This window comes from Alkaliphilus hydrothermalis, assembly GCF_016908555.1.
GTDB lineage: Bacteria > Bacillota > Clostridia > Peptostreptococcales > Natronincolaceae > Alkaliphilus > Alkaliphilus hydrothermalis.
In genome coordinates this window covers 1-57,671 of sequence record NZ_JAFBEE010000012.1, presented here as the reverse complement: position 1 = coordinate 57,671, position 57,671 = coordinate 1, and the positions used below count along the sequence as shown (strand labels likewise).

Sequence of the window (57,671 nt, the reverse complement as noted above, 5' to 3'; positions counted from 1 at the left end):
TCCAAAGAATCCTCCCATATTAACAATGGATGTTGAAATCCCTGCTATAGCAGGATGGTTAACTTCCTTACCGCATGCCCAACCAAGTACGAAGGCAGGACAGGTAAACCCAAGGATAAAGAATAAAGGATATAATATTTCAACTGGAGGCTTTCCGTCTCCTACGAATACGATGATTGCCCAACAAGCAACGTAGATTGTACCGAATGCGATCATTGGTATCTTTCTACTTTTAACTGCGTCAGAAATTTTTCCAATTACTAGTCCCCCTAGGGCTAGACCCAACACTGCCACCATTAAGTAGTTTGGTGCTTTTTCTGGGGCTAATCCATATACATCTACTAAGTAGCTATTTCCCCAGGTTCCTGTTAGGGAGACAAAAGCCCCAAAGAATCCTGTAAAGATGACGAATCCTGGCCATGTGTAGGGATTTGTCAAGGCTTGACCTAAGCTCTTTAGTAGAGGTGGTCTTTCTACCGCTTGGGCCTCCTTTTTCTTTCCTTCTATTTCTTCTATAGTTGGTAATCCCATATCCTGAGGGGTATTACGAACCACCACATAACAAAGGATTGCTAAAAGTATACTGATTGCTCCAATTCCTGCAAAGGTACTTCTCCACGTAAAATATCCTACTAATATTGCCAAAGGTGTTTGGGCAAATATCCCCCCCATGTTTCCAACGAAGGAGGTAATCCCAGACATTGTACCAAATTCACTTTCCTTAAACCATTGGGATTGTACTTTTAAAATTGCAATAAATACTACCGAAACACCTATACCTACTAATAATCTTCCAGCAAACAGCATAAATAGGTTTGGCGCTAATCCGAACATAACTGAACCGATCCCTGCTAATAATGTTCCTAAGGTAACTGTTTTTCTTGCCCCCAATGAATCAGCTAGGATTCCTGATGGAATCTGCATGAACATATAGGCGTAAAAATATGTGGAACCAATATTGGCAAAGGTTGTCCCTGTAATTCCAAAGGTATTAACCAAATCTTCCCTTACCACACCAATTGCTAGTCGGTGAAAGAAAACAATAATATAGGCTAATGCCAGCACTCCCCATACAATCCAACGATAAGATAGCATCTTTTTGACTTTATTTTCTTCCATGTTTTCACTTCCCTTCATTAGTCTCATACTATTCCATTCTACTTTGTGGAGACTAATATTGCAAGTGAATTTAAAATCCTTCACCTAATACCTCATGGACAAAGCCAACAGTTATAAACATTTTGGGATCAATTTCTTGTGCATAGCTCTTAATTTTTATATACTGTCTTTATTGATAAGACTAAATCTTTTCAGATCTAACTTCATACTCACTCCTCCATAAATTATTTTCCTTCAACACCTTCACTAAGGTCTCCCCCATAGTTGTTGGTTCATCAACGATGGAGATCCCACAGCTTTCCATTACCCTTATCTTTTCATCTGCTGTTCCTTTACCTCCTGCGATGATGGCTCCTGCATGACCCATCCGCTTTCCTGCCGGTGCAGTTTTTCCACTGATAAATCCAACTACTGGCTTTTTCATATTTTCCTTAACCCAATGGGCAGCCTTTTCTTCTTCGTTTCCACCGATTTCCCCAATCATAATCACAGCGTCGGTATTTTCATCCTCATTAAAGGCCTTCAAGACGTCAATGAAATTAGTTCCATTGACTGGATCTCCTCCGATACCTACTGCACTTGATTGCCCTACTCCCCTTTGAGTTAATTGATGCACCGCTTCGTAGGTTAATGTACCTGAACGGGATACAACTCCAATCCTACCTTTTTTATGTATATAACCTGGCATGATGCCGATTTTACATTCATCAGGTGTAATAATTCCAGGGCAATTAGGTCCGATTAGTCTGGTTTTTTTGCCCTCCATATATCTTTTTACAATAACCATATCTTTAATTGGAATATGCTCTGTAATGCAAATCACCAGCTCTAATTCAGCATCTACAGCCTCTAATATTGCATCGGCTGCAAATTTTGCTGGAACATAAATCACCGAAACATTTGCACCAGTTTCTTCTTTAGCTTTATCTACTGTGTTAAATACAGGAACTCCCTCTGCAAATGTTCCTTCTTTCCCTGGTGTTACACCGGCTACAATTTTAGTCCCATATTCCAACATTTGCTTAGTATGATAGAGGGCCGTCTTACCTGTAATTCCTTGTACCATTACTTTCGTTTCTTGATTAACCCATATACTCATTTCAAATCCCTACCTTTCTACTTGATTAGCTCCACTATTTTTTTAGCACCCTCACCCATATCTCCTGCTGTTACGATGTTTAGATTAGAATTTTCTAGAATCTTTCTTCCCATTTCTACATTTGTTCCCTCAAACCTTACCACAACAGGTACATTTAAGTTGGTTTTAATTGCTGCATTGACAATACCCCTAGCAATCACATCGCACTTCATGATTCCTCCAAATATATTTACAAAAATTCCTTTTACTCGACTGTCGGATAGTATGATTTGGAAGGCATTAGTTACCTTTTCTTCCGATGCTCCACCCCCAACATCTAAAAAGTTAGCAGGATCCCCACCATAGGATTTAATAATATCCATTGTAGCCATTGCTAGCCCAGCGCCATTTACCATGCAACCTATACTACCATCTAAAGAGATGTAGGCCAACCCATGCTTTGAAGCTTCTATCTCCTTCTCATCCTCTTCATTTAAATCTCTATACTTAAGTATATGTTGATTTCTATATAACCCATTATCATCGAAGTTTAGCTTTGCATCTAACGCCATTACCCTTCCATCCTCCGTCACCACTAACGGATTGATTTCTGCCAATGCGCAATCATTTTCCATAAAGCATTGATAAAAATTAATCATCAGTTTTACTGTATCATTTATCAAATCTGTAGGGATGTTGATGCTAAAGCAGATTCTTCTGGCTTGGAATTCCGATAATCCAATTAATGGATCAATTGCCTCTTTAAAAATCTTCTCAGGCTGTGATTCAGCTACCTCTTCAATATCCATACCGCCTTCTTCCGAGGCAACTAGTGTTACTCTTGATGTCTCACGATCCAATGTCAAAGCTAGATAATATTCTTTGTGAATCCTACAACCTTCTTCTATTAAGAGGGTCTTAACCTCCTTACCTTCCGGTCCCGTTTGATGGGTCACTAGGGTTTTACCTAGCAATTCTTTTGCATAACCACTGACTTCATCAATACTTTTAGCTATTTTAACGCCTCCTGCTTTACCCCTACCACCGGCATGGATTTGAGCCTTCACAACTGCCACTTCGGTTTCAATGCTCCAGGCAGCGCTTGTGGCTTCCTCTGCATTGACAATTACTTTCCCCTTTGGTACTGCTACACCATACTTACTTAATAACTCTTTTGCTTGATATTCATGTATATTCATCTTAATCCCTCCATTTATAAATTAGACAAAATATTTGTAAACAATATCATAAAAAATAATGCAAAGGGATAGGTGGCCCCATATCCAGCTGTTACCTCATCACTATCCAATGCTTCGATAGAAGCGGCTAATCCTGGCGTACTTGTCATTCCCCCACATATACCTCCTAATAGATATACAGTTGATAATTTTAATACTTTCTTACCGACTATATACCCTACCAAAATACTAAAACTTGCAGTGACAATACCGATCAAGAGTAATTGTCCTCCTGTTGTTCTAATAAGATTCAATGCATTATAACCGTAATTTAGACCTACAATAGAAAGAAACATATTCAAGGATATATCCCTAACAACAAATAGTTGCTGCTTCAGCATATTAAAGTTCAAAAATCCTATTTTCTTTATATTCCCTAATAATAGTGCGCTGATCAGCACTCCGCCTGTAGACCCCAAAGAGAAAAATCCTAAATAGCTGCCTAAATAAACGTTGATTTTTCCAATAAGTAATCCCAATATACACACTAGTGAAAAAGAAATTATGCAAAAGTTGGATTCCTTTTCAATAACAGCATTGGAATATTCTACTTTTGTTGTTGCGTTTTGTTTAACCTCATTGTTTTTATAGTTTTTGCCTAAGAGCTGTGCAAAGATAATTACCAATACAACACCTGGTATATAAGATATAGAGTATCCTAACCCTACCATTGCCTCCGCATTTCCTCCCATTTCTTTTGCTGCCTCCAATGCAGTGGCTAAACCAGGGGAACTTGTTAAGGCCCCAACATAGGTCCCAATAACTGATGCCTTCATATCAGATACCAATCTAACAAATCCCCATGTCGTTAATGCTCCAGTAGCAGTGATGACAAAGGCTAAAATCATAAAGCTATATCCGTTATTCTTAATGATTGTTTTAATATTTTTAGCTGCAAGTAGCCCTACTGCAGCTATAAAACCAATTAAACTTATGTTAAAGAGCTGTGAAGAAATAAATGCCCCCTGCAACAACGTGGAATCAGGAACCTCCTTCTGAAGATATACAGTTATACAATAGCTTATAAAGATACCGACAAATAAGCCTCCAGAGCTTCCTAGTTTAATGTTTTTGAAATTAATTTTACCGATTAATTGCCCTAAGAATATGCTTAAAAACATAAGCAAAAGGGGGTTTGAAATAAATTTTATTAGGTCCATTTTTAGCACTCCTCTTCTTCTCAAAAAAATAAACTCAGCATTTGCTGAGTTATTAAACATCATTGGCACAATAAAAAAACCTTTCTAGCGTTAGAAAGGACATTATTAACAGAAGTAGTATCAAACCCCTACTCTCCAATAACACCTCCTCATCCTCGTGAGTAATAAACAGCGTTTTTACTATTGGCAGGTCTCCTGACTCTGGACTACGTAATCCCACACCTTCCCATACTTAAGTACAGTGGTAATCGTAAGATCCTATCCATTACAGTGGCGGGACCGTGTCGGATTTACACCGATCTTCCCTTTTAAACAATCTTTTACTAAAGATAGTACCAATAATAATATTTATTAAGTTTTTAAATACCTCTATAATGATTATATCTATTAACCACAATAAGTCAAGTGTAATTTTATGACTATTCATTTTCCATTCGAATATTTTATGTTATTCTTAAATATCCATATAATTAGTTACTAGTATAAGAAGGTGATTAATTGAAAAGGAATAGCTTTATTTATGGTTCTATTATCCTCGCTTTTTCCAGCCTTATTATAAGGTTGATCAGTTTTAGTTATGATGTATTTTTATCTAGAGTTATTGGCGGAGAAGGTATTGGAATTTTTCATATGATTATGCCTATCTTTATGATTGCACTAACGTTAACAACTTCTGGTATTCCGACTGCTATCTCTAAGATTACTTCAAGAGAGCAATCAATGGGCAACCATTATATGATCATTAAAAATTTGAAGCTATCAATTTTACTCATCTTGGGGCTTTGTGGGATGACCAGTATCATCCTTATTTCTCAAGCCAAAAGAATTAATTATTTCATATTTCAAGATAAGGATGTTGTAACTTCCTTTTTTTTATTAGTTCCTGCTATTTTCTTGATTTCTATTACTTCTGCAATCCGAGGGTTTTTATATGGACTGAACAAAATGGCCCAAGCAGGTATGTCGGAGGTTGTTGAACATATCACCAGATTTATAGGGGTTATGCTTATTTTATCCTTTTTTCCTCCTAGTGACCCTTGGACGGCAGCCAACATTGCAATCATTGGTATTAGTATAGGGGAGTTTTTTGATCTAATTTACTTAATTTATTTGTATAAGAAGCAATTCAGAAATACAGCCTTCTTCTTAAAGAAGGTCTCCACCAGATCTATGATCCACCAAATCTTTTCAACTGCTTCTCCTTTAACGATACTAGGAATAATTAATCTAACCTCCCAATTTTTAATTTCTATTATATTACCAAAATCATTGATGGTATCAGGTATGTCCCTTCTTGAATCCACAGAGGCATATGGGAGAATTATGGGGATGACTATGCCTCTGATCTATCTTCCATATATTTTTACATCATCTTTGGTAATTAATATTATCCCCAGTATCACTTCACAGCTACAAAAAAACAGCTTGAGGAGGATCAAAAAGGACATACATTTAGCATTGTCAATCACGCTATTGATAGCCCTTCCCTTGTCTATTGTGTATGTTGCTTTTGGAAACCCTTTGGGGACATTATTGTATGAAGATTCCTATGTGGGGACGTATATTAGAATCATGGGAATCGCAACTGTTTTCATCTCATTACATCATATGCTATCAGGCGTACTGTATGGTTTAGGTAAGGAAAAGTACGTTGCCATCAATCATTTAATCGGTATGAACGTTCAACTTCTATCCATCCTTTACGTTAGAGATCCTCATTATGGGCTTAATGCTTATTTTATTGGGTTTATATTGTCTTCTATTGTGACTTGTTTGTTGGATTGGAGGCTTTTGCTTAGGACGATAGATATTCATCTAGCTACTTAAAAAAGCTTCGTAAAGGATATCCTTACCAACAATCTGATGTCCTCCCTAATCATTTGCTTTGATTAGTCTATGGGTTACTTGGACTTATTTATTACTTTCAATCTTTTCATCTAACAAATCAATCCATTTTGGGTCATGAAAGTTAGAGCACATGCCATAGTTTTGAAGTTTATTAATATAATTTTTAAGCCTGATATAATTTATTTTAATTTCTTTATCCTCCATGGTATTCATTATATCCATGGCCTTTTCCATATCATTGGAATTGACATATGCATAAAGGCCTTCCAACAACAAACAGTCATGGGTCTTTGATGCCTCTTCTAAATACTCAGCCCATTCATACCATTCAGATTTGGATAAATCCGTTGGATTTTCAATGGGAGGATATGAGGAGAAAGAATCGTAATCATTGCTATATGTAAATCCTAACTTATCTGCCATTGAAGTAGAGCCTTTATTGGAGTCTACACAAAGCCATTCAACATTTTCGTATCCCTTTTCAAAGCTATCTTTAATGGTTGCTGCTGCAACTTTTTTGGCAAAACCTTTATTTCTAAATCGATCATCTGTGTGTACTCCAATTGCAGTGCTCTTACTAAAACTACAATCACTTAAGGACCAGCTGACAATTACCTCGTTGTTATGTATGTAATATCCCGTTCCATATTTCTTGAATTCTTCATCGTTATTCCAATTTTCTGCCCAACCTAGTACTTTACCGGAGTTTTCAAGGTTTTTCTCTCTTAATAGGGACAAATCTACTTTTTCCATTACAAACCCTTCAGGTAAATTCATGTCTGGCCCTACAAAATCATTCATAGATATGATATAACGTCTTCTTTTATATTTTCTAATAAAAGAATTTTCATGGATCTTCGGTATTATATCAATCCATTCACTGGAATCTGGGGTTAACTGATCCCAGAAATCTAATTCAGAAGATACTTGAGCATTAAAAGCTTCATCCTCTGTACTACCGGCAATCAAATTACACTCACTTGTCTGAATCAATGCGGATGTAGGATTTTCAATGTTGTTGACATAAATTTCTCCCGACATAACGCCATTGATAACTGAAAATACAGATAATTCGTTTTGTGATTTTACTAAATGTGCTACTTTCCTATAGTCTTCATTCCTTAATTTAATCATTCAATTCCTCCTATTGATTTCGTTATCGCTAACTTATATGACTTCCATATTAATTATACTACATATTGGTAATATTTTGTATGTACTTTCCACTATTAAATTTAAAAATATTGCATAATGTAAATAACCTAAAATTTAAGATTAAACAAATGAAAGGAACTAGTAATAGTACCCTTCATTTGTTTAAATATTTTACTTTAAAAAGACACGCTTTTAAACCTGCTTCATACTCAAAGAAACCTTACCCCGTTCAATGTCTAATCCAATAATCTTAACCTGCACCTCATCCCCAACAGATACCACATCCATTGGATTTTTCACGAATTTATCTGCTAACTCAGAGATATGCACAAGTCCGTCCTGCTTTACTCCGATATCAACAAAGGCTCCGAAGTCCACAACATTTCTAACAGTCCCAGTCATAATCATATCTAATTGCAAGTCCTCCATCTTTAGAACATCACTTCTAAAGATTGGCTTTGGCATTTCCTCCCTTGGGTCTCTACCAGGCTTTTTAAGCTCTTGAATAATATCCTTTAGGGTTGGTAGTCCGATTTCCAATTCCTCAGAAAGAATTTTTAACTTCTTTTCTAAGTTATTTGCTTCCCCTTGCTCTCCATATTGAAGTATTCTTTCTTCAATATTTCTCAACTCACCCTTTTTAATATCCGCTTTACTGTAGCCTAGTTTTTCTATCAACTTCATTGTAGGCTTATAGGATTCTGGATGGACAGAGGTATTATCTAAGGGATTATCGCCGCCGGAGATTCGTAGGAACCCAGCACATTGTTCAAATACCTTTGGTCCAAGTCTTTTTACCTTTTTAATCTGTTGGCGACTGGAGAACTTACCATTTTCCTCCCTAAATTCAACTATATTTTTAGCCACTGTAGAAGAAATCCCCGCTACGTATTGCAATAAAGAAGGAGTTGCAGTATTGAGGTCTACCCCAACGGTATTAACACAATCCTCTACAACATTCTTTAGGGTTTCTCCAAGTTTGCCTTGGTTTAGGTCATGCTGATATTGACCTACCCCAATACTCTTTGGATCTATTTTAACTAGCTCTGCCAATGGGTCCTGTAATCTACGACCAATGGAGATGGCGCCCCTAATAGATACGTCAATATTGGGATACTCTTCTGTGGCAAGTTTTGAAGCCGAATAAACAGAAGCCCCTGCTTCACTGACGATGGTATAATATACAGTTTTATCTATTTCCTTTAGCATCTCTGCCACTAGGAACTCAGTTTCCCTTGAAGCCGTTCCATTTCCGATTGGTATAATGTCTATATCATATTTATTAATCAATTCCTTCATTACCTTCTTTGCTTCCTCAACTTTGTTTTGAGGGGCATTTGGGTAAATGGTGGTATAGTCTAGTAATTTTCCTGTCTCGTCCAATACCGCCAGCTTACAGCCAGTTCTAAAACTAGGATCTATGGCTAACACCCTCATGTCTTTTACTGGTGGAATCAACAATAGAGGCTTTGTATTTTTACCAAATACCTTGATGGCTTCTTCCTCTGCCCTTTCTGTCAGGATATTTCTAATTTCCCTTTCAATCGATGGGGAGATTAGACGCTTATAGGCATCCTCTATCGCCTCCTGTAGGGTAGCTGTTGTGATGGCCTTTTGATTTGTGATGACTTTCTTCGTTAAATATTCAAGAACTTCCTCATCAGGGCTTACTACCTTCACCTTAAGTTTCTTTTCCTTTTCTCCTCTATTCACTGCCAAAATTCTATGGTTGGCAATTCGATTAACCCCTTCATTAAAGTCATAATACATTTCATATACTGTCTTTTCTTCAGGGTCTACAGCAACACTATTAATTACCCCTTTTTGAAGATTTAATTCTCTTATTTTTTCCCTGTACTCTGCATCATCAGAAACAAATTCTGCTATGATATCCTTTGCTCCATTGATGGCATCCTCCACTGTCATGACTTCCAATTCTTCATTAATAAAAGGGGTCGCCATTTCTTCTATAGTACCCTGTAGAGCTTCTTGTTTTAATATCAATTCAGCCAAAGGTTCCAAACCCTTTTCCTTTGCAACGGTAGCCCTCGTTCTTCTTTTTTGCTTATAGGGTCTATAGAGATCTTCAATCTTTTGAAGTACTGTGGCTCCTAGGATTTCCTTCTTTAACTCTTCCGTTAATTTCCCCTGCTCGTCAATTAATCGAATTACTTCTTCTTTTCTTGATTCTAAATTTCTTAAGTATGTAAGTCTCTCATGTAGGTCCCTCAGTATCTCGTCACTAAGACCGCCAGTTACTTCTTTCCTATATCGCGCTATGAAGGGGATGGTATTACCTTCATCTATTAGGTTAATGGTATTTTCAATCTGACTGGATTTAATACTAAATTCTTGAGCTAATTGGTTAATAAGCTTCATAGCCTTCTCTCCTAACTAATTAATATTTACTAAATTTACCGTTTTATCTATTATATCATAGTGTCCAATAAATAAAAAAATGTAAGGGTATTTTATCTACCCTTACATATTCTATCCCTTTTTCCACTTATCCTCATCATGATTTATAAAATCATTCAATTGATTTTTTCCGTAGGTTAATCCCGTTACCCTTCCACTGCATTTTTGTAGGGAGGATTCCACCTGTTCTTCCCCCAGTTGCCTCCAACCTTCATACAGAGGAGTTAACACTTTGATCGCCTCCTGTAGCTTTTGGCCACTTTTATAATTGTCTGCTTCGGTCATTAATCGATTTACATATAGGTATAGGCTTCTAAGGTTTTTAGCAATCTCTGAGTCCCCCTCTAAAGTCGATAATAACTCAGCCAGAATATCTCTTCCCCTTGCAAGAGCTTCTTGGATGCCCTCATTTTTTCCTTCCTCCATTGCCCCAGTAGCTTCCATTAAGGAATTAATTAACTCTTCATAAAGCAAAGCTACCAGCTGCGGACCATTTGCTGTCGTAATCCGATTAAGTAGATAATTTTTATCCTTCATCTATTTCACCACCATTAGCTTAACAACTGTAGAATCGACTGAGGTCTTTGGTTTGCTTGAGCCAACATAGCTGTCCCTGCTTGGGTTAAGATATTTAGCTTTGTAAAGTTTGACATTTCCATTGCCATATCCACATCCTCAATACGAGACATGGCTGCAGTGATGTTTTCTGCTGTATTGTCTACATTGGCGATGGTGTGCTCGAGACGATTTTGGATGGCCCCTAGTTTTGCTCTTACTTCCGAAACTTTCTTGATGGCTGCATCAATTACCGTTATGCCTGTACCTGGATCATTAACTAAATCAACTGCATCGATAGCTAGACCAGTTGGCGTTGTGTCAAGTTTATCGATAGTAAATTCCATAATTTCACTGGCATTTGCTCCTATTTGTAGGATAATTTTTTCTTGGGGATCAGCTACGGGGGGGGTGGCATTATCAAAGCCATCTAAGGATCCATCCAACAGCTTTTTATCATTGAAGTTTGTTGTTTTAGCAATATTATCTATTTCTTTTACTAATTCATCTATTTCATTTTGGACTGTTTGTTTATCATCATCGTTATAGGTTCCATTGCTTGCTTGTACCGCCAATTCCCTCATTCTTTGTAGCATTGAGTGTATTTCTGTCATTGCTCCCTCTGCCGTCTGTACGAGAGAAACTCCGTCTAATGAGTTACGGGAAGCCACATGTAATCCCCTCGTTTGGGCCCTCATTTTCTCAGTAATAGCCATCCCCGCCGCATCATCAGCTGCTCGGTTGATTCTTTTACCAGATGACAATTTCTCCAATGCTCTACTGGTCATATCAGTATTTCGCGTTAATAATCTATGGGCATTTAATGCAGGTATATTATGATTAATTCTCATCTTTTTTCCCCCTTGAATCTATGCTTATATTATTTATATCGGCGTTTCTGTCAAAAACTTTACCTTACCTTTTTGGTATCTAATCCCTCAACAAAAATGAGGACTTGAGCTACAATTTCATATAGTTCCTGAGGAATTTCTGTCCCTACTTTGAATTGGATTAGCTCTTTAACTAACTTCTCATTGTGATGAATAGGCACTTCATTTTCCTCTGCCTTTTCTAATATCTTTTCTGCCACTACCCCATGTCCTGTAGCCATAATTTTGGGGGCATGATCCTCCTCAGGATCATATCTCAATGCAACAGCTTTTTTCACATGTTCCTCCATAGCTTCACCCCTAAATCATCATATCAATAAAATTGACACCTTTTTGCTTGTCCGCCACTTCCTCCACCATACTCATTAAATGTAGGTCTTCATCCACCCTAAAGGCAATGTCCTTTACCTCGTATCCTATCTTGGAAAGCATATCCTTCAAGGCTGGAATCTGGGGTTCTATCATTTCTTGATATTCCTTATATAGTACCCCCACCTTTAAAACTAATTGCCTATAGTTGACCCCTAAGTATATATTGATATTCCCCATATTATTGGTATCCATATTTAGAAGCACCGACATGTTTTTAGGGTCTATTTTCTTGCTGCCCTGCTTATCCTTCATGACATAAATCTGTAGATTCTTCATCTGATTATCCATCATAATCGGCATTTGTACAGTTGTATCCCTATGATTAAGCTGATTTTGGGTGTCTATTGCCTCAGACAGCTTTTCGATATTCTTATAGAGTTGTTCTTTGGATTTATCATCCAAAAGACTTCCCTTTTGGGCTATATTGTTTACTATTTCGTTGAGTTCTTTATTGAAACGACTTAGGTCCATTTTTCCATTCTTCAGGCTGTTGGTCAAATCCTTAGCCATCTCCTTCATTCCTTTAACCTCAAGTTTTAGGGCTTCATTCCCTTCTTTTTCTAAGAACTCCATCAATTCTTGTACTTGGTGGCCTACTTGCTGTTGATTTTTAAGGAAGTTTGAAATTTGCTTCATTTCTCCTAAATTATGGGGAAGGTTATTCTTCATGAGAAGAGCTAAAATATCCTCCCCTTGCTTTCGTATCTGGGGTAATACTTTGATTTGCTCCCAGTTACCCTCCTGTAGGTTGTGTTCATTAATATAATTTGAGATTCTAGGTAACTCCATTTTTTCCAAGGATAAACCCTTCTCTAATCCCTTCGTCACCATCGAAGAAGTAAGGTGTTGTCGAATAAAATTTAATTCCTTAAAAGCCTGTTGCGCTTCATTGCTAGCTTTAATAATTCCTAGCTTAGACGTCTCTGGGATATTATTAGCTAACCCCTCTATAGTCAAAGGATAGTTGTTTTTTATATGACCTGTAAGGTTATTGGGGGTTATTTTATTCAACTGAGAAAATAGTTTTACTACCTTTAAGGCGCTGTAATGGATCTCTTGCCCTCCTTGAAGTATCAGTTCTTGATCAAATCCCATCGGCGCTTTAACCCTATGGAGGTCCCCTAATTTAAAATCAGTCCCCTTCTTTAAAAGCATTAGTAAATCTTCTTCTTTCGCTTCCCCCAGCAGCTTAATTTTACCAAGCATTTCGCCTATTTTTTCTTCCTCCGACAGGGGCAAAGTCTCCATTTGAAGCATCTCTGCCTTTAGAGAATCTATATTTTTTACCAAATCCAATAGCTTAGATAGGTTTTCCGATTCAATATCGTACCCAGCCTTCATTAAAAGGGAAACATTATCTTGGTCTAGACTACTGTTTAGTTCTCCAATAAGGGCCTTTAGCTCCATCACTTTTGATAGATTCTCTTTATTTACCTCCATCCCTTGTCTAATGAGGGCTTTGGATAGACTAATATTTTCTTTATTTACCACCTGCCCATCGGCAGTAAGGAGTCTCTTAATATCTTCTTCTAAAAGCCTTAAATCCTTTTCCGTTGGTTGATTTTTATTTCCTAAAAAGCCTCCATATACTTTGGTGGCATATTGGCTAAGTTTCTCTTCTATGGCTATTGCACCTTTTTTGATGGAATTTTTTAATTTGTATAATTGATTGATGTTTCCCTCCACCTTATGCTTGATTGCCTCCACAAATCCTTCTTCGTCATAATTTTGGATACTATGGAGTTTCGTGAAAATAGCCTTTACCTTCTCTATGGATTCTTTAGTGACTTCCACCCCAGCCCTCTGGAGGGCTTTGATAATGTCCGTTACATCCTTTCCTTGTTTGCTACCATAAATCTTTTCAGCAATCTTCTCCGCATCCTCCGTGGAAAGCTTTTTAAATTTCTTGATAATTTTACTTAAGGATAGGGGCTGGTCCTCTTCTTCCGCCTTTACCTTCTCCAGCTTATCTACTACCTCCTGTAGGGAGTCCTTTTCCAAATCCACTTGTTCCTCCATAAGTTTTAGGGCTGTATCGTAGTTGAGCTCCTGAACTAAATCATTCAAATGATTCTTTGTGGAGATATATTGCACCAAATTTTCTTTACTTAAATGAATCCCGTGGAAATCCAATACCTTTAACCCCTGTATTAAATCCTCCTTTACAGGCATATTAAAGCTATTCAGTAGTTTCGTATATTTCTCTTCCTCACCTTGAGATATAGGAAGAACATTTACTTGTAGCTTGTTGGTCTGGAGGGTCTCCAGTGACTTGTTTACTTGATCCCTTTTCTTCAAGGGCATCATCCCGTTTCCATATACTTTGTTAAATAATAGATTCATTGGTTTTCCAATTCCATTATTCATCCTGTCACCACCTTTAGTTCTTCTACTTAATCTATCGACAATTTCTTTCCTTTACTTTACTGTAGAATAACTCCTCCCAGTCAACAACTAGGTCTAAAACTTTTATTATTTATGCCGATATAATATAATAGAGACAGAATTTTAAGGAGGGGATACTCCATGAAGCGAATAGATCAGTTAGGTTCCGTTGAGTTCCGTGAATTAGTCAATGCTCCAGCACGAAAAGCTGAAGTAAATAAAGAGAAGTTTATCACCAAATTTCAGGAAATAAAATCTGACCAAGTGAGAGAACACCTCCAAGGACTTTATGATAAAATCCTTACTCAGTCTGAACGAATAGGGGATAAGATGCATCTCAGTGAAGTCATTAAATATAAAAACCTAGTACGGGAATTTCTAGATGTGGCTGTTAAGAACTCCCATCAGTTTTCTAAACAAAATTTCTTAGATCGTCGTGGTCGTCATCGGGTCTACTCCATTGTTAAAAACGTTGACCGAGAACTAGAATCCTTGACCAAAGAATTCTTAAAAGAAGAGGTGGACCGCATTTCTATCATTAAGCGATTGGATGATATTCGGGGTATGCTCTTAGATGTAATGATGTAAAAAATATTTGACAATACCAAAAAATAGTGATATCCTAGTGTTGTAACATCGTTACAGAATATAATTTTTTGGAGGTTTTTTTAAATGAAAACAGGCGTAGTTAAATGGTTTAACAGTGAAAAAGGTTTTGGATTTATCTCAGTTGAAGGTGAAGATGATGTATTCGTACATTTCTCAGCTATCCAAGGAGACGGTTTCAAGTCATTAGACGAAGGACAACAAGTAGAATTCGAAGTTGTTCAAGGTGACAGAGGTCTTCAAGCTGCAAACGTAACAAAGTTATAGTAGTAAATTATAATAGAATATAAGTTATATTTTATATAGCAACTACTGAAAAGAACCCTGAAGCATCAGGGTTCTTTTCGTTTTATCATTTGCTTACATATTTTAACTTTAAAATAATGTTCCCCCAATTTTTTATCTATTGGGGGATTTTTTTAGGTATCTTCTTTAAAATTACTTTTTCTTTTTAAAAACGCTTTTTGAAAACTTCTTAAAAAATCCTCTCATATTAAATCCTTTACCCTTATTTATTTCGTTAAGGATATCCTGATCAGTTTTTTTCATTATTTCTTCATTTCTGATTCCATCAACCAAGGCATCTTTGGATTCATTAGTCATCTTGGATAACTTAAATCGTTGAGTAATAACCTTCAACTCATTAATCATGCTATTCAGAGTAACTGTCGAATCTGACATTTGTTGAATAGAAGCATCCTGTTCCTCCACGCTTGCCAATACCTGCTGAGCGGCGGCGGCAGTAGATTGAGAGACACTGGCCACCTCATTCATCACTTCTTCAGTGGTCATTACATCTTGTGCTAATTCCTCTATAATGCTTTCTAAGTTTTTCATAGAGCTGGACACACCATTGGCTTCATCCAGAATAGTTGTGAAGGAGTCTGCAGCACGATTGATTACCGTGTTTCCTGCTTCTACTCCCCTTATTCCTTCTTCCATTGAAACAACAGCTTTACTTGTTTCGTTATGGATTTTTTCGATTAACCCTATAATTTCCTTAGATGCTCCTCTAGATTGCTCTGCTAGCTTTCTAACCTCTTCCGCCACCACAGTAAATCCTCTACCATGCTCTCCTGCTCTTGCAGCCTCGATTGCAGCATTTAATGCCAATAGATTTGTTTGATCTGATATGGCTGTGATTAATTGACCTGCTCGATCTATTTCTCCAATTTGCTTGTTTAAATTTAATATTAAGTTAGATGTATTTTCTACTAATACTGTAACATTTTCCATAGTTGTTTTTATTTCTTGAATATTTCTTACTCCTCCAGCAGCTAGCTTTGAGGTGTTTTCTGCTGAAGAAACAGCTACGGTTGTACTGGATTGTACTTCCCTTACATTTCCCACCATTTTTATGATAATCTCAGAAGATTGGTCTACCCTACCCATCTGTTGAGATGTCCCTGCCGCCACACTCTCTATAGTCTTGGAAATTTCTACTGCAGCCATTGAAGTTATTTCAGCGTTACCCTTCAGTTCATCAATAAAATCCCCGACTTGGTCTGTTGCCCCTGTGATTTTGACCAGAATTTCAACTAATGAATCGGTCATTTCTTTGAATGCCCTTTGTAGCTCACCAATTTCATTCTCTGCCTTAATCTCTATATTCTGAGTTAGATCTCCTTCTTTAATCTTAATTGCATTGCCTACCAGCAATTGAATTGGTTTTGTGAAATATTGAGCAAATACAGTTGTCATAGCTAATGTCACCAGCATCATGATGAGAGCAATAATGATGTTTCTAACAAGGGATTCCCTTGTTAAGGCCAACACTTCACTTTTTTCTTGTTGAACAATGACTTTCCAAGGGTGATTTTTCAAAGATGCCGCGGATACCATCATTTCTTTACCATCATTATTGATTCCTTCTATTTTTTCAACATTCTCTAGAACTACCTTTTTAATCATTTCTGAATCCTGTTCTAAAACATTGTACCTTTTCATTACATATTCCGAAGCAATCCGATGACCGATAATATAACCATCTCCATCTACTACATAGGCATATCCTGTATTTCCTATAGCTACATCCTTTACAATTTGACTGATTTTATTAAATCCCACCACTACTGAAAGGACACCCACTCTTACATTATTTGCATCCGACACGACAACGTTAACCCTAAAGCCAACATCGATACCATCTTTTACAGATTGGGTTGTACTCAAGCCCTTTGTTAATGCCTCCTGAAACCACGCTTCCCCAGCTACTGACTCTATTTTGTTGCTTTGATTAGCCACCATTAAATCTCCAGATTTATCAAATAAATAAATTTCTTTTATTTCCCTATTCTGGCTCTTAACAGTGTGAAATAGTTCCTGTACATCGTACCGCTCCATAGATGTAAAGTCCCTTGAAGAAGCTAATAATCTAACAGTATTGAGCAGCGTCTCTACATAGACATCCAGCTGCATCGCAATTGAGTTGGCAATCGTCTTATTATTTTTCTCTGCGGTATCTTTAATATTGCTGGAATCGAAATAATAATTAACCGCAGATGTGATTACTACCATTACCAAAATCAGTGTACAGATAACACTCATCAACTGCCGCTTAATGCTCTTCTTGCTACTCTTATTACCCTGCGACTGTCCTTTAATTTTTGTCCTTTTTGCTATTTTTCCCATAAATCCTTTTTTCATAAATGTTCCTCCCTTAGTTCTGCAATTTCCTTTATCTTTAGTCAATATCCGAACACTTAAGTAAGTATGTAAAATTCCTCATGTATTCTAATTCGATAAAATAACCAAAAAACCTTTATCTTTAGAAAATTAAATACAATAAAAATTTTGCATAAATCCTCTTTTTTCAACGTTCCTCATAAAAAAAAGAACTTAGGACTACTGTCCTAAGTTCACTTTTAAAAATTCATTTATAAAAATATCGATGTCTCCATCCATTACTGCTTGTGTATTTCCTACCTCTGCGTTAGTTCTATGATCCTTTACTAGGTTGTAGGGATTGAATACATAGGATCGGATTTGACTTCCCCATGCGATTTGGCTATATTCCCCTTGAAGGTCTTCGATTTTTTCTTTGTTTTCTCTTTCCTTCAATTCCACCAGTTTGGATTTCAATAAACCCATCGCTGTTTCACGATTGCTATGTTGAGATCTCTCATTTTGGCACTGGACCACAATTCCCGTTGGTAAGTGGGTGATTCTCACTGCTGAGTCCGTCTTATTAACATGCTGCCCTCCAGCACCACTGGCTCTGAAGGTGTCAATCTTTAAATCAGAGGCCTTTATTTCTATATTTACATCATCATTAATTTCTGGCATAATATCCACCGAAGCAAAGGAGGTATGACGTTTTCCTGAGTTGTCAAAGGGAGATACCCTTACTAGGCGATGTACTCCTTTTTCTGACTTCAGAAATCCATAGACGTTCTCACCTTCAATCAACAGGGTAACGCTCTTAATTCCTGCCTCTGGATCCTGTATCAGGTCTATCGTTTTAATTCTATATCCCTTTGTTTCAGCCCAGCGGGTATACATCCGCAACAACATCTTAGCCCAATCCTGAGCATCCAAACCGCCTGTTCCAGCATGGATGGAAAGAATTGCGTTGTTCTTATCATACTCACCTTTTAACAAAGTAGATAATTTTAATTCCTCTAAGATGGCCTCTAGTTGGATGATTCCCGCTACTAGTTCATCTGCAAAAGTATTGTCCCCTTCTTCAATAAAGGCCACCATTGTTTCCAACTCTTCATGGGTGGCAATCAGGCCTTCATAAGCCTGTATGCGGTCTTTATAAGCTTTAGTCTGCTTTAGTACTTCTTGGGCCTCCTGTGGTTCATCCCAAAAGCCCTCCTCCGACATTTTAGCCTCATAGTCTGATACCAGTTGGCTAATTCCATCTATGTCAAAGTGAAGCCCTCATTTCCTTGATGTCCTCCAGCACCTTTACCAACTGCTGCTTATAAATATCTAAATTAATCATCTGTTCACCCCATTATTCTCCACAGCATTTTTTATATTTCTTTCCACTACCACAAGGGCAAGGTTCATTTCTACCCACTACATCTTCCTTGACTACAGTCTTGATTTTTTTCTGACTGCTTTCTCCATGAATTGCCTCCATAGGCTTAGCCACCTGTTTTCTCTCCACTACACTTTCCTTCTCTACATGGAACAGGTACCTAACAGTTTCTTCTTGGATACTCTTAATCATTTCCTGGAACATGTCAAAACCTTCTGTTTGATATGCCCTAACAGGATCCACCTGTCCAATAGCTCTTAAACCAATACCTTGACGCAACTGATCCATTGCATCAATATGATCCATCCATTTAGTGTCAATCACTTGGAGTAGGATTATTCTCTCGATTTCCCTCATTCGTTCTGCTTCAAAGTCATTTTCTTTAAGCTTATACTGGGCTTTAGCGGCATCTACTACCTTTTCCCGTAGGGAATCTATCGTCAAGTCTTGGATGTTTTCAAAATGTAAACTATCAGGCTGTAGGAAGATGGTGGTTAGATGTTCTTCAAATGCTTCTATATCCCACTCTTCTGGGTACTTATCCGCCTCAATATACAAGGCAATAGCATCATTGGTAATACTCTCAACCATATTAAATACTTGATCATACATATCTTGCCCATCTAATACTTTTCTACGCTCCCCGTAGATGACTTCCCTTTGCTTATTCATAACATCATCGTATTGGAGTACATGCTTACGAATACCAAAGTTACGACCCTCTACCTTCTTTTGTGCATTTTCAATGGTTCTAGTTAGCAGTCCATGCTCAATAGCCTCATCTTCGGCTAAGCCCATTTTCTCGACGATTCCCTGCATTCTATCTCCACCGAATAGACGCATTAGATCGTCCTGTAGGGAAATATAGAATCTACTGGACCCTGGGTCCCCTTGACGTCCTGCACGACCTCTTAGCTGGTTGTCTATACGTCTTGATTCATGTCTCTCTGTACCAATGATATGAAGTCCTCCGACCTGTACAACTTCTTCATGTTCTTTGTCGGTTTCCTTTTTAATTTCAGCGTATATTTCATGATATACTTTTTTAGCAGCGATTAACTCTTCATCAGCCGTCTCTGCATGGCTAGTTACCATAGCTAATATTTCATCACTATATCCTCTTTTCTTCATTTCCTTCATAGCTAAAAACTCAGGATTACCACCTAGGATAATGTCAGTACCACGGCCAGCCATGTTGGTAGCTATGGTTACTGCTCCTTTTCTACCAGCTTGGGCAACGATCTCTGCTTCCCTTTCATGATGCTTAGCATTTAGAACCTCGTGAGTAATTCCACGCTTCTTTAGTAGCGCGGAAATTTCCTCAGACTTTTCAATTGTAATCGTTCCTACTAGTACAGGTTGTTTTTTAGCGTACTTCTCTTCTATATCCCTTACCAAAGCTAAAAATTTTCCCTGCTCTGACTTATAGATACTATCCGCAAGATCTTGACGAATTACAGGCTTATTTGTTGGCATTTCAATTACATCCATACCATAAATGGAGATAAATTCATCTTCCTCTGTTTTCGCTGTACCTGTCATACCTGCAATTTTGTTGTACATTCTGAAATAATTTTGGAAGGTAATGGTTGCTAACGTCTTGGATTCTCTTTTAACCTCTAACCCTTCCTTAGCTTCAATTGCCTGATGTAGTCCTTCGCTATAGCGACGTCCAAACATTAAACGACCTGTAAATTCATCAACAATTACAATTTCTCCATCTTTAACTACATAATCTTTATCTAATTTCATTAGATTTCTAGCCTTTAATGCTTGATTAATATGATGAGAAGTCTCCATGTTTTCTATATCTGAAAGGTTATCTAATCCAAAAAACTTCTCTGCCTTTTCCACGCCTTCTTCAGTTAAGGAAATCGAGTTGGCCTTTTCATCAATGGTAAAATCAACTTCATTTTTTAAGGTTTTTATAAATTGATCTACTACGAAATACATTTTCGTTGATTTCTCTCCTTGACCAGAGATAATCAGTGGGGTTCTAGCCTCGTCTATTAAAATACTATCTACTTCATCCACAATGGCATAGTTCAATTCCCTTTGGGTCATATCATGCTTATGAATTACCATGTTGTCTCTTAGGTAGTCGAATCCAAACTCATTGTTTGTACCATAGGTGATGTCTGCTTGGTACGCTGCCTTTCTTGCTGTAGGAGTTATCCCATGAATTACAACCCCAGTCGTTAAACCAAGGAAGTTATATACTTTACTCATCCATTCGCAGTCACGGTGGGCTAAGTAGTCATTGACTGTAATAACATGAACCCCTTTGCCACTGAGGGCATTGAGATATACTGCAAGCGTAGCCGTTAAGGTTTTACCTTCACCAGTTCTCATCTCGGCAATACGGCCTTGATGTAGTACTATTCCCCCATACAGCTGTACAGGATAATGCTTCATCCCTAATATCCTCCAAGCTGCCTCCCTTACGGTTGCAAAGGCTTCTGGTAAAAGGTCATCCAGCGTCTCGTTATTTTTAAGTCTTTCTTTAAACTGTCTCGTCTTATCCTTTAATTCAGCATCCGTTAATTTTGAATATTGTGGTTCTAAAGCTAATACTTCCTCAACATTCTTCTTTAATCGTTTCAGTTCCCTCTCACTATAGGTACCAAAAACCTTTTCAAACACCCTTTTCATAGTACCACCTCGAATTTTAGTTTTATGTTTATCTTGTTATTCATGTATTATCTGATTAATTCTTAACCATCATTGTAACACAACCATCTAAAAAATCAATAAGCTGAGGATATCATCTCAGCTTATTTTTACATTTTTTATCAAAAATTATTAGTTTTGTGCCTATAAACCTAACCATTACCGCCTAACTCTACCATGGTGGTCAAAACTAATTACCCCAACAGCCTTGCGGTATAATTTTGATTGCATAACCGATTGAATGTAAAAAAGCAATCCTATGGAGATCAAGAAGTCTCCAACTGCCAAAACCTGTTTAAGCGGATAAAATGATGGCGTTATAAAACGCTTGCCCAAATACTCAGTTAAAGGAAAAGCTTCTTCCAATGGTATATAGTTGGGTAAAGCTCCCATGTTTATGGAAATCAGTAGATTCTTGAAGCCAGAATCTTCTAAAAGGGTTAGATCAATTGGCATACTTCCTTGATTAAGGACAATGGCAGCGAAATTACAGATAGCCCCTATTAAAATGAGCCATATGGCCTTTTTATGAAGATTTAAAAACAACGTAGTAAATAATAAACAATAAATAATGATGTAGAGAATCATTCGATGCTCTATAAAGGTTTCATTGCCCATTGCAATCATTATAGACGTCGTTAACATTAATATTAAGGACATGATCACCACAAAAGGAAATCTTAGTGATAGATACCCTAATCGCTTCAAATGTCCACCTCGAATCTTTCCTACTATTATTCCTAATACCAAAGCTTCAAAAATCATGGCAAATACACCCCTTTGTCCCCTTTATAATTACCTATTAAAGTTCATACATTAGGATTTCTCTATTACTTTGATTTTTCCTTCCTATTTTTTTCATTTTCAGAATGTTTTATTTTTTGCTTCATTTTATTTTAATATTCTACAAAAAAATAGCTAAGGTAGCCTAGAGACTACCTTAGTTTATAAAAAACATTATCTTAGATTTCTGGTTCTATCAACCCATAATTTCCATCTTTTCTTTTATACACTACATTTATTTCTTCAGTGTCAGAATTAGTGTATACAAAGAAATTATGACCAACTAACTCCATCTGCAATACAGCTTCTTCTGAACTCATGGGTTTCACACCAAATCTCTTTGTTTTAACAATTTTTGACTCGCTCATGGCTTCCTCTTCGTGGGGCACTGGGATATTTTCAAAGCGAATGGTTTCATATTTATTTCTATTTTCTAATTTGGTTTTATGCTTTCTAAGCTGTCTTGTTAGTTTATCCACTACTTTATCAATAGCAGCATACATGTCCTCCATAGCTTCTTCAGCCCTTAAAATTGATCCATTAATCGGAATGGTTACTTCAATAATTTGCCTAGCTTTTTCTACTGATAGGGTAGCTTTAGCCTCTAATTCTTCATTAAAAAATTTATCTAGCTTTGTTAGCTTTGATTCAACGGAACTTCGTAAAGCATCTGTAACCTCAACGTTTTTGCCACTTACTATTACTTTCATATGTTCAGCTCCCTTCACTTCTATAGATTTAAACCAACAGCTACGTTAGTTTAAAAGTGATTACTTATTAAAATTAAATAAATCTTTTGATTATTTATCCAATATTTACCCACCGCTTGGACTCCTAAACAAAAAGTTTGTACACTTTTTATAATTCGCTTTCTGAGGGTGAACTATGTACGCCTAATATTGTATATCAAGCCACTTTTGAACTGTCATTCTTAAGCATACTTTATTTAAATGTGGATTATTATTATATTCATAAAAAAATAATAATATTACGATTTAGCCCTAAATTCCTATAGACAGTTTCCTTCAAAGCTGTTGACTTTTCAGTTTTATTCGACATTTTTCTTGTGGATAATTTGTTTTTTGATTGTGTATATGTTTATAGATAACCTGTGGATAATGTGTATAGTTTTGTTGATAACTTATTTTCCAATGGGACAAGGGTGTTAGTCGGTGTGCATAAAACTTGGAAAACTTCCACAACCCTATTATTATACCCATTATGTAAAGTACTTATTCATAATATTGAAATTTAAACGATTGCAATTTATTGATAATATTTTCTCAAAAATTATTTGTTGTAATATGGAAAATAAATTTTTTTTGTAGTTAATCTTGTATGATTATTCATAATGGCTTTTAGTTATTCTTATAGTATTCATTTAATGTAGAACTTTCATATTCCTTAGAACAAAGTCTTCCTTCGGAAGATTTAACTGATGACTTATGTTGAAGCGCATTTACTAAAAAGTAAAAAAGCCCTTGATATATAAAATATCAAAGACTTTTTTAAGGACATGAAGCTGACCTGGTTTTTGACCCCACACTCGCCTGCTGGAGGGTTCGCTCGGGGTTGCCTTCACTACTGCCCCTCTCGGTTTTCCCGGCAGGTCTTACCTCTAAGCCGCACCATGATCAATAACTCGATTTTTGGTTATCTTACGTGGATCCTTTTGCCTGCGACTGGCTTGGACTTTCAACCACAGACCTTCATGCATACATTTCATTATACCTTATTTACTTCTTTTTATCAATTAAAATAGAATGGATTTCATTGAACTTTTTACCATATCCTTGGTTAGTTTTCTTACCAAGTTTAACAACTTTAATTTGCTGCTTAATCTGTTCTAAATTTTGTTGAGCCTTTACGGCATTGGTTTCATCAATTTCCTTAATTTTTCCTGTCACCTTTAGTATTTCTTGTATTTGCTTTTGCAGTTCCTTTATACCCTTTACCGGTTCTTCCGTCAAGTCAGCAAAGCTATTGATCCCAAGCTCATCCTTTAAGCTTTGGAACTTTTCTAGGAATTCTTTATCCAACAGATCTATCTTCCCCATAACCTCTTGCTTTTTGTGAATATGTCGGTCCAAAGCTGAAATTCCCTCTTCCTCAGTTGCTTCAAGGGCGTCCTGTTGCTGCAGTGTCAGTTGTAAAAGCTGATTGACTAACTGTAGTTTTCCTTCACTGATTCTAATTAGGTAATCCGTCACTACTTCTGCATTCATATCCATCACCTATTTTCCTATCTTGGCTAATCGCATAGCTTCCTTCCAAGTGTCCCTAAGCTCTGTTACCATTTCAATCGCCTCTTCCAGTGGTTCAATGGACTTTGTCATGTTCCCCTCCAACAATTTTTCCAATATATAAGTATATAGGCTTCTTAGATTATGGGATATTTCATAATTCATGTCCAGGGTTACGTTTAATTCATCAATAATATCCTGTGCCCGTTTTAAGGATTCATTGGCACTAGCAATATTTTTTTGCTCTATAAATAGCTTACCTTGATTAATAAACTTTAGCGCCCCATTATAAAGCATCAAAGTTAATTCCTGAGGACTTGCTGTCTTTACACTGTTTTCTTTATATTGATTATAGGGGTTCTTCATTGCCATGTTGCTCCCTCCTTAACTTCAAATAGTCTTTTTTAGACCGTCTTGTCTACAATGATTCCTGCTACTTCTAACATATGGGCCACCATGTCCAATAGCTTTTCATTAGGAATTTCTCTAATTAACTGGTCATTAGTGGAATCAAAAACCTTTACCACCACAGCCTTGGTTTTTTCATGGATGGAAATTTCAAACCGCCTATCAAAGGGCTCAAAACTCTTATTAGCCTTTTCAACTGCCTTTACTAATTTTTCTTCAGAGATTTGCTTTTCTCCTTGAGACATTCCGTAAACTGCTTGTTCGCTCCCCGTTGGCTTTTCTATACGGCTTCCTTGCCCCAGTGCATTAGTTTGAAGGGGGTAAGCATTCCCCGCTTGTACTCCATCAATCTTCATTTAGGCTCCCTCCTAATATTCAATTGTCTCCTATTAATATTATCGGAGGATTTCTAAAAAAGTTTAATATATATTATAATAAGAATTAATACATATTTGCTATAACAAGAAAAGTTTTTAAATGGGTGGATAGTGGTGCTATAATTAAAGGGATACTACTATTAAATTGGAGGGGTTATGATGACTCAACACAAAGAGATAGATCAGAAATACTATATTTACAATGGCGTCATTAGATCAACAGAAGAGTTTGAACATGATGCAATACTTAAATCCCCATCTGTATATGAGGTGATTAGGGTCATAGATGCAGTCCCCCTATTTCTGGAGGAACACCTAAATCGATTAAATAACTCTATTGCACTTTTAGGAAATTCAAATTCCTATGAAATTGACACTGATAAATTAAAGCTGCAAATCAATCAACTTTTGGATGCTAACGGAAGGCCTGAGCAAAATTTTAAAATCATTGTAAATAATCTTGAAACAGAGGCTCCTGACATATATCTTTTTTTCATTTCTAGTCATTATCCTTCTATCAAGCAATACCAGAAAGGCGTTTCAACTATTTTATATTCAGCCATGAGAAAAAATCCTAATATAAAGGCTGTTTCAACCAGTCAAAGAGAAATGATTAATGCAGCCCTCAAGGATTCAAATGTCTACGAAGCCATCTTGGTCAATGAAAACAAAGAAATAACCGAGGGAAGTCGCTCAAATATATTTATTGTTAAATCTGGCGTAATTTATACTGCACCAGCTAAGGATGTATTGATTGGCATTACTAGAGAAAGGGTTATGGGTCTCTGCAGAAAATTAAATGTTCCTGTAGTGGAACAACCCATTTCCATTGAGTTTCTTCTAAATTGTGAGGGATTGATTATCACTGGAACGTCTCCAAAAATCCTTCCCATTTCGTCAATAGATAACCAACAGTTCAATTCCCCTAACCATCCCTTAATCTTACAATTGATGAAATCCTATGATGAATTGATTCAAGAATATATTACACTTTATACTACTTAAGCAACCTTAATCAACTGGGGTGATTCTACCATCCTTCATATATTTTAAAATTAATTTAGGTTCCACTCCAGTTGCTTGGGCTACTTCCCATATACTAGAGCCCCGATGAAAAAATATATAATCTTTGACAATTTTATAGGGACTTTCCTTAACATCTAGGCATTTAGGGCATATTGTACCGTCTTTACTTTTAAAGAGATCTCCACAGATAATACAGTTCTCCAGCGTTTCACCCACCACCATCAACTCCCCTTCATATTATGGTCTTCATTTATTTTATTAATTTATATTCTTCGAAAGTTATTATTTTTTATGGTACTTTTATTAAATAATCTTTCTTAGTAAATTGAAATAGTACTATCACCCTATTCCATGACTTTTCTCAGAAAACTAGTCAAAAGTATAAAATAATTCAGATACCGAGCATATATAAATATAATACCAACTATAGATCCATACTACCTTATAGATCTTGTTAAACTAATGAAAGACATTCAAAGTAAAATGAAAGGAGTATTTCAATGGATAAAAAACAGTATCATAAACCTAGTAAAGAAGAGCTTATGAAAAAACTTAACCCATTACAATATAAAGTTACACAGGAGGCAGCTACCGAAAGACCTTTCTCCCATGAATATGACAAGCATACTGAAGCAGGAATATATGTTGATATCGTTACAGGGGAGCCTTTGTTTAGTTCCATAGACAAGTACGATGCTGGCTGTGGATGGCCTAGCTTCACTAAGCCTATTGAAAATAATGTGAAAGAAGAAAAAGATCTAAGCCATGGAATGATTCGTACCGAAGTGAAAAGTAAATCAGGAGACTCCCATCTAGGACATGTCTTTGATGATGGCCCAAGAGATCAAGGTGGTCTTCGTTACTGTATCAATGGTGCAGCCCTACGCTTTATCCCTCTGGAGGATTTAGAAAAAGAAGGATATGGAGAATACATTGACCTTTTTAATAGGATAAGATAGTCGAAATAGTGCTAAAGAAGGACCAGGCAACTGAAATCCTCAGCTCCTGGTCCATTTTTTTTACTAATGTTTTACTTGGCTCCTATTTAGGGTCGATTAACCCGCTCATTCTAATAACTTCAATACCTTTTCCTTCTAATGCCATAGCCAACTCATTGATTCCAACTGAGTCACTGGCCATATGTCCTGCGACTACGACATTTCCTATGTTTTGCTCTTTTACTGCTTTGATAACGTCTTCTGGCATATGCATTACTACTGCTGTACCTACACCTGCTTCGAAGTAAGCTTTTTGTACAGCTACTCCACCACCAGTACCACCAGCCATTGTTACATAAACCTTACCAGCAAAATCATCTTTTCCGCCTACTCTAATCACAGGTTTTGCTAATGTTTTTTGATACTCAGGTAAAGTTTCTAGAGCATCAACTATATCCTGCAAAGTTGCTTTTGGATTATCTTTTAGCTTTTCGTCCAGTAGGTTTTGAACTTTACGTTCTGCCATAATATCTGTTGGTGTATGGATTCCCATGAAGGGCATATTTAATAATCTAGCTGCTGAAGCAGATCTGTCATAGTTAGATACATGAAGAGCTCTTTCTACTTGCCCCTTTTTCTCACATAGTGCTTTTTGTGCTTTGTTAATAGGAACTCCAGCCGCTACCATCTTGTCTATTTGATTATCCATCACTTTGTGAAGGTTAATTCTTGCGCTTCCTCCAGTTGGATGGTGGGTGATCACTAAGTCCACCCCTAATTCCTTAGCTAGCATTAACTCAGCTAACTCCATATCTACTCCAATAGCAACCTTTTTAATGTTATCCCCTTCAACGATGATTCCACAGTCTTCAGGCACCTCTTTTAATCCAGCCAGTTCTAAGGCAAGATCCATAATTTCTTGTGTATTCATTCTTATTCCTCCTTATATAATTGCATAATTTAGTCACTTGTTTAAACTTAAAATTATTAAACACTTTTAGACTGTTCCTAAATATATATATTCTAGCTAGAATTACATCTTCCTGCTTAAATACTTCAAATATAAAAAATTTCGTCCCTCAAAGCATCCCTTATCTGAATCTACCCTAGTGTATACTCAATCAATACGTTCCAGTGCTGTTTTTATATCTAGCTGAATCTCTTAATGGAATCTAATGAAGTGTTTTTTTTATTTTTTGTGCCCCATTGAGTATTTAACCCATTGTTTATTATTTTTTAATATACTATAATATGATTGTAATATCTTATATCTTTTAATAGACAAAGGAGAACTGGGTTATGGCTGAATTAGAAAATAAAAAAGTTAATTTGAAGGATGCTATGAAACAAATGCTTGAAAGCAAAAAACAAGGTAACAACGGCGGTAAAAATTCTGGTTTTGTCGCCAACACAAGTAAGCAAAGCCAACATACTAAAAAGCCCAATAATCAACGCAGAAAAACTGGTGGGTCCTAAAAAAACCTTCTAAAAAATCAAAACTCCCCTCAAATATACTAAATATGTTGACGGGGAGTTTTTTACATCTTTTTACCTGTTTATGTTTTTGAAACACTGGTTAATTCAGTAATTAACTGATTTACTTTATCATAACCATTTGAAAGATGATCAACATTTTGGGTCTGTTGATGGGAGCTTGTAACTGCCTCCTGTACAGACGATAAATTTGATTGGGTAATAGAATAAATATTTTCTATTTTATTTCCAATCGTGGCAAAAGAGTCCGTCAGACTACTAATCTTTTGATCCAAACCACTGGATTGAGCTACAACATCCTTTGTATTGACTTCAATCTGTTGAATGATTTCCCGCACGCCATTTGTTTCTGTCTTGCTATTCTTTACTGATTGCTGGCAATTAATTATTTTGTTGGCAACATTATTAGTCTCCCCTTGTATTTCCTGTAGGATTACACTAATCAGCTTATTTGATTCCTGGGAGTGCTCTGCCAGCTTTCTGATTTCATCGGCTACAACAGCAAATCCTCTACCTGCCTCCCCTGCCCTAGCACTTTCAATCGAAGCATTTAATGCCAGCAGGTTCGTTTGCTCTGCAATATTATTAACAGTAGTAAGGATTTCTTCAATTTTCTTAACCCGATCGGTTAAGGTATTCATTAATGCTACAGAATGGTCTATTTGCATATCAACATCATTAATTTTTTCATTTAATAGACTCATCTTTTGATTACCACTTTTGGAAATGGCCAGGGTATTTTCCGATAACCCCTTCATCGTGTTTGATGAATACAATACGTCCCCAAGCTGATTTTTATTAAACTGCATAAATTGGTTAATTTCTCCAATGCTGGCAGCCTCATCCTCAACACTAACACCAATCGTATCAAACGTTTTGGTTAATTGGCTTGAGATTGCTCTAGTTAAATTCATGTTTTCCTTTAAACTCTCACTAAAGGGAGCTAATATCTCCACTGAATTCCTTATTTGTTGTAGAATTTTTTCGTTCCGTTCCCTTGACTTGAGTAAAGTCTCTTGGTTCTTATCCACTACTTCTCTAAGTCTCTGACTATATCTGCATTGTAGTACAATTAAGAATACCGCTAACCCTATAAGGAAATTAAAGGTAAATATGTTTTGCATCGAATTATAATTGGGAAATATAAATTCATTATAGTTTAGTAATGCATAGGTGGAGATAAGTATACTCAAAATACCAGATAATAACACAGGTTTGTAATTCTGATAGAGGGATATTAAAAACAAGGTAAGATAGATAACTAAATATGAGTAGATCCCTGGGGCAAGTATCAGTAAGCCTAGGACTAATAGCTGTAATCCTACTATGGCAACATACACCACATAATCTACTGCTTTTTTTCTGATGACTAAATATGCTAGTATTCCTGAAAATCCTCCGCCTACCAATGCAATGACCAGCAATGCCGTAGCTCCCTTTGCTGTGATTAGATTATCAATGATTCCTAAAACTACAGAAATGGAAATCAATATTACCATAAGTTGATTTTTTTTGTGGGTCTCGTCTTTAATACTCATTTTAAACACCTCCTGAATTTTCGTGTAACTGAATATATAATTCTATATTTACATAAATTTACCTGCAGGTTTTTACAAAAAGTAATTGTTTTTTTATAATATTTACAATTTTCATCATTGTTCTCTCATAATTCTAGATTTCATTGATGATAAGTTCGGGATGCTTTTAAAGCTGTAAAAAGCAAAAGACCTTACCAATTCAAAGGGAGTATATTTCCCTTAATGCTGAAAATTGGGTAAAGGTCCTGAAGAAAGTTCTTCTAATATTATTTTTACAAAGCATTCAACTACTTGTGGATGGAAGTGACTACCGGCATCCTCCTGTAGAATACTTATTGCTTTCTCTTTTGTCATGCCCTTTCTATAGGAACGATCACTGGTCATGGCGTCAAAGGCATCAGCAGCTGCTAAGATATAGGCTTCCAGAGGTATTTCGTCTTCCCTCAATCCTAGTGGATATCCACTTCCACCATACTTTTCATGATGCTTTAGTATGACATCCCTTACATCCTTTAAAAAGTCAACAGTACTTAAGATGTCTACTCCTATAGCGGGATGGGTCTTAATTATACTAAACTCTTCATTAGTTAGCTTATCTGGTTTATTTAATAGATTATCACTAATTCCAATTTTTCCTATATCGTGTAATAGCGCTGCAGTCTTTAATGTATCAATTTGATTATTCTTTAATTTCATCCTTTTCCCTATCTTCTCCGCATATTCAGCTACTCTTTTGGAATGGCCATCAGTATAAGGATCCTTTGCTTCAACTGTTTTTGATAGGGCATAGACAGTCTCGAAGTATATCTGCTTCATATCTAAGTATAGCTTGAAGGAAAATCGTGCTAGTAGCAATGGACCAAAGAATATCAACATGATGGCAGTTCCATAGTTTAAATAGATAATACTCAAAAAAATACCCAAAGATGCTACGATGAAGCAATTGGGTAACATCCATTTGAAATTACCTAAAAACATGTTTACGAAGGACTTATTATTGAGCATAGAAAGGAGTTTTGTCATGATAGAAGCATTCACTATAACATATATAATAATTGATAATAATAGCGGCACTATATTTGTATAGAAGTTTGTGTCTCCTATATCTGTGTTAAAACTATAATAAACAATCGAAGCAAGCCCCACTGATAGAAAGCTCTGTGCTCCATTAAATAAGGTCTTATATAAAGGAGTATTAAAAATATGTCTAGTTGGTTCTCGTGAAGTTTTGCCATATCTCAACATTAATCCCACTGAACAAGAAATGGCAGCTCCTAATGGCCCTGTAATAATCATGGCTGTCAGAGACACTGCAAATCCTACAGATACAGCCCCTCCACCGGGTAATACTATTACTAATGATTCAACCATTAGTGATAGCAAAGTAAATACCGTAAGAACACTATAATCTGGCATATTGTAGTATCTATACATTCCTAAAAAAGTTAAAATAGCAATTACTATTACTATAAATATATACTTTTTTAATCTAGGATGTAAATTTGCCATAGTAAAACCTCCAATATTTATACCTAGATCGACTAAAGTTTTTACCACCAAGAAATATTTGCAACAGCACTTGTTAATAGTTCTAAAACCATTGTTAAAATTGCCATTTTAGGTAGCCCCCTTATGTATATTCTCTATTGCTACGCTAGTACAATAGGTATATACGCTACGCTAGGGAAAATTAATTTTTTAGTCGATCTAAGGTACTAACAAATTTTAGACAGCCTTCGGTTAAGAGCATCTAAAATAGCTCTTGCGATAGACTCTCGAAGATCTCCTTTAATAACAGCATTTCCTATCAAGAGATCTTCATATTCTGATGTTACAACACTAACACTTACAACAATAACTTCCTTCTTACCAACTTCAATCTTCTTAATATCTTCTAATGCAAACAGATGCTGATGGTCTAGAAACTGATGGATTGCCCCAATGGTTGCATTAGCAATCACCCTATAATTATTTGAAACGGTATTTGGACCAATCTCTGTTGCTCTATAGTACTTATCTTCTAATTGAAGTCTTACTTCTGTCTTAATCTCTTTTCCATTGACTGAGTAATCAATCCCTGCTATGCTTAGCCTCTTATCATTGGTGTTAGAGGATGTTTTTGAGTCGTGGAAAATCTGAGCAATACTAATCTTTTTATGATCTATGTCTAAATTAAACTTAGCCATAAATATTGATTGTATGTCTCTAGAGATTTGCTTAGGATTTCTTTCAAGGTTTGAAACAACATTTATCTCTTCTATGTCAATTAGACCATTCTGGTCGTTTTCTGTTGTTATAATTTTTATATAGAGTACTCCAGGAATAGAGTTAAGTGTGTGCTCCATTTCCTCAACCAAGTTTTTATGATTTTCCATAACTTTCCTCCAAACTAGTATTTTTGTACATAAATTACTATTTCTCAAGTATTCTACAATTTTTGTACTTTTCCTTCTTTTTATTTCAAAAAAAATAAAATAGAATTATACAAATTGCAAATGATTGTAAATGATATTGTATTTGCATACCACTTGGGTCCTTTGCCCTGCTGAATTTTTACCAATATCTAGGATGGATAATAGTCAAAAGCTTAGTGTGTTCCTTTTTGCTGTTCATTTTATGAGTCCTATTTTTGTTTAATTGAAAAGTTCCTTTAGAGGGATTTATCTCTCTAAAGGAACTGATTAAATTTGACCATAGATTATCAATAACTTCGCTCTAACCACTTTGTCCTAACTGTGCCATTAACCAACCGCTTTGTTGGTTCATTTTCTCCATGGCCTTCTCCATAGCAGTGAATTGTTTCCAATAACGATCTTCTCTTGAAGCTAATAGTCTTTCCTCATTGATGATGCGCTCATTTAATGATAATAAATCTTTATCTAATTTACTAATACCACCACTTGTTACAAAATCAATTAACATGGTAGACTGTACATCTCTGTATAAGTCCGAGTCATTCCCTGTTCCTGACCTACTTACAATATCCTTCATTCCATTGATCATATCATCATAAACACGATTAAATAGACCAGTATTTGCTCTCTTATTTGCTACTGCTAAATTTCTCGCTGCAATTTCAGCAGTAGTAGGATTATCACTTAGCTCAGGCACTGCAATATCAGAAGTGGCAAAAAGTAAATCGACGACACCCTCTGGATTATTACTAATGGCCTCCCTTAACTTTGTCTCATCTATTTCTAATTTACCACCACTCTGGTAGCTTCCTGTGGCTATTCCAATATGGGTTAAGTGATTTTGTACCCCTATCAAAGTCCCTCGATCAGTGGCTGTTCCACCAGTATATACGTTTTCATATAACCCACTTCTAATATTCTGCAAGGTTCTCGTTATAGACTCATCATTTCTTAAAAGACCGCTTTTAGCCTTTTCTTCCCACAGCTCAATGTCGGTTTCCTTCATGGCTTCCTTCTCTTCACTACTTAAAGGACGATAGTCTCTATATATCTTTTCTTTTGTTAGACTATTAACCTTGCCGATCATTTCATTATAATCCTTCACAAAGGCTGTAATCTTGTCCACCATACCCTCAACATTTGTATCTACATTGATGGATACAGCATTATCCGTCTGTTGTTGGACATTGTTTAACTGGAGATTAATACCATATAATGTAAAGTTATTTGTGGATTGCTTAATAGCTTTACTACTGTCAAAAGTTACAGGGTCTATAGAACTGGCATTACTCCACTGGGTTGCATCTGGTGATTCATTGAACCAGAGAATCGCATCTGTTCCCTGTGCGTTTAGGCTATCAAAAAAAGTACCCGCTAAAGTATTAGACATAGTGATATTCTTCTGTTCTCCAGTAGTTCTAGTATTGATCATTAGTTTACCTAATGTTTTATCGTAGGCAGCCCTTATTCCTAGGCTCACTGCCGTACCTCCACTGGAATCCGTAGCATTATTTATTTCAGAAACTAATTGGTCGATAGTTTGAATCTCCCCGGCCGCTGCTCCAATAGTAAAGGTCTTACTTCCCGCATCAGTAGTGATGGTGAGGGGACCATAGGAACCTGCTAAAAAGTTACCATCTGCATCCATTAATCCACTAATATCTTTACTAGTCAAACTAGCCACTGAAGCCAGCTGTTTTACCTTAACTGTGTGGGTTCCTGACATGGCGTCTGCCTTTGCTGTAGCTTTTACCACTCCTTCATTAACCGATGTAGCCTTTTTCACCCAGTCAAAACTACTACTAGAGCTCTTTACTAAAGCTCCAGAACTTGCAACTTTATTGAGACCTAAGTCTTTCCTTGACTTCAATATAAAGTTTGCCATGTCACGATTGATGTTGTGAAAAGCTTCCTGTCTCCACTTAATTCGCTGTCCGTCTTGATTATATCTGTCCAACCTTACCCGTTCAGCCCTCATAATATCTGAAATCAATTGTTCGGTATCCATACCCGATGCAATACCACCAATCCGCATAATATCCCCCCTAAAATTTAATCTTATATGTAATATATCGGATATTCTAGCAATAACTTAAGTAATCCAGTAGATTTAGGGCTAATTTGCTATCCTTTGAATCCACCTCATGATGCTTATATTTCTAAGTCCAAATTTCCACCTATATGAGGATTTACAGATTGCTCCATCAGCTTTGTATTTACCTCCAACAGTTCTGCTAAATTGAAGGATTGTTGCTTCGTTGTATCCATAGCTATTTTCATTACTGACAGACTTGCCTGTTGCTGAATTTTAGATTGACTTAATATTGTAGCCATTGATGCTATATCCAAAATCATACACCTCCTTCAAAATTATTATCAATTAATCATTAATAATAATCAAGACTTAACAACTTTGATAACCTTCTCTATCACATACTCTATATCTTCATCTGTCATAGTTGGGAATAAGGGAAGTGTGATGATACCTTCATAGAATTCCTCAGCTTTTGGACATTGTCCTTTCGTATATCCCAATCCTTGATAATATGGAAAATAATAAACAGGTATATAGTGTACATTTACGCCTAGCCCTGCTGTTCTTAATTGATTAAAAATTTCTTTTCTAGCGGATTTAATTTTCCCATCTAACTGAATAACATATAGATGCCAACTGGAATGATGCCCTTCTGCTTGATTAGGAATAATCATTCCCTCGATATTTTCAAAAGCTTTGTTATACCGTTCTGCGATTTCCCTTCTCTTCATTACATATCCATCTAGCTTCTTTAACTGACTAATGCCAAGACTGCATTGTATATCCGTCATACGATAGTTATAACCTAGTACTAATTGTTCGTAATACCATGGCCCTTCTTCTTGATTGTGGAGCATAATCTTATCTCTCGTTATTCCATGGGTTCTGAATAAAATTAGCTTATTATAAAGCTCCTCATCATTGGTGGTAATCATACCACCTTCCCCTGTGGTAATATGTTTTACAGGATGAAAACTAAATGTAGTCATATCCCCAATACTTCCAATTTTTCGCCCTTTATAGTCAGCACCTAATCCATGGGCGGCATCTTCTATGATGATTAAATTATATTCCTTTGCTATTTTAATAATCTCATCCATATCACAGGGCTGTCCAGTATAATGAACTGGAATAATTGCTTTTGTATTAGCGGTAATTTTTTTTCTTATTTCCTGAGGGTCTATGTTGTAGGTTTTAGGGTCTATATCAGCAAATACAGGGGTTCCTCCACAGTATAAAACCGCATTGGATGATGCAGCAAAAGTAATAGGTGTTGTAATCACCTCATCTCCTTTTCCAATTCCTGCAGCATAACATGCTCCATGTAAAGCCGCAGTTCCATTCGAAATAGCCACTGCATACTTGGCTCCTACATATTCTGCGAACTTTTTTTCAAATTCATCAATCTTAGGTCCTGTCGTAAGGTAGTCGGATCTCAATACATCCACCACCGCTTTGATATCTTCTTCATCTATATCTTGTCTTCCATAGGGAATGAATTTTTCTTTCATTGTTATAAACCCACCCTTTCCTATTAGGATATTATAGGATTCGCACTAATGTTTCTGCTACTCTTTGAGCCCCTTGTCCATCTATACTAACCCCTACATATGGACTGTGACTTATTCTATTTATTTCCATAACAATACTATTGAAATTTATATGCGGGTATTTCCCTATAAAAGGTATTCCCTTATCCTTGAGTTTTCTGCAGATTAAATCTTGGTTATCAGCCCAACTAAAGACAATTGGGATTTTTTTCTGGGATAGTATTTCATAAACAGTACTTCCCCCAGCCGTTATGACTACATCCGAAACTATTATATATTTCTTCAAACTGCTTGGTTTGTAAATTAACACTATATTCATATGTCTTTTTGCTAAATCCTCTAATTCCTCAATTAATTCTTTGGAATAGCTTGGACCAATGATAATCATTTTTGTGTAGTCAGTATTTAATAATTCTTTAAGGATTTGGAGGGATAATTTATGGGTGTCACTACCACCTGTTGTAATCATAATCTTGTAATCATGACTCTGTTTAAGCCTTTTATTAGTCTTTTCTTCCCGCTGCACCTCAACATTACTGGCTCTCATAGATTCCCAGTATTCAGGTTTCATTATCAAATAGTCAGTACCTAACAAATAGATACCGTCTTTTCTTTTGCTATATTCTAGCTCTACTCCATGGATATTTCCATTGATAATTGCATCTGGTATAGCAGAGTCATATATATCGTCATTATCGTCAAAAATGGCTAACTTTGATACTTGACTCAGACTCTTTAGATAATCATCGTTGGCTAAATATGAATCGAAAACAATTAAATCTGGTTTTAACTCTTCTAGAATTAATAGATCACCATCAAAACTGTCTTCTAAGATTGTTTGATGTCCTGTATTTCTAATAATCGCCTCTAATCCTCTATTAACTATAAAAACGATTTTGATTTCACTATTTAGTCGTAGAAATGCTTCGGCAAGGGAGATACATCTAAAGTAGTGTCCATAACCAATGCCTGCTCCCCCCATAGTTCTAAAGGTGATCAGTTTCATTTTACTAACTCCCATTTTACTGGAGTCCCCTTCTTGATATCCTTTGTAGCTACTTTACCTATAATCTCATCATAATATTTCGGATGTAGTCCATGCCCTGGTCGAACTGATCTCATGTTTTTCCCCGTAATCAGTTCTCCTTCTTGAATATCAGCTGAAAAGAATAATGATCTAGAGAAATTTCTACTATTAATACTTTTTTCACTTAAATCATAATTAACCCTTCCTAAAGCCTTTTCTAAATTCCTAATTTCTTCAACCATTTGTTTAAATTCTTGAATCTCCATAGAAAATGTTGCGTCTGGCCCACCGATTGACCGATCAATGATAACATGTTTTTCTATAAGTGTTGCCCCCAAAGCCACTGCCCCTAAAGGTACAGTACTTCCCATGGAGTGGTCTGATAATCCAACTTCTACCCCAAAGGTCTTTTTCATATTAGGAATTGTTACTAGGTTCATTTCCTCGTATGGAGCTGGGTAGGAGCTTGTACATTTTAAAATGGTAATATTATCATTCCCCACCGCCCGACAAGCATCTATGGCTTCTTTAATTTCTCCTATCGTAGCAATGCCCGTTGACATAATCATGGGCTTTCCCTTTGCGGCCATATATTTTATAAGGGGTATATCCGTAATTTCAAAGGAGGCTACTTTGTATATTGGCGTATTCAATTCCTCCAGTAAATCAACTGCTGTATGATCAAAGGGGGATGAAAAAATAGTAATTCCGACTTCTTTTGCATAATCAAAGAGTTCTTGGTGCCACTCCCATGGGGTATAGGCCTCTTGATAAAGCTTATATAAGGTAGTCCCGTCCCAAATCGTTCCTTGCTTTATCTGAAAATACTCATTGTCACAATCTAAAGTAATGGTATCTGCTGTATAGGTCTGAATCTTTACAGCATCGGCCCCTGCTTCCTTTGATTGTCTGATAGTTTCTTTGGCGATTTTAATATCGTGTCCATAATTTGCTGAAATTTCTGCAACGATATAGACTCCTTTATTATCCACGTTTAAGCCCTCCCTTCAATATGACTTCCCTCTATAGAATAATAAATCTTTATATCTTCCTGATTTTCTTCTAAATACCCAGCCTTAATAAAGGCCTTTAAAGACCCTATGTTTGTCGCCTTCACTTTTCCAACTAATACGCTGTTTTTGTATGTTTCCTTGACCAGTTTCAATAATAATGTAGCGTATCCTTTTCCACGATATTCTTTGGCAATACTATAATTTATTAAATAAGAATTGTCGTGAATTTTATCTAATCGAATGATTCCCACTTCTACTGAATCAACTTCAAAAATATACATAAATGAGTTATTTGACTCTAATTTTTTTCTAAACCAATCAACGTGATTTTCGTATATGATGGGCTCTACATTGAAAGAGTTTAGCCTTACAATTTCATCATTAGCCCATTCAAATACTAATTTACAGTCATTATGTGTAACTTTCCTCAGTCTATAGTTGGATTCCATTTCCATAGTGTTTAACTCCTTATGTGTTATCCTAATTCTTTTTGTTTAATAGATTCATTGATGGCTTTAATATCTGGATTGTTTTCCATAAACTTAATGACCTCATCTTGATATACAATCTTGTCATCCACACATAAGTTCTCATAAATTTTCGTGATTACCATTAGGTCTTCTTCTGTATCTAAAGTCAACCTATAATCTGAGTAATCATGGTGATTTTTAAATCCTACAAGTTTAAATTGATCTGGATTTTGATATATATAAGGGGTTACATGTTCCCTTTCATAATCCTGCTTTGCTTCATTAAAGATTTTTTCTAGAATTTCAAAAGGGAATATTTCAGCATCTAAGCCCCTTGGAAATGTCCTTTGTAAGGTATTACTTAAATAATCTACTTCTCTTCTTTCATATAACCCAATAAATTTTACAAGCATTTCATCTAATACAGCAGGATCAATCAAAGGGCAATCAGAAGTAATCCTCACCACTATTTCTGCATTACTCTCTTTTGCTGCATAATAGTATCTTGATAGGACATCTTCTTCCGAACCTCTAAAACAACTAACCCCTAACCGTTCCGACTCTTTTACAATGGCTAGATCGTCATCTTTTATGGTGGTGGCAATTACGACTTCATTCACCAATTTTGATTGCCTAATCCTATCCACAACATGCTCCAATACAGTCTTTCCTGCTATTTGCTTCATGACTTTGCCTGGTAGTCTAGTCGAACCCATCCTTGCTTGAATAATTACAACAACCTTTAGCATTAACATCACCTTTTCGATTGTATTATATATTATCTTTCCAAATCTAAAGCTTCTATTCGTTTTCTTAATTCCTCTACATTAAGCCACTCTTTGTTGGTTCCTGAGTTATATTCAAATCCTTCTTCAATAGTATCTCCTCCATTGGTAAAGTGTCTTGCCGATGACCACCAATCAAAATGAGGATATACTATATAATGATTTTCGTATTCATAGGTCAATCTTGAATCATCTTTTGTGACCATGACCTCATGTAGCTTTTCACCTTCTCGAATCCCAATTTCCTTAAGCTCACAATCCGGTAGCATTGCTTTAGCTAGATCTGTAATTTTAAAGGAAGGTATTTTGGAAATATAAGTCTCTCCACCCTTGGACTCTTCTAGAGCTTTAAATACAAGTTCTACTCCTTCTTCTAAGGTTATCCAAAACCTTGTCATGCGGAAATCCGTAATGGGTAGTACAGTTGCACCCTTTTCAATCAGATTTTTAAAGAAGGGAATCACCGACCCTCGGCTACCAGCTACATTCCCATAGCGAACTACTGAAAAAACAGTACCGTTTTCTCCTGAATAGGCATTGGCAGATACAAATAATTTATCAGACACCAATTTTGTGCCCCCATATAGGTTAATCGGATTCACCGCCTTGTCAGTGGATAGGGCAACTACTTTTTTAACACCTCTATCTAGGGCAGCATCTACTATATTTTGCGCCCCATGAATATTCGTCTTAATTGCTTCGAATGGATTATATTCACAAGCTGGTACTTGCTTCATAGCAGCTGCATGGATTACATAGTCTATGTCTTTAAAAGCTCTATAGAGACGATCTTTATCCCTTACATCTCCAATGAAAAATCTCAGCTTTGACATTTGTTCTACTGTTAGTTTTTTAGAGAACATATTCTTTACAAGGAATTGTTTATATTCATCTCTTGAGTAGATTACTACTTTTTTTGGGTTATATTTATTGAAAATCATTTCTATGAATTTCTTACCAAAAGAACCAGTTCCGCCTGTTATTAAAATAGATTTATTATCTAGCATGAGCCAACCCCTCTATCTTCGTTTATTTTAGTAGATTAATATCATAATAAGATACTATAAAACACTTTTATCGGTTATTCACTTTGAAAAATATTTAAATAGCTCTTATGGTGGAGAATTGCCTTTGAAAAGGCTTGGATTGTATTTACTACAGTGTGATCATCTAGTTTTTTATAATAGGCTGATATTCCCACTAAGTGAAATTTAATAACGTTGTATAACGTCAATAACATTTTATATGAAGAATCAATAGATTCCGTCCTTGCTAACGGATACATTTCTTTAAAAACTTCATTAACTAAATAATTTTCTATTATATATTCTCTTTCTCCCATATATGGAGAATAGTATTTTTCATCAGCTAATTTATAATTCTCTTTGATTTTTTCAAACGAACCATCATGTATTTGCAATGCATCTGCTATATTATCTACTACTTGTAGGTAATTGACAGCAGTATAAAAATTTTCACCAACAAGCTCAGTAAATTGTGTTACAAACACTTGCGAAAAAGGAAACTCTTCTTCATTTTTTTTACTTTCAGATAAAACTTCCTTCATTTTCTCAAGATCATTAAATAAATCTTTGTAGCTCTCTATCGTCATAACTGCTTTGTGTAATTCTTTATTGTTTGATAACTGAATTAATTTCTTATATACAAGTCCTAATAGAATTAATCTTTCTTGGACACTGTATCTTCTATCTTGCAAAGTACTAATAGTAAAGATTCTCAACGGCCAAAAATGATACATAAGATTTGAAAATCTATCAAAATCTTCGGTATATTCCAAGGTTATACTTGTTAGATATTCTCTCTTAATCATTAAAGAAACATCTTTAAATTCCATAGGTTCTTCATCTAATAATACTAATCTGGCTATTTCTGGACATGATAATGTTCCACTCATTTCATATAGCCCGTTAACTCTATTAACTAACCTAGGATATGAATAACAAGTATAAGATAATAAATCTTCACTTAACTCACCATGAATTTTGCACAGCAAGTCTTCGGTTAAAAAGGGACAGGTTCCATCTGCGTTCATATTTATACAACCGTAACTAGTATCATTTTCTCTTTCTTTATCTAATGCAATGTATTTTCCTAAAGAAAGATCAGCGTTTTTATCATTTATTTTTTTATATTGCTTATAAGTTTTTTTATCTAACGATACTTTCCAACCTTTGCAACAAGTGTCTTCACATAGGGAACCTATGCACCTGAAATTTTCTAAGTAACAAGGTATCAGAAACTGTTTTTTTATAGCCTTCATAAAGTCACCACTTTCTTAGGGAAAAATTGTTATAACCTATTGGTCTCAAATAATTGCAGCATTAAGTCCCTCAGCTCAAATTCTAATAAATCTGTTATTAGTATATAGTCCTTTTTTTCTGAGGCAATTAAAATAGAGTTAAAGATTTCTTCAATATGATTAACATGGGGTGATTGTTCCACCAAAGGTTTGATTTCATTAAAATATTCCATAATATTAATTATTAAGTTTAAGCCTTTTTCAATTTGATAATTATAGATAAATCCAACAGCTTGCTGAATTAACGTATCAAATAATGAGTATATTTCCTGCTTTTCGATGTTTTGCATAGATATTATAATATCCTCCTAAATTAGTTCTCTTTGATGGCTTCAATTAAACTCTGTAGAATAACTTCATAATATAGATATTGCTTTTCTATTCCTTCTAAAAGCAGCTTATATTTTTCTTTTTGATCAGAGATACCCTCCAATTTTGAATAACTGGATTGTCTTACTGAAAGATAATACGCTGCACATATTGAATGAAGTACTGAAGTATGCAGTTTTGTATTTTCTATTTGATTTGTAACATCAATAATTTCATCCATTTTTCCTTGAGCTTGGTCTATTGAAAGAGTTGGTAAGCTTAGTTTTAAAGCTTGAATCTTCTCTAGTCTTTCTTTGCTTTTCTCAGAAATACCTTCAACTTCATTTGCTACATGGTTGAAAAATTCTTTGTTATTATCTCTATAATTTCTTTGGGCAAACATGTTTTGAGTATTCTTATATTTACTTTCGATATCTTTAAATATATCTACCTCTAAAGGTGATAATTCAGCCATTACATCTTTAAATGCTCTGTGCTGCATTCCTAATATCTCAAGTCCACCTTCAGTACAATTAATGTAATTTACTGACTTATGACTTCTCACATAATTTTCAAAATATGCTTTCATTACTAAAAAGGCTGTTTTTGTAGTGATATCTTTTCCATACATATCCTTCACAAGTATACGATCCCCTATGTCAGTGGCCATGTTTAAATCATGTACTACACCTTTTGTATATAAGGCTTCATTGGTATATGCTAGATCTTGTCCAATAAATATTAAAGGATTGCAACCTAATCTTCTTGCTATATCCATGGCTTCATTAGCGCATGAAGGACCTATCTCGATATAATCGGTTTTTTCTCCTATAGACTCTTCATAAAAATCAACTATATTATCTGCATTACCCCTAAACCAATACTTTTTTCCTTGGAATAAATCTAAAGAACTATATCTAAAGCTATGGCTATAGGCTAATGTGATGTTTTTATCTTTTATATTTTTGAAAATATTATCTTGTATCTCTTCAGCATCTACCGATACAACCATATGAGGGGATATGGAATGTTTTTCTAAGGCATTTACTGCTGAGCCAGCAGCTATAATAATGAATTTATCTAAATTATTGCTCAAGGTTTCAATTTGTTTTTCCAATGATGGCCCAGCCGATACTATTAAGGCAGGCATTCCCTCATATTTATTAAATAAAGACATCAACGGATACGTGTCAATATTGGTTTTCCGAAGATTTTTAAATGTATTATGTACCCACTTTCTGGAGTGAACATATTCAGTCCCAATATTAGCCCTTAAGGTCTTGATCATATTAAATATATCTCTTTCAAGATCAATACAAAATGATGAATATAACTGTCTATAGGCAGTTAAATAGGCTAACTCAAACTTTTCAATTCCTTTATTGATTAGAACTTGAGCTAAGAGCATCATTAACTCAGCTGTATCTTGTGATACTTGAAATAAGATATTTTTATTTTCTATATACTGTGTTAAATCAATTCGCTGAACTGCATTATATAAAATGTCATAACTTGGTTCAATAATCAGGATTTTTTTATTTGGATATTTGGAAACTAGATAATCGATATGATGATAAAGCCCCCCACCTACGATGACAAAAAAATTTACATCTTGATTTAATGTAGACAACCATTTCTCAGCTTCGTTAGAAGGATCATAGGCACTATGCAGAAAAAGCTCTGCATTTTGAGTTTTTATTCTACAGTTAAGATACCCATTAGTCTCAACTGGAGTAAGATTTATATTATCTTCAACCGGATACTGGCATGAAGTTAAGCCTAAATATAATTCTGGATAATGTTGTTCTAGTTTTGACATGTTTTTCTCTAGCATAATAAAAACTCCTTATATTATTAAAGCCAGCTAAAAGAAGCTGGCTTTAGTAATGTTTAAAATTATCTTAATAATTGAAGAACTCCTTGAGGTGCTTGGTTAGCTTGAGCTAACATAGCTTGAGCAGCTTGTTGAAGGATGTTGTTCTTAGTGAAGTTCATCATTTCCTTCGCCATATCTACGTCTCTAACTCTTGATTCTGCTGCTGAAATGTTTTCGGAAGTATTGTCTAAGTTCTTGATTGTGTGCTCTAATCTGTTTTGGTTAGCTCCTAAGTTTGAACGAACTGTTGAAATTGACTTAATAGCTGTATCAAACTTGGCAATTGCAGATGCTGCATTTCCATGAGTTGCAAAAGTAAATCCATTCAGAGATAATTTTGCGGCAGTCATCGTTTGAATAGTAATTGTTAATGTACTACCCTTATCTGCACCGATTTGTAATACCCCTACAGCTTTTGTAAGCTTACCATCTAGTAAAGTCTTTTCGTTGAAAGTTGTCTTTTGAGCAATTCTGTCGATTTCTTTTACTAACTCATCAACCTCTGCTTTGATAGCTGTTCTGTCGCCTGCTACGTTTGTATCGTTTGAAGCTTGTACAGCTAACTCTCTCATTCTTTGTACGATTGCTTGAGACTCTTGTAATGCACCTTCAGCTGTTTGAATCATTGAGATACCATCTTGAGCATTTCTAGAAGCTTGGTTAAGACCTCTAACTTGAGCTCTCATTTTTTCAGAGATAGAAAGACCAGCAGCGTCATCTCCTGCACGGTTAATTCTCATACCAGAAGATAATTTCTCCATAGATTTTGCACCGTTGTTTCCGTTTACACCTAACTGTCTGTGGGTGTTCATAGCCATTAAGTTGTTATTAATTCTCATTGTAAATTCCTCCTTGAATTTTTATTATTTAACCTACGACATCCTTGTCCAGGTTATAAACTTTTTAATATGAAAACATCTTGTCCCACCGCCGGCACCGTAGACTTTGATGTTTTTGCCTTCAATATATATATCGGTAGTAAAATTCCCCGACTTTAGGGGAAAAATGAAAAATTTTATTCTTTTTTGAATAAATTTTTTAGTTGGCCTAAATCTGACCTTGTGGAGATGGCATTTTTATTTTCTTCTTGTATCTCTAAGTAGATTTCTTTACGATAGATTTCGACAGTCTTTGGGGCTGATATCCCCAGCTTTACTTTGCCTTCTTCAATGCCTAGAACCTTAATTTCAATGTCCTTCCCCAGCATGATGCTTTCATCATTTTTTCGCGTTAGTACCAGCATTATTCTACCCCCTAACCAACTTGCTTCATTTCTTCAAGGATATAATGCTTTGTTTGATACTCATCGTGGTCAAGTAATATCTGTTTTCCCTGTAGATTCTTTTTATTAATAATGATTGGTCCTTTAAGGTTAGCGGTCATTTTGCTAATATTCTCAGGAACCACCACGATAGAATAGACCATGACTTCCTCTGGAGCAGCAATCTCTAGCTTTTCGATTACTGTTTGAGGAATTTCAAAATCATAGCCCTTTTTAAAGATAAAGGGGTTTATGATTACAAAAGCTAAATCTCCATCCTCCACTGACTGAAGCCAATGGAAGGGAATATCTACATCAGGATTTTCAATTATTACATATCTCTTATATTCTTCAAAGGCCGGTAATCCATCGGGAAAGCTAATCACTGATTCTTCCTTTACTTCGATCTCACCGAAATTACTGGTGTTTAATATCATTTCCTACACCTCCAAGTTAATACAATTAATAATTAATAGTGAATAATTAATATTTAAAACCAATCAATTAATAATTATTCATTATTAATTCTTCATTCTTAATTTTTCATTATTCATTCGTCCTTACCCACCATAGGTATCTAAATGATTCCCTACATATTCTATATTAATACTATTCTTCTGCCTTAAATAAACTTCTACTTTATCCGGCTGAAAGTCGATTTGGGGTCTATAGTCCCCCATCTGAATATCAACAGTTCCCCGCTCTAGAGAGCTATCAATCCTGCCCTCTTGTACTGTTATTTGGGGGCGACTTTTAGGAATCATATCAAAATCGAATTGTTTTTCCTTTGTGGTGGAACGCTGCTTCGCGATTCTCCCAATGGCATTACCCCTATGGATATCTGCCATCTGCTGTCCTTCACTGGCAATTCTTCCAATAGCTTGGATAGCTTTTTGCTTAGCCTTTGCAGTAAAAGCCCTTGTCAGCTCCATATGGTTTTTAAGACCAGCCTCAGCAAAACACTGACTCTGGTCTATATGGAGTACTGCATCCTCTATTTGGAGATTGAGCTTTGGGGCTGTTGTACTTAGCTCCATAGGATGTTGATTTTGCTGTATGCTTAACTGTCCCTCTTGTCGTTCTATACCGATTAGAGCAGGTTGAGTTGTAATTTTAATCATGACCACAAGCTCCCTTTCCAGTTAGTTTAGATCATCTCCACATTTCTAGTAATTAATATCCATAGGAAATGCATTAGAAAACATGATTAGCATTCTAATCGAAGTAAAAGGAAAAATCGTTAAAGAATTTGTATGTCTGAACAAAGTGAGTTTGCAAATTCTAGATTTTTTATTGAACAAGATAAATGAATGCTTCATGTTAGAGACAGCATGAGTATGGATTTAATTACTGAATACACCTATCTTAAAAAGTCCAGTAAAGATGGTTGAATAATCTTAGCCCCTACTGACAAAGAAGCTCGATAGACATTCTCTTCATTAAGAAGCTGAGTAATTACTTTCCCCATATCCGCATCCTCTAATTTAGACTGTAGGTTTGTAAAATTGATTGTATCGTCTTCTATTCTGTTTTGAATTAATTCCATTCGATTAACCTTTGCCCCAATTTCAGAACGGACGGTTAAATTAATATTTAAGTAGTGATCTACATTGTCAATGGCAGCTGAAAGGTTGGCACTATTCCCTGCATCTAAGTCCGTCATAATATTATTAATCATATTGACAATTCCAATAGGACCGTTAGCATTGACTTCCTTAGCTGGTACATCATCGAAAACCTCAAATCCTAAGGAGTTAATTTCGATGGATTCATTTACCCCCACCTCAAACTTGATTTTATCATCAACTAAAGCTGGGTCCAATTCATTCTTTAAATCTACATTGTAAACATAATCCCCTACTCCTGTATCAAATTTAAAAAGAGGTTCATCTGTCTTTTTACCAGAAAAAATATACTTCCCTGCATAGGTGGTGTTGCCAAGACTAACAATCTGTTCTTTAATCTGTTCTACTTCACCTTTAATTTTTTTTGTGTCCTCTGGTGTCAAAACCCCGTTTGATGCCTGTACCGTCAATTCCCTCAGTCTTTGGAGGGCTTCTCCCACCTTATCTACAGCTAACTCAGTTGTCTCTAAATAAGAAGCACTATCATCTACGTTTGCTTTAAACTGCTTTAATTCACTCAAATCCGCCCGTATTTTAAGGCTTCTAGAAATGGCTACAGGATCATCCGACGGAGCATGTACCCTTTTACCTGTGGCCACCTGCATTTGAGATTTATCTAAGCGAAGTATGTTTCTGTTCAAGTTTTGCATCATATTTTGAATCATCATATTATTGGTTACCCGCATAAAGCACCTCCTATCTTCCTACTAATCCAATTCGATTGATGACAACATCAAGCATTTCATCCATTGTGGTAATCATCCTAGCTGAAGCATTGTAGGCATGTTGGAATCGTACCATGTTTGACATTTCTTCGTCGATAGAAACCCCTGAAATTGCCTGTCTTTGATTATCCACCTGCTCCACTAAGAAGGTCTGATTTGCCCCCATACGAATTGCCTCTTGAGTATCTACCCCAAGATTTGATATTAGAGATTTTATATAATCCTCCGGTTTACCTTGCATAAACATGCTATCTTTATGCCTTAATTGGTTCATTTCCAGTGCTATAGAACCATCTCCCGGTAATAAATCTATACGACTGGATGCAGCGATTTTGTTCAAATCAACATCTACGTCTAGGGAAATTTGAATGTTTTTAGCCGTAATTAAGGTTCCGTCTAAGGTCGGATCTCCTTTAGCCTTTTTGCCGTTGGTAAATAGATGATATCCATTGGAATCTACAGCACCATTCAACCCATAGCCACTGGTGTGAAGATTATTAATCTCTTCCGCAAATTTATTTACAAATTTATTTAACTCTCCTATGTAGAAGGGAACACCTTTTGCATTATCAGTGGTACCGTCCCTTAACTCTAGTAATGCCTTCAATTCTCCGTTGACTCCCCTCAAGTCTATTGCATCGCCATTTGCCCATCGGATATCCCTCATCATGATGTTGGGGTCAAAGGAGCTGGCTTTCTCGGTACTGGTGTCTAATTGATAGGTTTTGTTGTGGGAAACCAATGGCTGACCGTTTATTTGAAGGACCATCTTTTTACCCACATGCTCACTTTGTCCCTTAGCCTGTTGGTCCTGCGGATCTATCACCTCCACAACCTCCACATTGACTAATTTGGATAATTCGTCAATTAGAAGATTTCGTTGGTCCCTTAAGTCGTTGGCATGTCCTCCATCGATTTCAGATCTAAAAATTTGATCATTAAGAACTGCTATTTGCTCTCCGTATCCATTAATGGAATTTACAGTTGTGTTAATATCAAAGTTTAAGTCCACTGCCATTTTCTCCATCTGGTTGTACATATGATTCACTGAATTGGTAAAGGCAATAGCCCTTTGTCTTACTAATGCTCTAGTCGTTAGGTTTTCTGGATTTTTGCTTAGCTCTTGAAATGCTGAAAACATTTCATCCATTACTGTGCTGATCCCCGTCTCAGAGGGTTCGTTGAAAATTGTTTCTATAAACCTTAGTCCATCTCTTTTTGCCTCCCAAAAACCTTGGGCATTCACTTCGCTACGAAATTTAAAATCTAAGAATTCATTTCTAAATTGAGTGATAGAAAGGGTATCTACTCCAGTCCCCATCATCCCTTGTCCGCCTGGTAAATTCATAGGATTACTTTGGACTTGATTTAATCTTTGACGGGTATATCCCTTGGTGTTAACATTGGCAAGGTTATGACCCGTAATATCTAAAGCTCTTTGGGCGGCAAAAAGCCCTGACTTTACTGTATTAAAGCCTAAAAAAGTTGACCGCATCTTTTAACCTCCCCCCTTATATACGTGCGTCAAATAAATTTGACTTGTTCTTATCTTTTCTTTGATTGCTATTCCCATAGCTATGGTCATTGTGGGCTTGATTTGTCATTAATTCAATATTGTAATGGATATAATCTAAATGTTGCTCCATTAATTTTTCATTTAATTGATTTACTTCCTTAATCTCATCTATTTTTTTAAGGATTTCATTTCTTAATTCATCGATTTCATTGATCATTGCTTCATCTTCCATATATAATAAAATCTCCGAAAGCCCATTGAGTTCCTCTACCCCTAATAATTCTGCTGTATTAGTAAATATCGATCTCCTTATTCTTTCAAAGGTTCCCATTGACGTAATGAACTGCTGTTCCTTTTTGGTTATTAGCTCCAGTTCCTTTACCTTCCCTTTACGGATGATATTGGTTTTTTCCATTTCCAATTTAAGTACCTGTCCGTACAGATCGTTTTCCTGTATAAGGGTGTTCTTAAGTTGTTCAATAGCTTTCATCATATTATCACCTCAAGTATTTTCTTCCCTAGGACTATATTTTTTGATCTATACGCAGGCTGGCTAAAATCTTGTCGGCTACTTCTTGCCCAGAAACGTTGTAGGTCCCCTGCTGAATTCTATTTTTAATGTCTGCTACCTTTTCCTCTCGAATATCCGGCAGCTTTTTAAATGCCTTCATGGCAACTTGGAAGTCCTTTGCAACCTCTGATAACTGCAATTGATCCTTCGACTGCTCGATCCCTTTAGCCGTTTCAGTCGCATTTTTCTTGGTATTGGTGTTGTACACCTTCATTGCTTTTGTAACATTAGGGTTGTTATAAATTTTCATAAAAAAACACCTCAGCTTTATCCGATTTATATATATCAATATTATCGGCAACCTAGAGGCGTTTCTTAACCATATTTATAACTTTTTTCTCATACCTGCTATATGCATTTTTGTCCCTGTCCGTGGTTTTTCTTTTGGAGTCGCTTCTGATTGGGGCTTCAAGACACTACTAAACTCCTTTCTCATCTCAGCTACACATTCGTTACAAAAACGCCCTGAACGAATAGACTTTTCGCACCGCTCACAATGGAGGAGACAATTGCTTTCTTCTCGAATTTCTATTCTACTCTCCCTTAGATAGCGAAGGATCTGTTTTTCACTAACTTCAGTTTCTTCTGAAACTTCTTGTAATGTAGCACCAGGGTGGTCATATAGATACTCCTTAACTTTCTTGAAATCTGCTTCATCATCGTGGGCACATCGATTGCATATATCAATTCCTTTGTATGCAAAAGCTCTACCGCATTTTACACAGTTACGTAAATCCACAGAAATCCCCCCTTTCTCCAATTGCAGTTTATATTATGGAAAATAAGTATTTTTTATTATTTCATAATTCATTATACATTGATAGTTCATCATTGTCACTATCTTTCCAATCTTCCCCACCTATAGACTTTTCAATTTTTCCTCTAGCAAAGGCCACTACTTTGATAGAAGCAACACCAGCCTCCAACAATGTTCTAATACATGCCTCTATGGTGGCTCCTGTAGTAAAGATATCATCCAGTAAAATAATATCTTGTCCTATCAATTCCGCTGGTCTTTCTACAGAAAAAGCCCCCAGAACATTTTGTCTCCTCTGGCTTTTGGATAGCTGATGCATTACACTGGTTTTTTTGTTCCGAACCAAACATCTGTCCTTATAGGGTATTCCGATACTCTCAGAAACATATTTAGCCAATAAAGTAGCTTGGTTAAATCCCCGCTCCTTCTCCCTACTCTTGTGGAGGGGCACAGGTACAATAAAATCTGCAGCTAACCCTTCTCTTTCAATGAAATCTCCCATCATTTTACCTAATTCTCTAGCTAAGTAGGTTTCTTGTTTATACTTTAATCGATAAATTAATTTTCTAATTTGCCCTTGGTACTCCACTACAGAGAATATCCTACATGAATATCCTTCTTCAAAGGCTGCCGTCTGGAGCCATCTACCTTTTTTGATAAAACTATTTTTTTCTATGCAGTTGACGCAGATACCGTACTGTACTGTCTTCGTGTTTTCTTTACAGATGATACAACTACAATTAGATGGGAAAATCAACCCCCAGAAGGCTTCATAATATTCTTTCATATTTTTAGACATCCGTTTGCACCTAAAAAATTCCATATCAACCCTTCTTCTTGTAATGTTATTAGATATCTATACTAATATTCTACTAATCAAACATTTTTCCTCTTAATATCATTCCTCCTGTTGAAAATCGAAATACCTTTTCAACCTAAAGCTCAGGCCTGAGTGTCTTTGTATAATTTTATCATTTTTTATCATTTGAGTTAAATAGTTCTCTGTACCTACTAAAACCACAAGGGATTTTGCTCTAGTAATGGCTGTATACAGTAGATTTCTAGTCAATAGCATAGGGGGTCCCCATGTTATGGGCATAACCACCACTGGAAATTCACTACCTTGACTTTTGTGGACTGTGACACTATAGGCCAGTTCCAGCTCATCTAAATGGGTAAAGTCATATGTGACAAGTCGAGTTTCATCAAAACAAACGGTTAGTTCGTTATGATTAGGATCAATAGCATGGATGTATCCTATATCACCATTAAATACCCCTTCTCCTTCCTCTTCTTTAGTATTATCTATATCATACCATTTTAGGGTATAGTTATTTTTTGTTTGCATTACCTTATCCCCTACTCGAAAGATCTTCCCCCGATATTCTTTCTCTTGTTTATATTTAGCAGGAGGATTTAGACTCTCCTGTAGGGCCTTATTTAAGTTGATAGTCCCTACCTCTCCTTTTTTCATTGGGGATAACATTTGAATATCCCTGATGGCATCTAATTTGTAATGATTTGGCAATCTATCCTTAACTAATTCCACCAAAGTTTTTAAAATTTCATCCTTCCTATGGCGGGTCATAAAGAAAAAATCCTTGTCCTTTACATTACATTGGGGGGATTCACCTTTATTTATTTTATGGGCATTGACGATGATCATACTTTCTTGGGCTTGTCTAAATACCTCTGTCAATCTAACAACCCTTACAATATTACTATCAATAATGTCCTTCAATACATTTCCTGCCCCCACAGATGGTAATTGGTCTACGTCCCCCACTAAAATTAGTCGAACCCCTAGGGGTACTGCCTTTAGTAGACTACTCATTAATTGTATATCCACCATTGATACCTCGTCTATGATAATCACATCAGCATCTAAAGGATCCTCTTCATTTCGTTGAAAATTCGTGACTTCATCATCTTCAGAATAACCTAGTTCCAACAATCTATGGATAGTTTTTGCCTCCATCCCTGTTGCCTCGGTCATTCTCTTTGCTGCTCTACCCGTTGGAGCCGCCAGTAGTATTTTCTTTTTATGTTTTAGGAATAGCTTTATTAATGAGTTGATTGTGGTGGTTTTTCCTGTACCAGGTCCTCCTGTAATCACCAGTATACCGTTTGTTAGAGCCTGTTTTAAAGCTTCTTTTTGCTGGTTGGCTAAATGGATGTTTTCTTTATCTGCCAGTAGCCTTATCTCTTCCTCTAATGCTATATCTGGTGCATCCACCACCACTTGAGCAAGCCCAATCAATTTATTACAGCTGTATGCCTCCGCATAATAGTAGGGCATAGCATAGACAATAAAGTCATCTTGATATCGTTCGTAATGGACTTTTTGCTCCAATGCCAAATGCTGTATAGCATCCTCCACGTCCTCCTGTACTCCATTGATGAGCTGGCAGGTCTTCTCCACCAAAAGCTGCCGGGGGGCATAGGTATGTCCCTCCGAATGTAAACTATTAAGGACATATTTTGTGGCAGATTGGATTCGATATTTTGATTTTAGTGAAACTCCCATTGTTCTAGCAATCTCGTCGGCTTTTTTAAATCCGATCCCCCAAATATCATCCGCTAGCCGATAGGGGTTTTCCTGTAGAGTTGCAATGGTTTTTTCTCCGTACTTCTTATATATTTTCACGGCATAACTTGGGGTAATACCATACTCCGATAGGAAAAGGATAATATCCCTCAGTTCCCATTGTTCCTTAAATGCCTCTGCAATGGCTGCTGCTTTAGCGTCTCCTATCCCCGATACTTCCTTCAATCGATGGGGGTGATGCTGCATTATTTCAAAGGTATCAATCCCAAACTTTTCTACGATTCTTTGGGCCATTTTTTCTCCAATGCCCTGGATCATTCCCGAAGATAAATAGCTGATAATCCCGTTTGTAGAAGTGGGCTGAATGGGCTGATACTCCTGTATTTCCAATTGCCTGCCATAGTTGGGATGGATTGTCCATCTTCCCTTTATCTTGACATCCTCACCTTCCCTTAAGGCAGGTAATACACCTACGATGGTGATGTCCTCCTCCTCTGTAGATAGGATTCCCACCGTATAACCATTGGCTTCGTTTTGATATATAATTTCCTCCAATCTCCCCTCTACCTCAATCACACTTTTCACCTCCACTGTTGCAAAATCATATGATCATTATACCATAAATAAAACCACCTGCCTCAGCAAGTGGTTTTATTATTTCTAAATATTATAATCCTAATCCTTCTTTTCTAAGGATTTCAGCTTTATCCGTCTTTTCCCATGGAAGATCAATGTCTGTTCTTCCAAAGTGTCCATAGGCAGCGGTTTGTCTATAGATTGGAGCTCTTAAACCTAAGTCGCGGATAATCGCCGCTGGTCTTAAGTCAAAGTGCTTGTTTACTAACTCAGCTAATTTTTCTTCATCAATTTTACCTGTTCCAAAAGTTTCAACTAGAACAGATACTGGCTGCGCTACACCAATAGCATAAGCTAACTCAAGCTCACACTTGTCTGCTAATCCAGCCGCAACAATGTTCTTTGCAACGTATCTAGCCGCATAAGCAGCAGAACGGTCTACTTTTGTTGGATCTTTACCGGAGAAAGCTCCACCGCCGTGACGAGAGTATCCACCGTATGTATCAACAATGATTTTTCTTCCTGTTAATCCAGCATCCCCTTGTGGTCCACCGATTACGAATCTACCAGTTGGGTTGATGTAATACTTCGTATTTTCATCTAATAGCTCACTTGGTACTACTTCATTAACAACATGCTTGATTAGGTCAGCTTCGATTTGCTTTCGCTCTACTTCTGGACCATGTTGAGTTGAAATAACAATTGCATCAATTCTTACAGGCTTGTCTCCATCGTATTCAACAGTTACCTGTGTTTTACCATCAGGTCTTAAGTAGGTTAGCGTATCATTTTTTCTTACATCAGATAATCTCTTAGCTAACTTATGGGCTAATGAAATTGGTAGAGGCATTAATTCAGGAGTCTCATTACAAGCAAAACCAAACATGATTCCTTGGTCCCCTGCACCTGTATTCTCTAAGCTTTCATCTTTGTTTCCTTCTCTACTTTCAAGGGCTTCATTTACCCCCATAGCAATGTCAGGAGATTGCTCATCTATGGCAGTTAATACTGCACAAGTCTCACTATCAAACCCGAATTTTGCACGAACATAGCCGATCTCTTCTATCGTCTTTCTAACAACCTTTGGAATATCAACGTAGCAATCGGTTGTAATTTCACCTGCTACTAATACTAATCCAGTTGTTACACTTGTCTCACATGCTACCCTAGCTTTAGGGTCTTTTTCAAAAATAGCATCTAATACAGCATCAGAAATTTGGTCACAGATTTTATCTGGATGTCCTTCCGTTACTGACTCTGAAGTAAATAATCTTCTTGCCATTTGTTGGTTACCTCCCTTTTTTTATTTAATTTCTTAATTTATAATAATCTCTATACATGAATAGAGTTTTTTGTTTCTGTACTAATATACCCATCTTTAATAATATAATGCTTTTTGATTAGGCAATTAGAGTTACCTCACATTTTTAATAGAGATTTATCACAATTTTGTTTGAATATATATGACATTAAAAAAACCCCTTACAAAGAAGAGGCATATAATCGTATACACGGACCTCATCTTTCAGAATCAGCATTCTGAGGGATTTAGCACCATACAAATATGGTTGCCGGGTATCATCGGGCCCTTCCCTCCACCGCTCTTGATAAGGCATCAAGATTTTTATTAAGTTTCGACAAATATCTCAAACATTAAACTAATAATATCATCTAGTATTGTATATGTCAACATTATTTTTACTAATATGAAACTTTTTTATTCTTTTTTCTTTTCTCTAAAATACATAATTTTGGTTAGTATTGTAACATAATATGTACCTTAAATCGAGATAGCCAAAAAACTCAAAACAAACATAATGCATCCTGCCAATGTAGTCCCTATTACAATTGCAGGAAAGGCTTGCTTAAAGGGAATATTAAATAGTATTGCCGCTAAACAACCACTCCATACCCCAGTAGTAGGTAAGGGTAATGCTACAAAAATCATCAAACCTAATGCACTATATTTTTTTACTTTACTACTTTTATTTAAGGTCCTCTGTACAGTTCGATCTACAAGTTTCCTAAATAATTTTGTCCCCCTCAAGTACTGAAATATAGGCTTTAAATAGATAAGCAAAATAGGAACGGGTGTAATGCTTCCCAGTATCCCTAATATAGTAGCGTGAAGTGGATGCATTCCCAAAGATACACCTATTGGAATAGCTCCCCTTAGTTCCATTAAAGGCATGGCTGCAATAATAATTACCATCATTTCTCTAGTTAATAGTTCTAAAATATGTTCCATATCCCCACCTCATTAAATAGATTCTACTATTATTATATAAACAGGTGCCCATAATTAGTATTAATTACCTAGGTTTTGTAATGTACTTTTAATGTTTAGAACTGTTGAAACGTGGTATAATGATATTAGCTCAAGATTAAGTTTTTTTAAGTTAAATTCTTTAATAAATAGGAGGTATTTCAAATGGAGGATATCAAACAATTAAAAGATGAAATCGCTACCCTTAAAAATAAACTCCGACGTTTTTTAGAAGATGAAGAATCAGATGTAAATGAAATTCTTGAGATTAATTTTAAAATTGATGATTTAATTAATAAATTTTATCGTCTCCAGAGGAAAAGCTCCTAACATAATTTCTTATTCCCCCAAACCCTATCTTAGGTATTAATTCTATCTAACAGGGTATTTTTTTTGCCTTTTTTACAGCAACATACTTAATAGTGGGATTGTAATCATTGATAAAAGGGTTGTAATAAAAACCCCCTTTGATGCAAAATGAGGAGCCGCATCGTATAAAGTAGAAAATACAGCTGTATTTGCAGCAGCAGGCATCCCAGCAATTACAACCGGCACCCCCAATAACATTCCTTCAAATCCCATAAAAGATAAAACGATTAGAGTAATTAAAGGTAATACAATTAGTCTTATAACCGACACAACAATTAATTTTTTCTCATTGAAAACTTCCCGCAGGGGCATCTCCCCCAGCATAGAACCCACCACCAGCATTGATAAGGGAACTGTCATTTCTCCAATACCATGTAACGTATCATAGACCACGTAAGGAATCTTAATTGATAACAAGAATAGGGTAAATCCCAACCCTACTGCAATTATACCAGGGTTCATCAGTACCTTTCTATAATCCAATTTATTGCTTTCCCTATGGCTATGTCTAGTCATAATGGTAACTCCCAAAGTCCAGATTAAAACATTAAATGGGATATTAAACAAAGCAGCATAAAATACCCCCATATCTCCATAAATAGCATAAATGACTGGATAACCCATATATCCTACATTAGAAAAGACCAACATAAATTGAATAACGTCACCTTTAGTACTTTGCTCCTTTAGGAGCTTAGGTACTATGTAGGATGTTAAGATGGCTATTCCATGAACAAATAAAGAAAGTAAAATCATTTTAAAACTAGTCAATAGTACTTCTCTTGAAAAATCAAATTGCATAGATTTAACAATCATAGCTGGTAAAGTCACCTTCAGCACCAAGGAGCTCAATCCTTTATTAAGCTGGTCATTTAAAATACCAAACTTCATAACCCCATAGCCTACTATAATCATTAAGGATAGAATTGCAATCTGATTAAAAACCGTCATAAATGTCATAATCCTGCCCTCCATTTCAAGTAAATACTCTACTATACTATGATACCAAAAGCTCTACTGGTAAACAAATAAAATAAAAGGCCGCAGAAGATGAGGGCTTTTCAACTCAACTATAGCCTGTTCAAAAGCCTTTAGATTCAAGGAACAAGATAGAACGGCGATCGTAGCGTATATAGAGATACGTAAGAGTGCTGTTCTATCGAAGTGACGCAGAAGATGAGGGCTTTTCAACTCAACTATAGCCTGTTCAAAAGCCTTTAGGTTCAAGGAACAAGATAGAACGGCGATCGTAGCGTATATAGAGATACGTAAGGGTGCTGTTCTATCGAAGTGACGCAGAAGATGAGGGCTTTTCAACTCAACTATAGCCTGTTCAAAAGCCTTTAGGTTCAAGGAACAAGATAGAACG

At 36.1% G+C, this 57,671-nt stretch carries 55 protein-coding genes, 1 pseudogene and 2 riboswitches (1 of these 58 running past the window's edge); of the genes and pseudogenes, 7 read left to right on the top strand and 49 right to left on the bottom strand.

Annotated features, from left to right (window positions below; genetic code table 11):
* The 5 genes in view from JOC73_RS09710 to JOC73_RS09690 are tightly spaced (at most 48 nt apart) and all read right to left on the bottom strand, a layout consistent with a single transcriptional unit that may run on beyond the window.
* A protein-coding gene (locus JOC73_RS09710) for an MFS transporter (protein WP_330613153.1) crosses the window boundary here: on the bottom strand, positions 1-1,203 show its 5' portion. It extends 204 nt beyond the left edge of the window; only the first 1,203 of its 1,407 coding nucleotides appear in the window; the start codon lies at positions 1,201-1,203; its stop codon lies off the left edge, out of view.
* Positions 1,190-1,252, bottom strand: coding sequence for a hypothetical protein (locus JOC73_RS15520; RefSeq protein ID WP_408626925.1), 63 nt, complete (start codon positions 1,250-1,252; stop codon positions 1,190-1,192). The genes JOC73_RS09710 and JOC73_RS15520 overlap by 14 nt, the downstream gene beginning before the upstream one ends.
* A gap of 48 nt (positions 1,253-1,300) precedes the next feature.
* Positions 1,301-2,218 (bottom strand): succinate--CoA ligase subunit alpha, encoded by a 918-nt coding sequence (gene sucD / locus JOC73_RS09700; RefSeq protein ID WP_204402583.1) that lies wholly within the window; start codon positions 2,216-2,218, stop codon positions 1,301-1,303.
* 17 nt (positions 2,219-2,235) lie between these two features.
* Positions 2,236-3,396 (bottom strand): ADP-forming succinate--CoA ligase subunit beta, encoded by a 1,161-nt coding sequence (gene sucC / locus JOC73_RS09695; protein WP_204402582.1) that lies wholly within the window; start codon positions 3,394-3,396, stop codon positions 2,236-2,238.
* A 14-nt stretch (positions 3,397-3,410) separates the two neighbouring features.
* Positions 3,411-4,595: an aspartate-alanine antiporter-like transporter gene (locus JOC73_RS09690; protein WP_204402580.1), complete on the bottom strand. Its 1,185-nt coding sequence runs from the start codon at positions 4,593-4,595 to the stop codon at positions 3,411-3,413.
* 168 nt (positions 4,596-4,763) lie between these two features.
* Positions 4,764-4,950: riboswitch (cobalamin riboswitch) on the bottom strand.
* Positions 4,951-5,093: 143 nt separating this feature from the next.
* On the opposite strand from JOC73_RS09690, the gene JOC73_RS09685 reads away from it, so the two are divergent.
* On the top strand, positions 5,094-6,422 hold the full coding sequence (locus JOC73_RS09685; protein WP_204402578.1) for a polysaccharide biosynthesis protein: 1,329 nt from the start codon (positions 5,094-5,096) through the stop codon (positions 6,420-6,422).
* A gap of 84 nt (positions 6,423-6,506) precedes the next feature.
* Here JOC73_RS09685 and JOC73_RS09680 read toward each other — a convergent pair whose 3' ends face one another.
* The 6 genes from JOC73_RS09680 to JOC73_RS09655 form a co-directional block, all read right to left on the bottom strand.
* Positions 6,507-7,577 carry a GNAT family N-acetyltransferase gene (locus JOC73_RS09680; RefSeq protein WP_204402576.1) on the bottom strand — a complete coding sequence of 357 codons (1,071 nt, stop codon included), beginning with the start codon at positions 7,575-7,577 and terminating at the stop codon, positions 6,507-6,509.
* Between the two features lie 213 nt (positions 7,578-7,790).
* Positions 7,791-9,977, bottom strand: a complete 2,187-nt coding sequence (locus JOC73_RS09675) for a Tex family protein (protein WP_204402574.1) — start codon at positions 9,975-9,977, stop codon at positions 7,791-7,793.
* A 111-nt stretch (positions 9,978-10,088) separates the two neighbouring features.
* Positions 10,089-10,553, bottom strand: a complete 465-nt coding sequence (locus tag JOC73_RS09670) for a flagellar export chaperone FliS (RefSeq protein WP_204402572.1) — start codon at positions 10,551-10,553, stop codon at positions 10,089-10,091.
* A 14-nt stretch (positions 10,554-10,567) separates the two neighbouring features.
* A complete protein-coding gene (locus JOC73_RS09665; protein WP_204402569.1) occupies positions 10,568-11,422 on the bottom strand; it encodes a flagellin N-terminal helical domain-containing protein in 855 nt (284 codons plus the stop codon).
* Between the two features lie 59 nt (positions 11,423-11,481).
* A complete protein-coding gene (locus JOC73_RS09660) occupies positions 11,482-11,751 on the bottom strand; it encodes an EscU/YscU/HrcU family type III secretion system export apparatus switch protein (RefSeq protein ID WP_204402567.1) in 270 nt (89 codons plus the stop codon).
* 10 nt (positions 11,752-11,761) lie between these two features.
* On the bottom strand, positions 11,762-14,200 hold the full coding sequence (locus JOC73_RS09655; protein WP_204402565.1) for a DUF6240 domain-containing protein: 2,439 nt from the start codon (positions 14,198-14,200) through the stop codon (positions 11,762-11,764).
* Between the two features lie 159 nt (positions 14,201-14,359).
* On the opposite strand from JOC73_RS09655, the gene JOC73_RS09650 reads away from it, so the two are divergent.
* Together JOC73_RS09650 and JOC73_RS09645 are read left to right on the top strand one after the other, a co-directional pair.
* Positions 14,360-14,806: a YaaR family protein gene (locus JOC73_RS09650; protein ID WP_204402563.1), complete on the top strand. Its 447-nt coding sequence runs from the start codon at positions 14,360-14,362 to the stop codon at positions 14,804-14,806.
* A gap of 84 nt (positions 14,807-14,890) precedes the next feature.
* Positions 14,891-15,091 (top strand): cold-shock protein, encoded by a 201-nt coding sequence (locus JOC73_RS09645; RefSeq protein ID WP_204402561.1) that lies wholly within the window; start codon positions 14,891-14,893, stop codon positions 15,089-15,091.
* A 171-nt stretch (positions 15,092-15,262) separates the two neighbouring features.
* Here JOC73_RS09645 and JOC73_RS09640 read toward each other — a convergent pair whose 3' ends face one another.
* From JOC73_RS09640 to JOC73_RS09605, 8 genes are all read right to left on the bottom strand, one after another.
* Positions 15,263-17,470 carry a methyl-accepting chemotaxis protein gene (locus JOC73_RS09640; RefSeq protein WP_204402559.1) on the bottom strand — a complete coding sequence of 736 codons (2,208 nt, stop codon included), beginning with the start codon at positions 17,468-17,470 and terminating at the stop codon, positions 15,263-15,265.
* 198 nt (positions 17,471-17,668) lie between these two features.
* Positions 17,669-18,773 (bottom strand): peptide chain release factor 2 gene (prfB, locus tag JOC73_RS09635; protein WP_204402557.1). Its coding sequence is split into 2 segments (ribosomal slippage): positions 17,669-18,709 and positions 18,711-18,773, totalling 1,104 coding nucleotides; the frame shifts between segments, so codons are not numbered across the junction.
* Positions 18,774-18,785: 12 nt separating this feature from the next.
* Complete coding sequence (gene secA, locus JOC73_RS09630) at positions 18,786-21,464, bottom strand: preprotein translocase subunit SecA (RefSeq protein WP_204402554.1); 2,679 nt, start codon at positions 21,462-21,464, stop codon at positions 18,786-18,788.
* A gap of 177 nt (positions 21,465-21,641) precedes the next feature.
* Positions 21,642-22,247: a DUF5317 domain-containing protein gene (locus tag JOC73_RS09625; RefSeq protein WP_204402552.1), complete on the bottom strand. Its 606-nt coding sequence runs from the start codon at positions 22,245-22,247 to the stop codon at positions 21,642-21,644.
* A gap of 197 nt (positions 22,248-22,444) precedes the next feature.
* Positions 22,445-22,975 (bottom strand): ribosome hibernation-promoting factor, HPF/YfiA family, encoded by a 531-nt coding sequence (gene hpf, locus JOC73_RS09620; protein WP_204402549.1) that lies wholly within the window; start codon positions 22,973-22,975, stop codon positions 22,445-22,447.
* 1,026 nt (positions 22,976-24,001) lie between these two features.
* Positions 24,002-24,496, bottom strand: a complete 495-nt coding sequence (flgN, locus tag JOC73_RS09615) for a flagellar export chaperone FlgN (protein WP_243427924.1) — start codon at positions 24,494-24,496, stop codon at positions 24,002-24,004.
* Between the two features lie 3 nt (positions 24,497-24,499).
* On the bottom strand, positions 24,500-24,880 hold the full coding sequence (gene fliS / locus JOC73_RS09610) for a flagellar export chaperone FliS (protein ID WP_204402545.1): 381 nt from the start codon (positions 24,878-24,880) through the stop codon (positions 24,500-24,502).
* A 32-nt stretch (positions 24,881-24,912) separates the two neighbouring features.
* A complete protein-coding gene (locus JOC73_RS09605) occupies positions 24,913-25,272 on the bottom strand; it encodes a flagellar protein FlaG (protein ID WP_204402542.1) in 360 nt (119 codons plus the stop codon).
* Positions 25,273-25,452: 180 nt separating this feature from the next.
* Here JOC73_RS09605 and JOC73_RS09600 point away from each other — a divergent pair, with 180 nt between their 5' ends.
* Positions 25,453-26,298, top strand: coding sequence for an aminotransferase class IV (locus tag JOC73_RS09600; protein WP_204402540.1), 846 nt, complete (start codon positions 25,453-25,455; stop codon positions 26,296-26,298).
* A 6-nt stretch (positions 26,299-26,304) separates the two neighbouring features.
* Here JOC73_RS09600 and JOC73_RS09595 read toward each other — a convergent pair whose 3' ends face one another.
* Positions 26,305-26,538, bottom strand: coding sequence for a hypothetical protein (locus JOC73_RS09595; RefSeq protein ID WP_204402538.1), 234 nt, complete (start codon positions 26,536-26,538; stop codon positions 26,305-26,307).
* Positions 26,539-26,834: 296 nt separating this feature from the next.
* Between JOC73_RS09595 and msrB the strand changes: the two are divergent.
* Positions 26,835-27,278 (top strand): annotated as a pseudogene (gene msrB, locus JOC73_RS09590) (peptide-methionine (R)-S-oxide reductase MsrB); the annotation flags it as partial.
* An 82-nt stretch (positions 27,279-27,360) separates the two neighbouring features.
* Here the strand turns inward: msrB and JOC73_RS09585 are convergent.
* A complete protein-coding gene (locus JOC73_RS09585) occupies positions 27,361-28,188 on the bottom strand; it encodes a Nif3-like dinuclear metal center hexameric protein (protein WP_204402533.1) in 828 nt (275 codons plus the stop codon).
* A 368-nt stretch (positions 28,189-28,556) separates the two neighbouring features.
* Here JOC73_RS09585 and JOC73_RS09580 point away from each other — a divergent pair, with 368 nt between their 5' ends.
* Positions 28,557-28,733, top strand: coding sequence for a hypothetical protein (locus JOC73_RS09580; protein ID WP_204402531.1), 177 nt, complete (start codon positions 28,557-28,559; stop codon positions 28,731-28,733).
* An 80-nt stretch (positions 28,734-28,813) separates the two neighbouring features.
* Here JOC73_RS09580 and JOC73_RS09575 read toward each other — a convergent pair whose 3' ends face one another.
* The 27 genes from JOC73_RS09575 to JOC73_RS09445 form a co-directional block, all read right to left on the bottom strand.
* On the bottom strand, positions 28,814-30,289 hold the full coding sequence (locus tag JOC73_RS09575) for a methyl-accepting chemotaxis protein (protein ID WP_204402528.1): 1,476 nt from the start codon (positions 30,287-30,289) through the stop codon (positions 28,814-28,816).
* 219 nt (positions 30,290-30,508) lie between these two features.
* Positions 30,509-31,798, bottom strand: a complete 1,290-nt coding sequence (locus tag JOC73_RS09570) for an HD-GYP domain-containing protein (RefSeq protein ID WP_204402525.1) — start codon at positions 31,796-31,798, stop codon at positions 30,509-30,511.
* 206 nt (positions 31,799-32,004) lie between these two features.
* A complete protein-coding gene (locus tag JOC73_RS09565) occupies positions 32,005-32,664 on the bottom strand; it encodes a hypothetical protein (protein WP_204402523.1) in 660 nt (219 codons plus the stop codon).
* 340 nt (positions 32,665-33,004) lie between these two features.
* Positions 33,005-34,738, bottom strand: a complete 1,734-nt coding sequence (gene fliD / locus JOC73_RS09560; RefSeq protein ID WP_204402520.1) for a flagellar filament capping protein FliD — start codon at positions 34,736-34,738, stop codon at positions 33,005-33,007.
* Positions 34,739-34,854: 116 nt separating this feature from the next.
* Positions 34,855-35,058 (bottom strand): YjfB family protein, encoded by a 204-nt coding sequence (locus JOC73_RS09555; protein ID WP_243427923.1) that lies wholly within the window; start codon positions 35,056-35,058, stop codon positions 34,855-34,857.
* Positions 35,059-35,100: 42 nt separating this feature from the next.
* Positions 35,101-36,249: a UDP-4-amino-4,6-dideoxy-N-acetyl-beta-L-altrosamine transaminase gene (pseC, locus tag JOC73_RS09550; protein ID WP_204402516.1), complete on the bottom strand. Its 1,149-nt coding sequence runs from the start codon at positions 36,247-36,249 to the stop codon at positions 35,101-35,103.
* A 31-nt stretch (positions 36,250-36,280) separates the two neighbouring features.
* Positions 36,281-37,294 (bottom strand): PseG/SpsG family protein, encoded by a 1,014-nt coding sequence (locus JOC73_RS09545; RefSeq protein WP_204402514.1) that lies wholly within the window; start codon positions 37,292-37,294, stop codon positions 36,281-36,283.
* A complete protein-coding gene (gene pseI / locus JOC73_RS09540; protein ID WP_204402512.1) occupies positions 37,291-38,307 on the bottom strand; it encodes a pseudaminic acid synthase in 1,017 nt (338 codons plus the stop codon). The genes JOC73_RS09545 and pseI overlap by 4 nt, the downstream gene beginning before the upstream one ends.
* 2 nt (positions 38,308-38,309) lie before the next feature.
* Positions 38,310-38,783 carry a GNAT family N-acetyltransferase gene (locus tag JOC73_RS09535; RefSeq protein WP_204402510.1) on the bottom strand — a complete coding sequence of 158 codons (474 nt, stop codon included), beginning with the start codon at positions 38,781-38,783 and terminating at the stop codon, positions 38,310-38,312.
* Positions 38,784-38,803: 20 nt separating this feature from the next.
* On the bottom strand, positions 38,804-39,553 hold the full coding sequence (locus JOC73_RS09530) for a glycosyltransferase family protein (RefSeq protein ID WP_330613152.1): 750 nt from the start codon (positions 39,551-39,553) through the stop codon (positions 38,804-38,806).
* 23 nt (positions 39,554-39,576) lie between these two features.
* The gene (gene pseB / locus JOC73_RS09525) at positions 39,577-40,590 is read right to left on the bottom strand and encodes a UDP-N-acetylglucosamine 4,6-dehydratase (inverting) (protein WP_204402507.1); all 1,014 of its coding nucleotides are present in this window, start codon (positions 40,588-40,590) and stop codon (positions 39,577-39,579) included.
* 74 nt (positions 40,591-40,664) lie between these two features.
* Positions 40,665-41,864 (bottom strand): flagellin lysine-N-methylase, encoded by a 1,200-nt coding sequence (fliB, locus tag JOC73_RS09520; RefSeq protein ID WP_204402505.1) that lies wholly within the window; start codon positions 41,862-41,864, stop codon positions 40,665-40,667.
* A 29-nt stretch (positions 41,865-41,893) separates the two neighbouring features.
* On the bottom strand, positions 41,894-42,193 hold the full coding sequence (locus tag JOC73_RS09515) for a hypothetical protein (protein WP_204402503.1): 300 nt from the start codon (positions 42,191-42,193) through the stop codon (positions 41,894-41,896).
* A gap of 23 nt (positions 42,194-42,216) precedes the next feature.
* Entirely contained in the window at positions 42,217-44,046 is a 1,830-nt protein-coding gene (locus JOC73_RS09510; RefSeq protein ID WP_204402501.1) for a motility associated factor glycosyltransferase family protein, read from the bottom strand.
* 62 nt (positions 44,047-44,108) lie between these two features.
* The gene (locus JOC73_RS09505) at positions 44,109-44,927 is read right to left on the bottom strand and encodes a flagellin N-terminal helical domain-containing protein (RefSeq protein WP_204402498.1); all 819 of its coding nucleotides are present in this window, start codon (positions 44,925-44,927) and stop codon (positions 44,109-44,111) included.
* A 176-nt stretch (positions 44,928-45,103) separates the two neighbouring features.
* Positions 45,104-45,331 (bottom strand): carbon storage regulator CsrA, encoded by a 228-nt coding sequence (gene csrA, locus JOC73_RS09500; protein WP_204402496.1) that lies wholly within the window; start codon positions 45,329-45,331, stop codon positions 45,104-45,106.
* An 11-nt stretch (positions 45,332-45,342) separates the two neighbouring features.
* Complete coding sequence (gene fliW / locus JOC73_RS09495; protein WP_204402494.1) at positions 45,343-45,786, bottom strand: flagellar assembly protein FliW; 444 nt, start codon at positions 45,784-45,786, stop codon at positions 45,343-45,345.
* A gap of 123 nt (positions 45,787-45,909) precedes the next feature.
* A complete protein-coding gene (locus tag JOC73_RS09490) occupies positions 45,910-46,470 on the bottom strand; it encodes a DUF6470 family protein (RefSeq protein WP_204402492.1) in 561 nt (186 codons plus the stop codon).
* A 239-nt stretch (positions 46,471-46,709) separates the two neighbouring features.
* A complete protein-coding gene (gene flgL / locus JOC73_RS09485) occupies positions 46,710-47,660 on the bottom strand; it encodes a flagellar hook-associated protein FlgL (RefSeq protein WP_204402490.1) in 951 nt (316 codons plus the stop codon).
* 10 nt (positions 47,661-47,670) lie between these two features.
* Positions 47,671-49,194, bottom strand: a complete 1,524-nt coding sequence (gene flgK / locus JOC73_RS09480) for a flagellar hook-associated protein FlgK (RefSeq protein ID WP_204402488.1) — start codon at positions 49,192-49,194, stop codon at positions 47,671-47,673.
* 16 nt (positions 49,195-49,210) lie between these two features.
* Entirely contained in the window at positions 49,211-49,708 is a 498-nt protein-coding gene (locus JOC73_RS09475; protein ID WP_204402486.1) for a flagellar protein FlgN, read from the bottom strand.
* A gap of 31 nt (positions 49,709-49,739) precedes the next feature.
* Entirely contained in the window at positions 49,740-50,036 is a 297-nt protein-coding gene (gene flgM, locus JOC73_RS09470) for a flagellar biosynthesis anti-sigma factor FlgM (protein ID WP_204402484.1), read from the bottom strand.
* Between the two features lie 75 nt (positions 50,037-50,111).
* The gene (locus tag JOC73_RS09465; protein WP_204402482.1) at positions 50,112-50,525 is read right to left on the bottom strand and encodes a TIGR03826 family flagellar region protein; all 414 of its coding nucleotides are present in this window, start codon (positions 50,523-50,525) and stop codon (positions 50,112-50,114) included.
* Positions 50,526-50,586: 61 nt separating this feature from the next.
* Entirely contained in the window at positions 50,587-51,330 is a 744-nt protein-coding gene (locus JOC73_RS09460) for a ComF family protein (RefSeq protein ID WP_204402480.1), read from the bottom strand.
* Between the two features lie 111 nt (positions 51,331-51,441).
* Complete coding sequence (gene recD2, locus JOC73_RS09455; protein ID WP_204402478.1) at positions 51,442-53,667, bottom strand: SF1B family DNA helicase RecD2; 2,226 nt, start codon at positions 53,665-53,667, stop codon at positions 51,442-51,444.
* A gap of 91 nt (positions 53,668-53,758) precedes the next feature.
* On the bottom strand, positions 53,759-54,949 hold the full coding sequence (gene metK / locus JOC73_RS09450; protein ID WP_204402476.1) for a methionine adenosyltransferase: 1,191 nt from the start codon (positions 54,947-54,949) through the stop codon (positions 53,759-53,761).
* Between the two features lie 233 nt (positions 54,950-55,182).
* A riboswitch (SAM riboswitch) is annotated at positions 55,183-55,281 on the bottom strand.
* Between the two features lie 166 nt (positions 55,282-55,447).
* Complete coding sequence (locus JOC73_RS09445; RefSeq protein ID WP_204402474.1) at positions 55,448-55,915, bottom strand: COG2426 family protein; 468 nt, start codon at positions 55,913-55,915, stop codon at positions 55,448-55,450.
* 183 nt (positions 55,916-56,098) lie between these two features.
* Between JOC73_RS09445 and JOC73_RS09440 the strand changes: the two genes are divergently transcribed.
* A complete protein-coding gene (locus JOC73_RS09440) occupies positions 56,099-56,263 on the top strand; it encodes a hypothetical protein (RefSeq protein ID WP_204402472.1) in 165 nt (54 codons plus the stop codon).
* A 72-nt stretch (positions 56,264-56,335) separates the two neighbouring features.
* Here JOC73_RS09440 and JOC73_RS09435 read toward each other — a convergent pair whose 3' ends face one another.
* Positions 56,336-57,262 (bottom strand): AEC family transporter, encoded by a 927-nt coding sequence (locus tag JOC73_RS09435; RefSeq protein WP_204402470.1) that lies wholly within the window; start codon positions 57,260-57,262, stop codon positions 56,336-56,338.
* Positions 57,263-57,671 lie beyond the last annotated feature (409 nt).

Coding starts and splice junctions, on each gene's coding strand:
- JOC73_RS09675 (WP_204402574.1), bottom strand. CDS start 9,977: ATGAAGCTTATTAACCAATTAGCTCAAGAATTTAGTATTAAATCCAGT.
- JOC73_RS09505 (WP_204402498.1), bottom strand. CDS start 44,927: ATGAGAATTAATAACAACTTAATGGCTATGAACACCCACAGACAGTTA.
- JOC73_RS09445 (WP_204402474.1), bottom strand. CDS start 55,915: ATGGAACATATTTTAGAACTATTAACTAGAGAAATGATGGTAATTATT.
- metK (WP_204402476.1), bottom strand. CDS start 54,949: ATGGCAAGAAGATTATTTACTTCAGAGTCAGTAACGGAAGGACATCCA.
- JOC73_RS09565 (WP_204402523.1), bottom strand. CDS start 32,664: ATGGAAAATCATAAAAACTTGGTTGAGGAAATGGAGCACACACTTAAC.
- fliB (WP_204402505.1), bottom strand. CDS start 41,864: ATGAAGGCTATAAAAAAACAGTTTCTGATACCTTGTTACTTAGAAAAT.
- JOC73_RS09460 (WP_204402480.1), bottom strand. CDS start 51,330: ATGAAAGAATATTATGAAGCCTTCTGGGGGTTGATTTTCCCATCTAAT.
- JOC73_RS09435 (WP_204402470.1), bottom strand. CDS start 57,262: ATGACATTTATGACGGTTTTTAATCAGATTGCAATTCTATCCTTAATG.
- fliS (WP_204402545.1), bottom strand. CDS start 24,880: ATGGCAATGAAGAACCCCTATAATCAATATAAAGAAAACAGTGTAAAG.
- JOC73_RS09440 (WP_204402472.1), top strand. CDS start 56,099: ATGGAGGATATCAAACAATTAAAAGATGAAATCGCTACCCTTAAAAAT.
- pseB (WP_204402507.1), bottom strand. CDS start 40,590: ATGCTAGATAATAAATCTATTTTAATAACAGGCGGAACTGGTTCTTTT.
- JOC73_RS09660 (WP_204402567.1), bottom strand. CDS start 11,751: ATGGAGGAACATGTGAAAAAAGCTGTTGCATTGAGATATGATCCTGAG.
- flgN (WP_243427924.1), bottom strand. CDS start 24,496: ATGGATATGAATGCAGAAGTAGTGACGGATTACCTAATTAGAATCAGT.
- JOC73_RS09600 (WP_204402540.1), top strand. CDS start 25,453: ATGACTCAACACAAAGAGATAGATCAGAAATACTATATTTACAATGGC.
- flgM (WP_204402484.1), bottom strand. CDS start 50,036: ATGAAAATTTATAACAACCCTAATGTTACAAAAGCAATGAAGGTGTAC.
- JOC73_RS09680 (WP_204402576.1), bottom strand. CDS start 7,577: ATGATTAAATTAAGGAATGAAGACTATAGGAAAGTAGCACATTTAGTA.
- JOC73_RS09655 (WP_204402565.1), bottom strand. CDS start 14,200: ATGAATAATGGAATTGGAAAACCAATGAATCTATTATTTAACAAAGTA.
- flgK (WP_204402488.1), bottom strand. CDS start 49,194: ATGCGGTCAACTTTTTTAGGCTTTAATACAGTAAAGTCAGGGCTTTTT.
- JOC73_RS09645 (WP_204402561.1), top strand. CDS start 14,891: ATGAAAACAGGCGTAGTTAAATGGTTTAACAGTGAAAAAGGTTTTGGA.
- fliW (WP_204402494.1), bottom strand. CDS start 45,786: ATGATATTAAACACCAGTAATTTCGGTGAGATCGAAGTAAAGGAAGAA.
- JOC73_RS09625 (WP_204402552.1), bottom strand. CDS start 22,247: ATGATTTTTGAAGCTTTGGTATTAGGAATAATAGTAGGAAAGATTCGA.
- hpf (WP_204402549.1), bottom strand. CDS start 22,975: ATGAAAGTAATAGTAAGTGGCAAAAACGTTGAGGTTACAGATGCTTTA.
- JOC73_RS09580 (WP_204402531.1), top strand. CDS start 28,557: ATGGCTGAATTAGAAAATAAAAAAGTTAATTTGAAGGATGCTATGAAA.
- JOC73_RS09545 (WP_204402514.1), bottom strand. CDS start 37,294: ATGAAACTGATCACCTTTAGAACTATGGGGGGAGCAGGCATTGGTTAT.
- JOC73_RS09575 (WP_204402528.1), bottom strand. CDS start 30,289: ATGAGTATTAAAGACGAGACCCACAAAAAAAATCAACTTATGGTAATA.
- fliD (WP_204402520.1), bottom strand. CDS start 34,738: ATGCGGATTGGTGGTATTGCATCGGGTATGGATACCGAACAATTGATT.
- JOC73_RS09510 (WP_204402501.1), bottom strand. CDS start 44,046: ATGCTAGAGAAAAACATGTCAAAACTAGAACAACATTATCCAGAATTA.
- sucD (WP_204402583.1), bottom strand. CDS start 2,218: ATGAGTATATGGGTTAATCAAGAAACGAAAGTAATGGTACAAGGAATT.
- pseC (WP_204402516.1), bottom strand. CDS start 36,249: ATGAAAGAAAAATTCATTCCCTATGGAAGACAAGATATAGATGAAGAA.
- JOC73_RS09530 (WP_330613152.1), bottom strand. CDS start 39,553: ATGTTAATGCTAAAGGTTGTTGTAATTATTCAAGCAAGGATGGGTTCG.
- JOC73_RS09640 (WP_204402559.1), bottom strand. CDS start 17,470: ATGAAAAAAGGATTTATGGGAAAAATAGCAAAAAGGACAAAAATTAAA.
- JOC73_RS09570 (WP_204402525.1), bottom strand. CDS start 31,798: ATGGCAAATTTACATCCTAGATTAAAAAAGTATATATTTATAGTAATA.
- JOC73_RS09535 (WP_204402510.1), bottom strand. CDS start 38,783: ATGGAAATGGAATCCAACTATAGACTGAGGAAAGTTACACATAATGAC.
- JOC73_RS09585 (WP_204402533.1), bottom strand. CDS start 28,188: ATGAATACACAAGAAATTATGGATCTTGCCTTAGAACTGGCTGGATTA.
- csrA (WP_204402496.1), bottom strand. CDS start 45,331: ATGCTGGTACTAACGCGAAAAAATGATGAAAGCATCATGCTGGGGAAG.
- sucC (WP_204402582.1), bottom strand. CDS start 3,396: ATGAATATACATGAATATCAAGCAAAAGAGTTATTAAGTAAGTATGGT.
- JOC73_RS09670 (WP_204402572.1), bottom strand. CDS start 10,553: ATGAAGGATAAAAATTATCTACTTAATCGGATTACGACAGCAAATGGT.
- flgL (WP_204402490.1), bottom strand. CDS start 47,660: ATGCGGGTAACCAATAATATGATGATTCAAAATATGATGCAAAACTTG.
- JOC73_RS09490 (WP_204402492.1), bottom strand. CDS start 46,470: ATGATTAAAATTACAACTCAACCTGCTCTAATCGGTATAGAACGACAA.
- JOC73_RS09690 (WP_204402580.1), bottom strand. CDS start 4,595: ATGGACCTAATAAAATTTATTTCAAACCCCCTTTTGCTTATGTTTTTA.
- JOC73_RS09475 (WP_204402486.1), bottom strand. CDS start 49,708: ATGATGAAAGCTATTGAACAACTTAAGAACACCCTTATACAGGAAAAC.
- secA (WP_204402554.1), bottom strand. CDS start 21,464: ATGAAAAGGGTGTTTGAAAAGGTTTTTGGTACCTATAGTGAGAGGGAA.
- JOC73_RS09665 (WP_204402569.1), bottom strand. CDS start 11,422: ATGAGAATTAATCATAATATACCTGCATTAAATGCCCATAGATTATTA.
- JOC73_RS09555 (WP_243427923.1), bottom strand. CDS start 35,058: ATGATTTTGGATATAGCATCAATGGCTACAATATTAAGTCAATCTAAA.
- JOC73_RS09515 (WP_204402503.1), bottom strand. CDS start 42,193: ATGCAAAACATCGAAAAGCAGGAAATATACTCATTATTTGATACGTTA.
- JOC73_RS09650 (WP_204402563.1), top strand. CDS start 14,360: ATGAAGCGAATAGATCAGTTAGGTTCCGTTGAGTTCCGTGAATTAGTC.
- JOC73_RS09605 (WP_204402542.1), bottom strand. CDS start 25,272: ATGAAGATTGATGGAGTACAAGCGGGGAATGCTTACCCCCTTCAAACT.